Genomic DNA, 57,671 nt, shown 5'->3' on the forward strand with positions numbered 1-57,671 from the left:
GCGTCTATCTATGTTTGCGCATCTTAGAACCGCTTGAACGGGCTGCAGCATTTGTGTCCTTTGCTCGTCATTTCGAAACCTGCCCCAGCCGATAATCGTATGTCCTCTAAAGTGGGATGGTACTCTCTCACCTTGAGGAATTGTCAATACTTCCAACAGCTTCTGCACTTCTTGCTCGCCAGAATGCAATAAGAACGTGTCCATTATGAACTCTCCTCGGGTACGCATAAGAGCCGCCCATGCCCAATATTATATTTCAACAAAAAAGAGGGCAAACGCCCTCTTCAAAATCTCAATCTGTGGCATATGCTGAAATATACCTAATTAAATTCATCCTCGATTAAATCAGGATCGAGATCTTCGTAGTCTCCCATAGCCGTATGATCGTCAAAATCGATTGTCTTATCCTCGAGATCATCGTAGTAGTTAGCCTTAACAACGACGCACACTTTCGTTTCCGCGATCATTTCCACTTGGAATTCCCGTTCCACGCGGATTACGACTCTGCCGCCAGAAGAGACGTTCGCCTCTACGCAATTTGGTTCTTGAGTGGCCAGCGAAGACACCTCTGCCGTCGAAGCTCTGTGCCTTCGATCCAAATAAGAAAGTGGGACTACGTCTACATATGAAATTGTTTCTTTAGCTACATCTGTCTTGGTATTCCGATCGTAGGAATACCAAATATTGATGTCGTAAGTACCAACTACTTCTACGCTGTCGCCGCCAGACTTGACTGCTTCATATTGATTATTAATGATCCAAGCACCCAAGATGCTGGTCGGAGCGTGAGTAGGTGTCACGGTATGGCTGACATGAGAGAATTTACGGCCTTTTCCACATATAGCCTTCGTAATAATCTCTCTGTACTGCAAATCTTTATCTAATGACATCCTTTTAACCTCCTCCATACAATCATTCATTAAAAGTGTATGCAGGACATTCGTCTAGGGTGACAAAAACTTTTGATTTAATTAAAAGATTTAAGAGATATTCCTAATTTCCTAGAAGGAACGGCTGCTCTTATGATGCTCTTGTTCTTTCTTGGCAATATTCAAATACGCTTTAAGCTCACGAATCAACTGGAACAGCGATGATCTCACTTCAAATTCATTACGCGACTCCGGCATTGGCAAACTTCTAAAATGATTCTCCAATAATGTCAAATCATTCTCAGCTCTGCCCACGTAGTAGTCATGCTTCACATCATCCGCAACTTCCTCAAAAATAGTGGCAAGAGAATGCCCCTGCGGCATGGATTGATAGACTGTCGCTAGCAAGCTTGACATTCGCTCAACCATTGCGAGCTGCTCCGACCGCATAAAGAAATAAATATGCCAATCGGATATTGGATCTGAGAATAAGACGTTATCCTGCCTTTTCTTCGCAAGGGCAATGCCCTTGTCAATCTCCGCTTCTGCATCTAGAATCTCGGCCCCATTCCATACCGTATTCGTATCTCGTAAATGCAAGGCAAATTTGGAAAAGATGATCGAGAACAGCCGGTCGATTTGCTCCTTCTGTTTCTTCAATTGTGAGTCCATCTGCGGCATATACACAATATTGATGAGCGTCGAAATCCCTAGGCCGATCAAGAGCAGCAGCAGCTCATTTACAAGAACACCGACCGAGATCTCCTTGGCAAAATAAAGATGATAAAACACAACCGATCCTGTAATGATGCCGTCTCCAAACTTGAGTCGATGAATAACAGGGAAAGCAACTAGTACATACAGTGCTAGAACATAGTAATGAAATCCTAAAGTCATATATAAGATGACACCGAACACTAAGCTTACTAATGAAGCGCATATCCGTGCCATAACATTACGGATCCCTTGCTTTTTCGTTACCTGTATGCCTAGAATGGCTAGCAGACCTGCACTTTCAGGAGAATGAAGACCACATAACTTAGCGATAGAAATCGATATAAAGACTGCAATTGCTGTTTTCAAAACTCGAATTCCGATTATTCCAACAAACTTCACAACTATCACCATTCTTATCAATTCTTTGGTAGATAGCATACAGAAATTTGTCGAAATAAGCAAAGAAGTTTTTCACTTTTCATTCTTTTATCTTGTTTTGATCACTTTTTGCTCAATATAAGCAACAATCTGATACATGATCGTTGCTACAAGAGCAATGATGATTAATGCCCCCAATACAAGTGTAAAATTAAATACCTGGAACCCGTAGATGATCAAATATCCGAGTCCCATTTTGGATACAAGAAATTCTCCAACAATGACCCCAACCCAAGCCAGACCAACATTTACTTTAAGCGATGATACGATGGCAGGTATTGATGCAGGAAAAATAACCTTACGAAAAATTTGCTGTTTATTTCCCCCGAATACACGGATCACTTTGATCAAATTTGCATCTACTTCTTTGAACGCACCGTAGACCACTAATGTTGTGATAATCACTGTAATCGACAAGGTCGTCGCAACGATTGCCATAATCCCAGCCCCAAGTCCGACGATGAAGAGTGGACCAAGCGCAACCTTCGGCAGTGCATTAAGCACGACGATGTAAGGATCTACTACCTTGGATAAGAATGGTGACCACCAGATGAGCATCGCGAACACTGTACCGATTACGGTTCCAAGTACGAATCCAATAATCGTCTCATACACAGTCATTCCAATATGTGGGAAAATCGAACCATCCATTATTTTGCTCCACAGGAGAACAGCGATTTTGCTTGGATACGAGAAGAGCAGGACATCAATCCACTTCAAACGACCCGCTGCTTCCCAAAGGCCAATCATCAACAATAGGATAAGGAACCGAACGAAAATGACTTTCCTGCGTTCTGCTCTTAGTCCTGCCATGAACACTTGATGCAAATGCTTCGATTGATCTAGGTTAGACTCCTCCATGTCCTGATGCCACTCCTTTCTGCTTCTCCATCGCTTCAAACTGTTCCCATACGCTCTTGAAGAGCGGGGTAAAAGCAGGATGTTCCCTAGCCTCAAGTGGCAGCAAATTACGAAGCTCTTCCGGCGTTTCTACTTCACAGCGTACAGTTCCTGGATTCGGTTCGAGTATTACGATCCGATCACTCATTGCGATAGCTTCTGCAATATCATGTGTAACTAATAGAGCCGTTTTGTGATGGGTGAGGAGCGTCTCGACCATCAGGTCTTCAAGTTGGAGCTTCGTCTGATAATCAAGTGCAGAGAATGGTTCATCGAGCAGCAGCAAATCTGGCTCAGTAGCCATTGTACGAACTAGCGCTACCCGTTGTCTCATTCCACCTGATAATTGACTCGGCATAAAATCTTTAAATTTCAGCAGACCCATTTCATTCAATAAATGTTCGACATAATTTTTGCTTGCCTGATTCAATTGTCCCGAAATTTCCAGCCCTACTAGCGCATTCTCCCAAATCGTTCGCCACGGAAACAAATAATCTTGCTGCAGCATGTAGCCAACCTTTACTGATGGACCTGTTACCAAGCTCCCATTCACTTTGACCTTGCCAACGGTTGGATGAATGAGTCCTGCAATGAGAGACAGTAAAGTCGTTTTACCGCAACCGCTAGGACCGATCAGAGAGACGAATTCACCTGAACGCACCGTGAGATTAATCTCTTTAACAGCTAACGAAGCTCTTTGCTCTGTAACATAAATATGTGTTAAATCACAAATCTCTACAACCACATCCAGTGTGATCATCTCCCTTTCTTTTAATCTTTGTTATTTGCCACTCTTAGCTTTCTCTGCGTAGCTATTATTCACAATCTTGCCCCACTCCACTTTGCTCTTCAGCTCACCCGCCGAATCCATAACACTTAGCAGATTGTTCCATTCCGCTTCATCTATAATTCCGTCCATAGCATAGGTGCCTTGTTCTTTATAGCGCTTAACAACAGATTCTATAATGGCTTGATCTGTATTGGGGAAGAAGCTTGCAATGCTCTTCGCAATATCTTGCACGCTGTTCGTATCCACCCAATTCTGTGCGCGTTGAATCGCGTTAGAGAACTTTTGAACGATGCTATTATTTTTGTTCATAAAGCTTTGCTTGGTCATGAATACGGTATATGGCAATAAACCACTTTCCTTACCGAACGAGGCGATAACATGGCCTTTGCCCTCTTTTTCCATAATCGATGCTTGAGGCTCGAACAACTGCACATAATCACCCGTACCTGACGAGAAGGCTGAAGCAATGTTCGCAAAATCAATATTCTGGATCATCGTTAAATCTTTCTGTGGATCTATTCCGTTCTTCTTAAGCGCGAACTCTCCTGCCATCTGAGGCATACCGCCTTTACGTTGACCAAGGAAATTCGAGCCTTTCAGCATTTTCCAATCAAAAGAATCCACAGGCTTGCGGGATACAAGAAAAGTGCCATCTGTCTGTGTTAGCTGATGAAAGTTAATAACAGGATCATCCGAGCCTTGCTGCGAGACATATATAGAAGTTTCAGCTCCTACAAGCGCAACATCGATGGAATTAGATAGAAGTGCTGTCATCGTCTTATCGCCACCAGGAATCGTCTGGAGCTCGACTTCCAGCCCCTCATCCTTAAAGAACCCTTGATTCAAGGCTACGTATTCTGGAGCATAGAAAATAGATCTTGTCACCTCACCCAATCGAATCTTACTTAATTCCTTGCTTGAGCTGCATGCTGATAGCACAATGGATGTGAATAAAACTAACGAGCTCAGCAACGCGATACCTTTACGCCTCACACTTGTAAACCCCCTTCATAATAGGAACGATACTGTATCCTATGCAGATGCCTAGATGTGGGTTAATAAGAAGACGTTTGAACAACAAAAAACAGCCTCCTATTCATCAAAGAATAAGGGGCTGTTATCTATTTGTAGCGTTTTATACAGTTTGCAAATCATATAAACGAGTGTACTTCTCTGTTAAATATCTGACTAGATATTCAGGGTTTAACTCTTCACCCGTCATTTGCTGAATAATATCATTCGGTGTTAATTGCTTGCCGTATTGATACACATGCTTCGTCAAAAGCTCCTTGATTGGAGCAAGATTACCTGCTTCAATCAGTTCGTAGAAATTAGGCAGCTCTTTCAAAATACATGCATAAAGCATTTGGGCAGCATACATATTGCCTAATGCGTAGGATGGGAAGTATCCAAACATCCCGCCTGACCAGTGTACGTCTTGCAAGATGCCTTCACTGTAATTGTCAGCTACAACACCTAGATATTCTTTGTACTTCGTATTCCAAGCGTCAGGCAGATCAGCAACCTCAATTTGACCATTGTATAGAGCTTTCTCTAACTCATAACGGATCATAATATGAAGATTGTACGTTAACTCATCGGACTCCGTACGGATAAGTGATGGTTCCGAATGGTTGATCGCACGATAGAACGAATCGACATCTACATTTCCTAATTGCTCAGGGAATGTTTCTTGTAGCTTAGGATAGTATTGCTTCCAGAACTGTTCTGAGCGTCCAACCACATTTTCCCAGAAGCGAGATTGCGATTCATGGATACCCATCGAAGTACCTGTGCATAGATTCGTTCCCACTAGTGTGTCTGAAATATTCTGCTCATACATCGCATGACCACATTCATGAATAGTGCTGAACAACGCGCTTGCAACATCATCTGGCAGGAATCTAGTCGTAATCCGAACATCCCCCGGGTTAAGTCCAGTAGCGAACGGATGAACCGTTTCATCCAATCGGCCAGCTTCAAAATTAAAGCCAAGCTCATTCAGAATAAACATCGAGAATGCACGCTGCTGCTCTTTGCCGAATGGCTGATCAAGGAAGCCCCGTTCAGGCTGATTCGGAGATTGGCTTACGGCTGCAAGCAGTGGAACTACTTTCTCGCGAAGCGCACCGAAGACTTCATCTAACTTCGCTACTGTCATGCCAGGTTCATACATATCTAGTAATGTATCATATGGATTTCTTTCATAGCCCCATAGCTCGATGAATTCTTTGTTCGTTGCTACGATCTTTTCTAAATATGGCGCAAAGCCTGCCCAATCGTTCTTCCCCTTCGCATCTTCCCATGCTGCTTCAGCTTGAGAAGTTAACACGACATAGGCTTGATATTTGTCAGCTGGAATTTTTTTGGAAAAATCATAGTCACGCTTGCATTCCTGGACCATACGACGCTCAACAGCATCTAATTTCTCCATAACTTCAGGTTGTGTAAGATAATTCAAATAATTGCTCATTTGCTCTGATACTGACATGCGGAACGATTCAGCGGATAGTTCACCAACAGCTTCTGCTCTTGATTCAAGTCCTTTACGAGGTGCACCTGTGCGCATGTCCCAATAAATTAATCCGATTGCTTCGTGGTAAGCTTTGAGCTTGCGTATGTATTGTTTAAATGACTGTAATTGCTCATCATGCTCTTGTAAACTCATTTTGACCCCTCCTGAATAGCACAAAATAATTGCTACAAAATAATAATTACACTATTATCATACTTTTTGTAACTTGCATTATCAAATAATTTGTCTATTATATTAAATAAAACTTTTTTTGTTTTAATGTTAAACTAATTCGAGTAATTCTAAGGAGGTAAATCTTAATGTCACGACTTTCAACCATTTTAGATTTTAACCAATCTTTTGTAGAAAATAAGGAATACGAGCAGTTCAAAACAGATAAATTTCCAAATAAGAAAATTTGTATCCTTACTTGCATGGACACACGACTTGTAGAATTATTGCCTAAAGCAATGAATTTCCGTAATGGCGATGCTATTATTGTCAAAAGTGCGGGGGCAGTCGTATCCCAGCCATTCGGTGCAGTTATGCGTTCGATCATCGTTGCGATCTATGAAATGAACGTTGAAGAAGTATATGTCATCGGTCACAATGATTGTGGCATGACTGCGCTTAATTCCTCGAGAGTGCTTGACAAAATTAAGGCGAATGGTATTTCGGACGAAGTACTACAGACAATTAACAATTCAGGAATCAAGCTTAATAAATGGTTAACCGGGTTTGAACAAATCGAAGACGGCGTTATCAAAAGCGTTCGCAAAATTCGCAACCACCCTCTTGTGCCTGCCCATATTCCAATTCATGGCATGGTCATTAATTCTGAAACAGGTAAACTCAATCTTCTCTGCGAAGATTGTCACAATGATTAAAAAAAATCAATTAATCTTGAAACCTTACCGAAGAAAGACCGTATTACCTCTATAGGCACACGTGTCTAACTATACATTCCTCGGAGGGATTTTTAAGCAATGTGGAAAAAACTATCTATTTTACTTGTAGCAATTACTGTACTATTCGCTGCAACTGCACCATCTTTTGTGGAAGCCAAAGGCTTTAAAGCACCCAAAAGAAGCTTTAACAGCAACACAACCAAGTCTAACGTAAACAATAATTCCACTACATCCAATACTTCTAAGAATCCCGCATCTACATCTACGACCAAACCTGGATCCTTTGGAGGCGGAAGCTTCATGAAGGGTATGATGATTGGCGGACTTGCTGGTATGTTATTCGGCGGCATGTTCGGTGGAATGGGCTTTATGGGTGAAATACTTGGACTTATGATCAACCTGCTTGCAATCTTTGCACTGATCATGCTGGTCGTTAAAATTGTCGATATCTTCAAAAGACGACCAAAGCCAGATGATAAGAGGTACTAATCATGCGTCTTAGTGGGCAAGAAATTGTTAATGCGTTATGCATCAACATTGCAGCACGCAAAATGATTCAACCCGATCAGGTTGACGTCGAGCTCATGTGGGACGATGATTACGGATTCTCAGCAGAAGTATTCGTTGGTGAACGCAATCAAATCCTAATTGAAGCCAGTATTCATGAAGCAATTGAACAATATGTATATAAAGAATACAATATTCGCATCTTTAGAGATCAGATTCAGCTCGTTCTTACAGATGAGGATATCGAAGCAGATATAAATGTTGATTGATCAACGACTATAAAGAATACGTAAGCAAGAATACTTAAAAAAGACGACTTTCAGTTTGGAAATCAAATTGAAAGTCGTTTTTCTTTGAAGTTTTTAAAGTATATGAGATTGAATCCAGACTCACTACCAACTTGTAAATATTAAACTAGGTATCAATTGTATGTTATTGAAAATAACTTTCCATATTGTTTTTCAAAATCAGCTAGATTAAATAGTTCACTTAAATAATATACACCATTTCTATTTAATCCATTCGTTACTTGGAATGCCGTATAAGCTATTATTTTCCCTGTCAGTCTTGGGTTGTTTCGTCCAATGATACTTCCACTACGGTGCATCATAATATTATTGCTAATGCCTGAAACATCCACTTGTATTGCATAGGTATCAGAAAGAAATAGCTTTGTTATATTTAATAAAAATTGAGTAACAGAAAATATCATACTGTGAATCATAGGATATTTTAACAAACGAAAGAATCTGAATTTTTTAAAAAAATGTACTAACCATGTAAAAGTTTTTGAGTTATAGCAAAGATAAGTAGAAACATTATTATGTAATAAAGTTTTTGTTATTATTTGCTGATCGGCAAGATTAAAAGAAAAAGTTGAACGTTTCTTTATTGCAGAGGGAAAAAAAGTGATTCTTCTGTTCATGAAAGGCACTATTCTACTATTCTTGTTGTTTTGATTCCAATAAAAGTCATGTTCCAAATTGTTCAATAGCCATTTAATTCCATCAGAGCCGTGTTCTTCTCCTAGTCCTAACATTAATGAAATATCAGTTTGTGTTGGTATTTCTATTTGTTTACAAATCTCCTTAGCAAGTAAAGTGGATAATCCAGGAGTAATACCCACACCCAAGATACAAATAGTATTTCGTCTTTGATATTCTGAATTTAGTCTAAACAAATCACCTAATATTTGATTAGATGGTGATATATCAATATAATGGATTTTCTTTTTCATACAATATTCAGCAAAAGAAATATCTCGAGGACTCAGACACATTATTACCAAACCTATATTATCGAGTTTACCTTGATAAGATGTTATTTCATATATATCTAATGGAAGAAATGAAATAGAATAACGATTATCGTTTATAAATTGTAATGCTTTTTTTTCACTTCGTCCTCCAATAACCAAATTTGTAGAAGTTAGTAAATTTAGCTCTTCAACAACATATTTTCCAACATCACCATACCCGCCAATTATCAATATATCTTTTCTCATACGATCTCCCTGTAGGGAATTAGCATTGATTCCAAAATTATTGAGAAAGAGTTTTTAGATATAACATAATTATTTTCAAAAGTAGAATTGTGAATTACAATGCCATCTATTGTACTAACTAAGAGCCTAGAAAGTTCTTCTTCTGGAATAATGGTAGAAAACTCCTGATTATTTTTTCCCTCAAGTAAAATATTTGAAAGAATTTCTACATATTCACGATATCCTTTTTGAATCTCTACTTTTATGAAATTTTCTTCTGAATAATACTCTATTAACATTTTAATAGGGAGCATGCACGATTTTTTGTTTTCTTCAATAGAATCGAGTAATTTGTACAATTTTTCCTTAGCTGTTATTTTGCTGTCGGCTATGTTTCGAATAAAAGATAATTGTGAAATTCTAATGTGATTAGCAATATTTTCGACTAAATCTTCTTTTGTTGGGAAGTACCAATATAAAGCAGCTTTAGTTATTCCTAACTTGATTGCAACAGAAGAGAGCTTGAATGCTGAAAATCCTTTATCTAATATAAGTGAAATTGAGGCATCAATAATCTCATTTTTCACTGCGTTTACTTTTTTAGGGTCTACTGTTCTAGCCATAATATTACCCTCCTCTATAATTAACTAACCGTTTAGTTAATTATAGAATATGACTACATTAATGTCAAGATTAACAAAGGTCAGCCCCTATCCTAAGACAGGGACTTCGTGCTTCAGTGTTTTACAAATCCTATTTCAGGATAACGAGTGGCTATTTCGTCCAACGCAGCAGAGTCATAACCTTTAACATACTTATCGAAAAACGATAGGCTGACATCATTAATGATACGGTGAATAGAACGAATATTGGCATCCTTTGCTTGTAATAGGGGAGAATACAACGCGAAATCGGTAAAACTCATATGATCCGTGTGCGGAATCGTCAGTGAGTAACTACCAGCCTTCAATGCAAGCTGTCTGCGCTGAAGTAATTCGCTCCATAATCCTTCGCTGCTATCGGTCCCCACGTCAGATTGATTCTTAGTAGCTTCCATATAATAGTCTTCAGTATCCTGAGCATTCATTAATATAAACGGTTTGCTAATGCCTGTATCAGGAGCAAGCCTACCGAACAGCCCACCATCCATATCGATACCTGCTTTCACCCGGTCATCCAGCAATAACATCTGCATCGCTGTAGCCCCGCCATATGAATGTCCAAACATACCAACTCTCTTCATATCTATAGCACCACGAAAACGTCCGTCTGGAACACCATCATTCAACTGCTCCATCTTGTCCAGCACAAATTTCACATCGCCAGTCCAAACTGGCATATGTGCATCCAAAACAGGAAGACCATCATCTAACTGAGACCGAGAAAATGCACTCCGACCATCTGGGAACACCGTCACTGCTGCATTGTACGTATGATCAATCGCTGCAACAATATAACCGTGACTTGCCAATTCCTCCAATTGAAACGTATTTCCATTACGAAATTGATCCATACCGTGCGAGAATATTAGGAGTGGCCATGTTTTTTCCTCCCCTGACAGTAATGCCTCCTGATGTGAATGAGTCTTCACTTGTCCGAAATGCTCTATAGTAAATGCCGGGATAGAGATCATAGAAGCTAGACCTCTAGCTAATTCTTTGGGTGATGTGGTGTAAGGGGCCATAGGTTCATTACTTCCAGAAGCAGGATACCAGAGCTGCACCATCAACTCCCTACGATCCTTAGGATCATCTGAATATTCTTCCCTCCGTTCAGAATCTATGAAATGAAATGTCGTTGTTCCTACTTCATAAGGACCAGTCGGTTTGTCAAAAGAAAAAATAGGCAAAAGAAAGGGTAGTGCAACTGCCACGATCAAGTATACAACGCTCAAACATCCCTTGAATATCCGTTTCACCATAGAAGCCGAAACTGTATATTTATTGGGATATATAAAAACTTGCAACGACAACACCAACAACACCAAATATGCCGGAATCATTTGCCAGCGGTATCCCTCCAGCAATATTTGTAGCGCTGTAACTACAACAGAAGCTCCTAGTAAAATAACATTTCCAATTGATAAGCCTCTACTAAAAAACAATAATCGACCTAAAAATAAAAAATTAACTACAATTACGATTATCTCCATCATCCTCATGATCTTTCTCTCCATTCATTTTTATCGACCGACAGACGGTCTAGTTAAATTCTACCATTATTCTTCTTTTAAAATCAAATTACCCTCTTTCATAAGCTGACATGAGATGCTGTTCCAATCAACAACTAAGAACCCGATCAGAGCATTAAGCTCCAATCGGGTTCCTATCGTTACTATCCCATGATCCTTCACGGCTTAATAAGCGCGCAAAACATGCATCAAATATTCATTCCGGTTTAAAGGATTGTAATCGCTTCGCGCCCTCGTCGGCACGGTGCCATTGAGTCGGATGAATCCAGCCGGCTCTACTATCATATAGCCTTCACCTTGGGAGAGGGAATGCAAGTTCTTTTTGAAGTTCTCCGTTACGGCTACGGGAATCATGCCCGTAATAGATGACATGCCGTTCTGCACAGTCGTTTCATGTACCACCGCCTGAATGGCAGATAATTTGTATACCGCTTTGCTCATCATCGCTTCGGGTACCGTCAGTTCGAATCTGTGAATCGGCTCATACACTTCAGTACCCGCCTGCATCAGTGCATCCATTAACACAAGAGGAACCAGCTTTCTGAAATCACCTGCTGTTGATACGGGACTGGAATATCCGGAATGGGTCAATGTCACGACGATATCGGAGACCTCCCAACCGTACAAACCTTGCTGCAACGTATTGCGGACCGTATCTTCAATGGCTTTATGGAAGGGAAGCGGTAATGAACCCAATTCAACTTCCATATGATAAATGACCCCACTTCCAGGTGAACCCGGTTCGATTCGAAACCCTATTGTCGCATAAAAAGGATTGTCTCCCTCCATGATGATCTCGAATGATTGCCCCATTCCAGCGGGCTTTTCCAGACAGATAATTCGGGTCTCCAAAAACCGGACTTCCACCCCTTTAGTTTCCTTCAAGGCGGCTTCAATCACTTCTTTTTGCACTTCCCCGAAAATACGGATATACAAATCTTGATGAAAATCATCTTTAAGCACCTGAATTAACGGATCTTCCTCTGACATGCTGATAAGCGCCTGATACAACAAATGAGCTTTGTTTGGATCTACCGCTTCAATCCGTGTCTCCATCTGGGGAACGGCGAAGCTAAAATGCTTGATGAAACTTGACTGTTCGCCAACGACATCGCCGATCCGGACGTCCCCCAGTCCCCATACTTTAGCCAAATCCCCAGAAACAATCTTGGCAGCAGGAACGGAACACCCGTTCATCAAGGCATGGAGCTTTTTAATTTTGCAAATATCCGATTCGGATTCGTGATCCTTATTTTTCCGCTCGATTCTCACTTGTTCCCTCAAGCCTAGACTACCTGAGAATAGTCTGACATATGCAATTTTCTCACCTGATGCTTCCTTTTCGAGCTTAAACACGACCCCCGATAGCGGCTCCCCTTCTCGCTGATCATTCACCGGAAACCAATGAGCCACACCTGTCAGCAAATTGGCAACACCTACGCCCGTCATGGCAGAACCGAAATAGACAGGATACACATTCCCTTGTCTTACTTGATACCTGAATGCCGCTTCCATTTGTTCACCCATTAGCGTCTCGCCGTTAATATAAGATGTCAGCAATTGCTCATCATACGCTGCCACAAGTTCGATGGATTGGTCCAGAAAAGCGGGATGCGTATCCCAATCAAAATAGTTTACAACGGCAGACGCTTGCTTCATGCCTGCATGTTCCACTCCACACAAAGAGATCACGTCCGGTGTTAATTTTTCACGAATGATATCAACCATCAGATCACCGTGAGCACCCATGCGGTCAATTTTGTTCACAAACAAGATCGTGGGAATCCTCATTTTCTTCAAGACGGAAAACAATATTTTGGTCTGCGCCTGAACACCTTCTACAGCCGAGACAACCAAAATAACGCCATCCAATACACTAAGAGAACGCTCCACTTCAGCGATAAAATCAGCATGACCCGGCGTGTCGATCAAATTCACCTTCAAATCACCGATTTCAAAAGAAACAACTGATGCCTTGATCGTGATTCCTCTTTTCCGTTCCAACTCCATGGCATCCATTTGCGTATTTCCTTGGTCTACCCTTCCCAACTCGTCAATGACATTCGTATCAAACAAAATACGTTCAGCCAGACTTGTCTTTCCAGCGTCTACATGCGCCAGAATCCCTATATTCATAATTTTCATATAAAATTATCCTCTTTTCTACGTTCATTACATGCTCCTTTTGAATGTTGTTAAATTGCCGCATTCTAATCACTCCAATCTCATTTATTACCAACAGTATATATGGGTTTAATCCGTTAATTCAATAATAGTTGCGCATATCAATAGAAACCTTTAAGGGCGATAATACATTTATTTACGACTTTATGTCTGAAAGATCAGAATTTTGACGAAATTTAACGAATTTTATTGAATTAGCTATATTTATATGATATGTTTTACTCGTTTTAAAGTACAACAATTTTATCGCTAAACGATATTTAAGTGAAACTCAGAGGCACACTCACTCGAAAAAAACATTCTAAGGGGGCAATTAATGAATTCGCAACAAACGCAAGCAAAATCATGGTCTTACCTATTTTCTCTGAAATCGTACCGTACCAAAATGATCGTTATCTTTCTCGTCATTGCACTAATACCACAGGTTATAACAAACGTTTTCTTCAATATGTACATGAAGCAAGTGTTGACAGATGAAGTTCATTCTAAAGTAAAAGGGATCGTTGAAGCTAATGTCACAGCCATTGATTACGCCGTAGATCGCAACATAACGATGCTGAAAGATATTATCGCAAAGAATGAAGTAATTAAGAGTGGCAATGAACAAGAAATTAAACATTCGCTTATACAATTTTTACAAAGTAATAGAGAAGTTGAAGATTATGTATACGTAACTAAAGATGATTGGGCCATTTCTTCCGGCTCTGCTTCAGACCAAAAGATTGACGTATCCGACCGTGAATACATTAAACAAGCCAAGCAAACGAAAAAGACGGTAATCAGCGATTTAATGGTCAGCAAAGGTTCCGGCAATAATATTATCATTATTTTTGAACCCATATTGGATGATAAGCAGAATTATATGGGCGGACTTTTCATTTCGTTAAATACAGACAATCTATCCTCATTCACCAAAACAATCCAAATTGGTAAGAGTGGATTCGGATACTTGATGACTTCCAATGGAAATCTATTGACACATCCTGACGAGGATAAAATAGCCAAAAATATATCCGATGTATTTGACCCAGAAGAAATAGCTAAGTTTCAAGAAACGGTTCTGAAAGATGAGCAAGGCATGTTTGAATTTACTGGCCAAGATCATATCACAAGAGAAATCAGCTATAATCTGATTCCATCAACAGGCTGGCATTTGATCACAAGCATGGTCAACGATGAAGTGTATGGCTCATTAAAAACAATAGAAACAGCCTCGTTGTTGATCGGATTGATTACAACGATTGTAGTAGCCGCGATTGCACTCTATTTCTCTACAAAAACAACAAAACCAATCATAAACATATCGGATACAGTGAAAAAGCTTGCAACTGGTGATTTGACACCTCGGCTTGCCGTTAATCGCAAGGACGAACTTGGTCAGCTTGCTGATAACATGAATCAGATGCTTAATTCTTTCACCGAAATCATCGGAAAAGTTAATCTTGCTGCGGAACAACTAAGCGCCTCTTCCGAGGAGCTAACCGCTGCGGCTGTCGAATCGGTAAGTATTTCGAAGCATATTTCACAATCGAATCAAGAAGTAGTCACAGCTGGAGAAGGCCAACTGCAAGGAGCCAAACAGACATCTATTGCGATGGGAGAAATGGCGTCTGGTGTACAAAGGATTGCAGAATCCTCGGCGTTTGTAACGGAAGCAGCGCAAACCTCAATACATGAAGTTCAGCAAGGCCGTGTTGCGATCAACCAAGCAGTTGACCAGATGAAGTCAATCAATGAATCCGTCGCAAAATCCGCACAAGATCTGCAAGCACTTGAGTCTTATTCGCAAAAAATCGGTGAAATCGTTACTATCATTACAGGAATTACCAATCAGACTGGACTTCTATCACTCAACGCCTCGATCGAAGCAGCGCGTGCTGGCGATCAAGGTCGTGGATTTGCGGTTGTCGCAAACGAAGTGAAGAAGCTTGCTGAACAATCCTCTACATCCGCAGCGGATATTACGAAGTTAATTCAGGAAGTCCAGTCTTACACATCGCGAGCAGTTCAAGCGATGAGCAAAGGTGTTCAAGATGTTGAGAATGGTTCAGAGCTTATCAATAAAGCTGGTCAAATATTCAATCAAGTTACGATGACTTTCCAAGAAATTTCTGATCAAATCCAGGAAGTTTCGGCTGCATCAGAAGAGATGTCCGCTGGTACAGAAGAAGTAACAGCATCCATGAGCGAAATTGTCAATATGACACAAGCTACTCACGGTTATGCCCAAGACATCTCCGATGGTTCGCAGAAGCAGCTAATCTCCATGGAAGAAATCTCAGCTTCCGCAGAGGAATTAAGCCATATGGCATTAAAACTGCAAGAGTCACTTGCCAAATTTAAGACACTTTAAACCCGAGCATACTATCATCCATATCTCAAAACAAAGAATCCTATTCGATTGAATAGGATTCTTTGTTAATAAGCGGCTGCTCGATTTATTTCACCGCGCCTGCGGTGAGCCCATCCATAAACTGCTTGGATGCAAAAAAGAAAATAATGATCATCGGCAGAGCCGATAAGGTCAAGCCAGCGAACAGAACACTCCAATCCGTCGTGAATTCGCTGAACAACTGCAGCATACCAATCGGGATTGTTTTCTTTGCCGTGTCATGGATAAAGATAAGTGGGAAAAAGAAGTCATTCCATGCACCAATAAAATTGACAATTGCCACTGTACTAATCGCTGGCTTCATTAGGGGAACGATTACCCTGACGAGGAGCATCGAATTTGAAGCCCCATCAATTCGCGCAGCTTCTTCAAGCTCTTTGGGCAACGTTCGGAAGAAACCCGTTAGGAGAAGCACAGCGAATGGTAAACCTGACGCAACAGTGACGAAGATAACCGACCCTAGATTGTTGATTAGATTCAAGTCCTTCATCAGCATGAACAATGGAACAAGACCAAGCTTTAAGGGGAGCATCATTCCTATTAAGAAGTAAAAGAACAATGCGCCATTCCACTTGAAATTGAATCGTGCAATGTAATAGGATACCAGAACCGCGCAAATGACAACGAGCGCCACCGCCGACACACTAACAAATACGCTATTTTTAATATAGGAAGCATAGTTTAAATTGACGAACAGCTTCTCATACGAAACAAAACTTAGTTTATTCGATAGTCCTAGTGGATTTTTGAAGATTTCGATATTTGGCTTCAGCGATGAAAGCAGCATCATCAGAATCGGAAATATACACACGATTGCATATAGGCAGGCGATTACATAAATGATGATGCGTTTGATTGAACTCTCTCTCATATGTCTCGTCCCCCCTTCTAATGCTCCGTGGCGTTTCGGTTCACATAGGACATAAAAATCGCGGAAATGGAAGCAATAATGAAGAACATCACCACTGCCAATGCTGAGCCTACGCCGAGTGCCCCAGACTCTCCGCTGCTGCTGCCAAATGCGGTCCGATAGAAGAATACCGCAAGTAAATCGGTAGAATGGTACGGTTCACCGCCTGATCCTTGCATCGCGTACACCAGCTCGAATGCCTCGAAAGATTGGATGAAGGTCAATACGACGACAATAACGATTTGTTGAAACATCATCGGTAAAATGACCGACCGAATTTTGCGGAAGCCAGTCGCTCCGTCTATTGTAGCTGCTTCAACAACTTCATGTGAAATGGATTGAAGACCCGCTAAGAAGATGAGCATGATAAACCCGATCGCAAACCAGCAATTGACCAGAATAACCGTAATAAGCGCAGTGCTCGTTGAGCCTAGCCAAGGCATTGCCCAGCTTTCCAAACCGATGCCTTTGAGTAATGCATACAGAACCCCTGTGTTCGGCGTTAGAATCAGTTTCCATAGGAACCCGACTACAATAACCGATAGCAATCTTGGCAAAAAGTAGGCGATTTTGAAGAATTGCGCTCCCTTAATCTTCTTGTAGACGATATAAGCGAGAACAAAGGCAATCCCATTCTGCACTACCATTTCGACAACGAAATAAATTACGTTGTTTGTGATTGCATTCCAGAACATTTCTCTGTAAGGATCTGTCGTAAAGAGTGCAGTGAAGTTGGCAAAGCTATTGAATTCCCCCATTACCATGCCCTTCCAGTCAAATAGACTGTAAGTGAAAGCGGCAAAAATCGGGTACACCATAAACAAAGAGTAGAAAATCAAAGCCGGAAGAGGAAATAGATGGATAATCCGATTTTTCCACACAGAGAAATACACCTCGCTTCATGCAGAATCTTAAGTCATCAAATCTTTATTTCTTTGCGTTTGTATCCAGAACCTTCTGTGTTTCTTCAATAACTTGCGCTGGAGTCAGCTTTTTCAGGAACATACCTTGCAGTGCGTTCTCAAGTGTTGATTTACCAGTTGGCGAGCCTGCACCCATATACATAAGAGCAATATATGGCGTTGGGTTGCTTGCGGATAACTGGATAATTTTATTTGCGAGCGGATCTGTTGTTTCAACACCTGGAAGCGCTGGCGTCAGTTTCAGATCGCTAGCGACAATCGTTGCAAAATCCTTGGTGGATATGAATTCCAGCCATTTCTTAGCTGCTTCCTTGTTCTTGGACTTGGCATTAATTCCCCATGAGCCGTCAACCCATGTCGTAACCGTTGACTTGCCGCCTGTTGCCGATGGAATTGGGAATACGTCCATATCGAGGTCCGGATTCATCTGTTTAAGTGATGCAAACTCCCATTGCCCCATTACCATCATCGCTGCTACTTCAGATGCGAACATCGTGCGCATTTCATCCATGCCAATACCTTCATAATTTGCCGGGAAGTAAGGTGTAAGCGTTGTCATCATTTCAATTGATTTGAGATAATTCGGGTCGTTTAGTTTGGCTTCGCCTTTCGGGAACTTCTCCGCGAAATCCTGGCCGTAGAAAGCAGGTCCTAATGCACCCTGAGTTAAGGACAATATCCATGCATCTTTGGAGCCGAATGCAAATGGCGTAATATTTTTTTGCTTCAGCGTTTCTGCGAGCTTGGTGAACTCATCCCATGTCTTAGGCTCTTCCAAATTATTCGCTTTAAAAATTTTCTTATTGTACATAACCGATGTTGTACTTAATACGTACGGCACACCGTATTGTTTGTTGTCTGTACCCTGTGCGACCTTGAGTTGATCTGCACTGTACTGATCCAATCCTTTTAGGCCGTCAAGCGGTTCCAAATAGCCTGCGTCAGCCATCGTTTTGGCACCACCGTAAGGGCGAAGCATGATGATATCCGCTGCGGAATCCGTCTTGAGTGCAGTTGCAAGCGTTGTATTGTATTCTGTCGCTTTTACAGGCTTATACTCAAATTCAATGTTTGGATTCGTTTTTTGGAACTCAGCAAACAACTTCTTATACACGTCTGTCTCGATTTGATCTGCACGCCAGCTTGTAAGTGTCAATGTTACTTTTTCATTAGACGCAGAGTTGGATGCATCACCACTACTGCAAGCGCTTACAAGCATTGCAGTAGACAAAGCCAGAACTGCGATCGAACCTTTCTTATTTCTCATCCTATATTCCCCCTGTTAATCGTTTTGAACGAACTCATGACTGAATTCTAAGTTCATACCCTTATTATATAGCTGACCTAAATGAAATTGTCAATAATTTTCGGAATTGTTGAAATATTATTTCACCGGTCTTGACAGTAACCGGCTTTTTCGATCTAAACTGTAGCTGATAAAGGTCAGCAAAGATGCGGTGATCGCCACGATCCCTCCGAACCAGGCAACATCGATTATTTCCTTATTCGTCGTGACAAATCCCCCAAGTGCTGAGCCAAACGCGATACCTATGTTTACAGAAACATTCTCTTTGTCTTTAACGAGTATAACTTTACAGTTAAGGGGAGAGTCAAGCATTGCATACTTTGCAACAAAAAGAAAAAACCCATGTCTTTTTGAACATGAGTTTAAGATTATTACCTTGACAATCCATCTCAACATAGGAGTAGACTTCTTAATCCACCCTCCTATATTCGTCAACCGCAGGAAGAATCACAAGTGCAGTAGTGCCCTTACCCTCGATGCTCTGGAACTCTAATGTCCCATTGATGGCTTGGATAATCCTAAACGCGACCATAAGACCGAGTCCTGTGCCATTCGTTTTTGTAGAGTAAAAAGGGGTACCTAATATCGCGAGTTGTTCAGACGTCATTCCTACCCCGTTGTCATGAATGTTTATACAAACTTTATTCAATTGACGATAGGCTTTTATCGAAACTTGCCCTTTGTCCGTTGAAGCTTCAATTGCGTTCTTCACGATATTCATCATTGCTTGTTTTATTTTCAACTGTTCTGCTTGAATCCATAGGTTGTCTTCAGCGTCCACATGCAAGTCCACATTCTTCGATTGAGCAAATGGATCTGCAGATTCTTTAACTTGATTTAATAGTTCGGCTATCGAGAATACTTCAATCGTTTCGATTTGGGGTTTGGAATAATTGAGGAAATTATGAATGATATATTCCATACGGTTTAGTTCAACCATGGATATCTCCAGATATTGCTTCCCCTTCCCTTCCGCATTGCTTAATAAGAGCTGTATAAAACCTTTAATTGAAGTGAGCGGGGAACGAATTTCATGCGCTACAGAAGCAGCTAATTGGCTGGTTATATTTAACTTTTCACTCCGAATGATTTGTTCTTGCATCGAAATTGCTTTAATGGTTACTTCCATCAACAAAACAGACATGCACATCGAAATCAAATGTAATAGACAAATCTGAAAAGAAATAGCTACGGAATAAAACTCGTCCGTCTGATGAGTAAAAAAGGATGTACACCATGATATGATAAATGCTGACAACGTTAAAAGTATGCAAATGATAAATCGAGTTTTCGGGGGTCTTCTTTTAAACCGATTAGCCATAAGAGAAGCAGCAGCGAAGATAACAATTGAACTGATGAAGCTTATAAAAAATCCATCCATACCAATAAAAAAACGGCATACTAGCAAAAATACAAGAGAGATGATTCCCCCCTTATAACCTCCATATAAAGCAGAGATGATTAATGGAATGCTTCTAAGATCACTGTCAAAGTCATTGGTAATCATAGTCGGCAAGAGCATGGATAAAACAATTGCCGTCCCGCAAGTTAATCCCAGCAGCGTTTGCCGAAATTTGTCCTTAACGTAGAAGGTTTTGTTCGTAATACAAATAAATTGGTAGAGCAAAAGCGGAAATAAAATATCAATAATATCCAGTATCAGATCTTTTAACATAGAATACCACCCCAAGCACTAAATTCGACATGGAATGGCATTTTTCCTTTTTATGGAATCTATATCTGTGAAGCCAGAACATGCTAGGGTCTGGTACCGATGACGACGGTAGCGTCCAGTTCGTCATATCTGGCCACATGCGGGGTCAGCCCTTCACGAGCGAAGATATCGACGGTTAAAGGCACCTGCTGATCACTCGTCTCAACCAACAGATGACCGCCTGGAACCAGCCAGAGTACCGCCTCGGCTGCCACTCGTCGCATAACGGTAAGCCCGTCTTCGCCTCCATCGAGCGCCACCCGGGCCTCATGTATGCGGGCCTCCGATGGAAGCAACCTGATCGATTCGGTAGGCACGTAAGGTACATTTGCGACCAGAATATCGACGCAACCCCGCAATGTGGCAGGCAGTGGCCCGAAGAGGTCACCTTCATAGACGTGACCACCTATGGCAGTAATGTTGCTACGAGTACATCTTACTGCGACGGGATCGATGTCAACGGCGTGTAACTCGATCCGCTCTAGTGCTGCAGCCAGTGCAGCACCCAATGCACCAGAGCCGCAACAGAGGTCCACCACTACGGCTCCTGTGCGTGCAAGGGCAATAGCTTGACGAACAAGAAACTCTGTGCGGGGGCGAGGTACAAAGACACCAGAGTCCACCGCAATCCGCAGACCACAGAACTCTGTCCAACCGATGATGTGCTCAAGTGGGAAACCTGCAATTCGCCGATTTACCATAGCGACGAGGTCCTCCTGAGTCTGTGCCGTAGAAATGAGCAACCGAGCCTCATCTTCAGCGAAAACACAACCTGCGTCCCGAAGCTTAGTTACGATGAGCGTATAAATGGTATCTTCAATATAAGCCATAAATCCCCCTCTTCCTGGAACACTATAAATCATCACGTCTTTTATTCCTGTTGTCTTCTCCATTTCTGATCACTAATTAAGAATTAGGTTAAAGCTATTCCAAGAAAGATATATACATATTACGGCCAGAATAAAGAAGATAGCAGAAATTTTAATATTTTTCCTCATTTTTATTCCAAATGTACAAAAGAAAATAGCTGCAGCTAATTTAGCAATTGATTGATAATACCCGTTTGAAAAGAACGAACTGCTAAAAATAATCGAAATAAGCAAAGTTACTGAAATAAGTAGTTTAAACCACAATGGTTCTCTCAAGAATTGCTTATACATAAATTTAATCCATTGCATAACATCATCCTACCTCCATCTTCATCTTACAAATTAATCTTATTCTTTAATATCCAATTTACTGCATCCAAAATATCTTCTGCTATATAATCAGGTCTTGTTTGTATCCAATTTTTTCTATACTTTGTTAATGACGCTTCTCCCCAGCCTGTTCTTACAATTATCTTTTGTGCTCCTACCGCATGTGCAACAAGCATATCGGTATCGCCTACATCTCCAATAACTATACATCTCGTCAAATCTAAATGATGTTGTTCTGACGCTTCTATTAACATTCCGGATTTCGGTTTTCTACAATTACATTCTTGTTCATGCGGACATATATATGCTTGATCAAATCCGAATTTAGTGAATTGTTCTGTAAACTCTTCAATTGTTGCTTCACCACGTGAAATTCTATACTGATTGCTAATAGCAAAAACTTTGAGTCCGACTCTCTTGAGAAGATTTATAGCTTCTTGAGCATTTGGAAACAACTTAAAATCTTTTGGATGGATAAAATGACAAGTTCCACCAATTGTTCCATCCCTGTCAATAAAGACTGCTTGCACGTCAAAAGTTTGTCTAGTCAAGTTTTAGTATCCTTTCTTAGCGAATTCACAAAACGTTCTTGTATCTACAAACCCACTTCATTAAAAACCCTCAAGCAGACCAAGATGCGTCAGATAAGAAGCGCAGGAATGTTGTTAAATGATGTAGCTACCCCCTGAATATCTCACAGTCTTTAATCGTTATTTCAATATTGTTTTGATACATGTTTTTTCATGTGTTATTATATATTTAATAAAGACCAAGTGCTCGAACACTTGGTCAGTACAATTGGCTTGGATGGTCTTTTCCCTTCGAGTCATTCAGGAAAACCAAACCCACCTTCGTCTTCTAATCTAGGGTGGGTTTATTACTTTCTCTTGTTATTATGATTAATGTAAGTTAAAAGAGCAAGAATAAATGATCCGAATAGGAACATTATCGTTAATGCATCCTTCACTTCCATGGCTTCACCTCCTTTCGAAGGGAAACCATGCCCACCCAAGATTCAATTGTAGTTATATTTTACCTTTTTTTACATGTACGTACAAGCGTTCTCAATCATAATTCTCTTCTATCTCAGTTGTTATTTTTTCTATATTATCGTGCAGTCCTTCCCCAGAATATGATATCAAAGGGGAAACTTCAATTAATCGATTTTCTCCCGACTCCAGAATTTTGGCGCCACAATTCTCGATCCATTTTTTATGGAGATTTAATATTTGGTTTCTTGCAGTAAAGGGACTATCCTGACCTTCTCTATTTTTTACTGGAGCAAATTCCTCTTCACGTTCCACCATTAGAACTGTCACTTGTTCTGCCAAAGGGAAATAGTCAAAAATGAATCTTTCTAATTTGTATGCATTTGGCTCACTTGGGTTTATAACACAACCTTTAGAATCCACATAAGTTATCTTCTTTAGGGCAATATGGTATGGGATTTGGTAATGGATAAAATTTTCTATGAAATCATATCTAAACATGTGTATGGAAATGTTAGCGAGATTTAATAACAATTTACTTTGACTATCCCTTTTTTCTAATAATGATTCTGGAATTTCATTATATTCTAAAACGGATGGACGTCCATTACTCGAACACAGAACCCCAACCTTTTCTTCGACGTTACACTTTTCAGTGACTTTTATAGCTATTGGATTATTATGTATGGCAGAATAACCTATGAACAAAGGATCAGCTACTTTAATAAGTGCATTATCAACGTTATAATAAAACAGCCAAGTTATCCCCCTGTGTTTTATATCCGCAAAGGCCCCTGATTCATAAAGGGAATAAAAACATTCGCCATTTCCACTAGGCACTAAGTTAATTTGTGAAGGCTCAGAAAAAAGCAACTTTCGTTCTTGATTTAATGCGGGCATAGTTTTTTGTTGAAAGAATATGCAATCTTCTTCTGGGTATCCAAAAAAATCGTGCTTCTGAAAGAACATAACAGTTGCGTTATAGTTATCAGGGCTAGTCATAATATACCAAGGAATGTTCTTGCCAGCTCTATTTGAGAGATTTAGTAATCGCTCTGCTTGTAATTGAAATAATGACTTACCTGAAGGCAAGCCTATATCCAATGAGCCTTTAGGTCCATCATGCCCTAATCTGGCACCTTGTCCTCCTGCAACAACAATAACACCCACTTTACCATTTCGGATTAATCTCCAGCCCTCATTTGTGTACATCTCCCTTTGTTCATTTGTAAGGTCATCTAGTCTTTGATAATCAAGAGGTTGAACAGAATTATGGTTAAACTCACACTGCCCGGTCTCATCAAGAACTGAATAAAGTTGATCAAAATCAATTCTAAGTATTTGTTCAATCAAATTGTCCTTATCAGAATTATTGAGACCATTAAGAAAATCTAACACATGCTCTTGATTATATTTACTGAGTAATTGTTTAACCTGTAAAAGTTTATCATTCATTGTCTTTTACTCCCTTCATATCCTAAAAATAAGCAATAATTTCCTACCCATATATAGGAGTAATTATTGAACATTACTACACATTAGTTTTAATTGTTTCAATATGGTGTTCTTTGGCTTTAGTCATTACAATGGTTTTGTACTGATTTCCGATAATGCGCTTGCATTCACGATGTCGAGAGCCTTAGAGCGACTGCTCTTAGGCTCTCAGATGGGTCTCGGCAATTACCTCCTCGCTTCTTACTCCGGGACCGAGGGTCGTCAGATCCGACGCGTTAATGCATTGTTATACAATGTTACTAACTTCCTTGAAATCAACCATCATGCCATTCAGTTCTTATCCTGCCTCGATTCGAGAAAAACTCAGCCATCATCTTTCTCTGACGATCTTCTAATTCTTGTATTGGTGCAGCTTCAATGGATATATCTGAAAATCTATCGATAAATAATGGTTCTTTTTTTAATTTTCTCATCGCTCCCATTGATATATCATTTGCTGCCCAAACCACTCTCTTTATTGAGAAAGATAGCAATATTGCACCACTACACATTAGACACGGCTCACACGTTGTATATAATGTCAAATCTCTCTTCTTATATTTCTTGTTATCAATATCCAGCATTAATACCGATGCTCTTCTTATCACTTCAACTTCAGCATGTGCAGTTGTATCGCATTCAGAAAAGACCTTGTTTCTTCCCTTACTAACAATCTCACCTAACGAATTTACTAATACTGCTCCAATTGGATAAGTTCCTTCTTTCATAGATCTTTCAGCTTCTTCGAAAGCCGCGAGGAGATACTTTCGATCTTCCTCCATCTAATCACCTCATTCTCATCCTTCGATCATTTCGTATAACGTTTGTGTGTTTCCGACCCCGAGACCCTTAAGGCACGTAGTGCCGCCCGCTGCGCGATTAGGTTCGCAGGGTTGTCCGCCTGATCCAGCTCCTCGAAAATCCTCGGGCGGACCAAGGAGCCGAATGGCTACGCAGCGTGAATACTGCGTTATCTGAAGTACGACCTTCGTTGAAATTCCTTCAAAACGTAAGTTTCATTTTGCTCTTGTCGTATATCAGATAACGTTTCTGTGTTCATGACGCCAAAGAACTTAAGGCATTCACCAATCGATCAAAAATGATCGACTGGTACCGGCTGCGTTTGCGCAGTTAGTCCTGCAGGTGTCTCCACCTGTATTATTCCATTGCAAAATACACCCTGTGGGGCAAATGTCCCGATGCGTGAACATATTGTTATCTGACGCCTGGCACTTCCTTGAGTAAGCGAAGATATGCTTTATTATCTAAATGTCTTTATTATCGTCTTTTATGCCTTAATGTCCTTAATGTCCTTAATATCTTATAGATGTTTTTTTCCAAGTTCGATTGGTAATGTAGTAATATGTCGGAATAGCTGCCAGTGCCAGAATCCCAAGAATCTTAATAATTATTATGCTCACAGTTTTACCCCCTCAAATGTCCCTTATTGGTTTATGATATGGTTCTTGCTGGGTTTTAGAAAACGTTGTTGTATCCATGACGACGAGAAGATTAAGGTGGCGAAGTCCCCCGGGTGGCTTCGTCACTTTTCCTCGTAGTTGTGTCAACCTGAAATGACTCTTCGTAATTTATCGGACGGATTGAGGGCAGAATGGCATAAAACGTGAATATATTGTTAGACCATTTTATGTAGAACTACTTTCTAATTGTCCTTAATTACTTCTAAAACAATGATCAGTAATTTTTACAATTGATTTCATGATCTCTAAGGAATCAACAACGTTAGAAACCTCTAATGCATGGTTTGCTTCATCGACTTTATGTAATAATACTGTTTGGGATTTCTCAAGTTGAATAACATCTTGCTCATCGATAATCTTGTCTGCCGTCCCCCATATTACTATTCCCGATGAGTCTTTAATCATAGGAATCGATGATTTCATTGGAGTTAAGAATATATGCTTTATTTTATTTTCTTCAATTTGTGTTGCAACCTTTGCAGCTATGTATGTTCCCAAACTCTTGCTCACAAAAACTATTTTTTCGTAATTATTCATTATCCCAGACATTGAATTGTAACTTTCATTAATAATTGTTTTTACATCTTCTGGGCTAAAATCTAACCTAGCAGCTTGGTAACCATACTCAAGCAATAACACATCATAATTAGATGTAATTGCTGATTTCATAACATAATACAATAAAGGTTTTTCACAGGAGTAATTTTGACCAGGAAAGAAGACTGCTAATGAAGAATTATTATTGCTTATATATTTTTGATTTAACTCTTTCCCACCATATGAGGGAACAGTAATATTATTTACGAACATTATTGACACCTCTCTCATTATAAATCTCTTCAGTAGTTTCCTCTAACCCTACATTCGCAAAGCTCATAAAATTACAGAATAGGTTTGAACATATGAATTTCATATACTTGATATAGCCTTTTGAACCGTATCCTTATTATAGTATAATACGGAAATTTATGGATCATTAATAATCTCTTTTTTCCAAACTAAAGAAACTCATGCAACCCGTCTCAAAAACATCAAAATAAATGATCTTCACGAACATCTCATCAATGACAGGTACGTGTGGGTCAATAACTAGCTATATTCAATGGATAAGAAGACAGGCTTGTTGTCGCGCTTGGCGATTTCAAAAGCTTCTTCGGACCAAGGGAACAAGTCTACTGGGTTGTGGGCGTGTTGGAGTAAGTATGGGGACTTTTACTTGGCTAATCTATTGGGTGTTTTGTGAATTGTCATGGGGCATCATCTCTTTTCTTTGGATAACTTTGTCGGTATAATGAGCTAATCACACCTCTACCTTACATATAAGAAGAATTCATATCTGTACATTAGTTTTGAACAACACCCGTTTATTGATGTTATTAAAATTACTTGGATGTTCTATTTAATATTAAACTTTGCTTTATTCAGTCTTGAACTGACTACTTTGATAGAAATGGACTTATCTCACATAAGGTACTTGTTTTTGATAATAAATATCGATTCCCCTTAAATTCACTATCTATGGAGGTATTCTTTTGAAAGTAGCTCTTTTAAAAGGACGAAATGTAAATAAGATAATTACTATATTAGATTATAAGCCAGAATACAAAAATCATTTATATTGTTCCACCCCAGATTGTGGTTGTAGATTGGTTTATATCAGTAGTTTTGTTTCAAGCACTACAACTGTGCAAGCTTTTTTTAGAACACATAAAGATGAAACACATTCTAGTGATTGCCCCCAGGCTTTTCAACGAAATGCTGACACAGTATTTGCTACTAAATGTGCTGTAAAAGGCTGTACGAATCCAGCAGAATTTGAAGTATACTTATATGACTACTATGCACCTCCGATAAATAGAGAATTCATGGAACAAGATTTTACTTGTCCCTATCTTTGTGAAGATCATATGAATTTTAATGAAACTCAGGCGATTGGAAAAAAGGAACCGCGTGGAAGTGTTACATATCCTTACACAAACAAGGACAAAGCCCAGGGATACACAAAATATATCCCTATTAAAAAAAGTTCCATATACATAGATCCTGAAAATAAACTATATAATAACCATATCAATTTGGAAGTTATCGATGTTAACTCTCAATTAATAAAATACTTGGCTCGATTTCCTGAATTGATTAGAGACATTGATCCTAGAAAGTTTGAGGAAATTGTTGCCGAAATATTTCATAAAAAAGGGTTTTCTGTATCACTAACACCAAGAACAAGAGATGGGGGTAAGGATATTTATGCAGTACAACATGGAATGTTTGGACCACAACTGCTGGTAATCGAATGCAAAAGATATAGTAGCACTAATAAAGTTGGTGTTGAACTTGTTAGAGGTATCTACGGGGTAAAAATGGCAGAAAGAGCAACTGCTGCAATGCTAGTTACAACATCTTACTTTTCTAAAGATGCCATTGACTTTGCTTCACCGTTAAAGTATGAATTATCTTTAAAAGATTTCATTGATCTAAAAACTTGGTTAAAAGATTATCGATAAAATAACAATAAACAGGCTCTCTTGGGAGCCTGTTTATTGTTATTTTTTATTCTACTATGACAAGTAAATAGCTTACGCCATACCTTCTCTCAACATAAATCCACTTGTTGATCCTCTATCAACAAGAAAACTAAGGATACATATGACTTTTTCTCTTACAGCAGGATACTTTTTTATATCAGTTTCATATTGTAAGATATATCTCCGGATAAACTCTTCGATATAATATTCGGTATTTACTTGCAGAACTATTTGCTTCAAATGAGTATTATTTTTTATGATTGTATACAACCATTCCAGCCCTTCCTCGACATAACTGTATCCAATCGTATTGAGTACTCTTGAAACAGCGTAGAGGACAATTGGGTTATATCCGATATCTGTTGCCAGTTGCTGAAAAAACCGTGCATTATTCGATTGCAATGTATGCCAGGATTTTATATTTTCACTCCACCAAGGAAATGCGAGAGCATACGTAGTAATAATTTCATCCAAACCACGACCAGTATAATAACGTTCTCGAGTAATACTTTTGTTATACTCCATTTGTTTTTCGCATAATTTTACTAGCGGTTCATATAGCCTACCCCATATATCCCAAAAAACTTCGTCCCGCTCAAGGTTGTCTTGTAAAAATACTAATCGACGAAAGAGTTGTTCGATGTAATCAGATGATGTTATATACGGGATAAAGTCTTCGATCAACCGCTGACGAATATAAGTATCATGTAAATTAATAAAAAAACTTGCCAACCAGTCTATATAAGCGCTATCCAGTTCATAGTTTCGTTGTACTTTACGCTCTCTTACATGATCCTCTTTAAAAAGATATTGCCATGTTAATGGCCCTACCTGTTTAATAACAGTATATGTTGCCTCCTTTGAAGGGGACAACATCATACATGCGCTAAGCATTACATTTTCATTTAATTTAGAAAAATCGAGTTCATTAATGCTTGGCGAAGAGTTTATGATGCCTTTGATTACTTTCCTCTTCTTCTTAAAAAAATTGATTGTTGAGGTACCATTGTAGACAAGCACATTTGAATCATATTCCGGTTTTAGTCTAATATACGCCACAAATAGTTGCTCCGCATTAGAAGGACAGATTTCCCATGCATTAGATGAGAAGCTTTTTATGGCTGCTTTGTTCAGATACCCCTCATCCAGAAGAAGAGCGAGAAAAATAACTGCTGGTTCATCAAGTATCCCCTGAGCTGATTTTGTATAACTATTAATTATTGTGGGTAGCGATGCAATGGCCGCTTCAGATCCATCACCAATTTGATACATCCGTTGTTGCTGTATTGTTACTTTTAAGTACAAAGTTAATAGTTGTTCACAATTATTTCGTTGATCTACTGTAAGAACATCAGGAAAGTCTCTAATCAATACAGCAGATACATATATGGGAGCGCTTCTGGTGAGATAATTATAATCCGATGTATTTTCTTCAGATAAAATCTCATTCATTTCTTCAAGCGCCATCAAGGGCTGCTCCTCAAATGTACTATATTTCTTGTAACTTTGAACGTCGTTCTCAAATCTTGCTTTTGCCCAAATTACTAAGGGGGTATGCTTATATAAAATATCCGATTGTTCTTTTGTACTCTTACTTAGCTTCTTAAGATCATCTGGCAAATCAGGAACCATAGGAATGTACATTTGGCCATTCTTCTCGATAGCTGCATCCGTATCTAAGTTCATTCTTCTTAGATCAATCCGATGCAGCACAAAACGAGAAGAAGTATATTCAGTAGGTATATCAGAAAATGCATCATCGATTTTTTGATAAAGGGTCTTTACTCTTTCTGAAAATTCCGCTTCAGAAAGACCGTGCCCTTGAAATTGGTATTCCAATATGATGTCTTCAAACTTTTTCTTTCTAAAATCTAAATTATTTGAAGCGATCCTCTCATCGTCATATAATTTATTAGATGGTACTAGTCCTCGGCAGAAGTTTGCATGATTTTCTTGTACGAATCTTTCAATATCGAAATCAAATACTTCTTTGGTTTGAAGTAATATGCAAGCAATCTTAAATAATTTTTCGGGATATGCTATTACTGCACTGACTACAACGGCGGTTATCGCGGCTGATTGTGATTTTGACAATAATTCGTAACATACAACTTGAGCTTGATTTCTGTCCATTTGTTTCACAAAAAACAGAAGCCATCTCTCTAACGCCATAAGCATACACTCAAGTAATTTAGGAGCCACAGATGTACCTCGATGCATAAGCCAAAGCCTCCTACTTGCGGTCTGCTCAACCACTGTCCCATTAGGCAGTTTGATGTAAATAGTACTGCATTCATTGTACTCTTTTTCAAGAAACGAATTAGAATAACTCTCCGTAACATGATTGAAAAAATCTATTACAAATTCGATAGCTTTTTGAGGTGACACCCTTAGCAGCTGAAATATTGGGGTGTGGTGGGCACTGGTAGGATAAAAATCATGTTCCGTTTCGGAATTCACATCAAAAGCGTCCTCTATACTATCACGGTGATAATACCGTGGGAATTCAGATTTCTTATCGTTTCTCTTCCAAAAGCATTTCGCCAGCCTTATAACTATATCTGGATTCGCTTCGCATAACGAGTAACTATCTAAAACACCTGACAATAATTGTGTAATCAAGTCATAATAATTTGATTGATGATCAATTTCTTGATTTTCTATGACTTCCTGAAGAATATGTGTTAACTCAACGTGGAGTTCCAAGGCACTTCCAAGTATAACACTTATGATAGACTTCAGTTTTCTATCTCGAAGAGTATAGTCTAGATGGTCAGATGACTTTATTGTATTGTAAAAATTCAATGCAACAAGGCCGACATGTTTTGTTTCAATACCAGTTTTATGATTACTTACCCATGTTGATAAAGAATCTGTTACGGTCATAATGTTTTTCGCATTCCAAGAGATACGATCAAAGTTATCATAAATATATTTAAATAAAAAAGCCCAACCTGTTCCCGATGGTTTTGTATATCTATAAACATTAAAAGTTTTTTGCTCCTCTTGCGTAAGTAACGTATTTAAAAACTGTACATCTATAACTTTACATGCTGTATTTAGTAGGAAAACTGCGCGCATTAACAAAGAAAACTGATTGGTTTTGAACATGCTTTCCACTAAATACAGGGAATTTAGTGGTCTTTCATCGTTCATTAACGAGATCAATATCTCATCCTTCCAGATTGAATCCAAACTATCGTTATCTAATGCATCGTTTAAAAAAGTAGATAGCCGCACAGCATCCATGTCAATTTGGTCATGTATCCATAACCGAAACATTTTTCTCATTATCAAGCTGTTTCCAATACTACAAAAGAAGCCTAATAGTCTGTGATTTTTGTCAAAAGCACTCTGGATAACACGTTTTAAAACCCATTCCTCATAAACATCATGAGCTAAATAATATCCTTCAAAGATACTATCAAATACTATGATCTCATCATTTTCAAGTGCACTAATCGCTTCATGGTCATCGTCTTTCGAAATAATATAATAAGACGTTCCATTATTCGCATTAACGGTGACCATTTTACAAATAGCAGCTTCACGTCTTAAATGAATGTTGTTTTTTGCATTCACAATATTCTTGATTTTTTCATTCCATATCCGTTCTTTAAAATCTTCAATTGTTTCATCAAGTGTATCTTGAGAATGCTTGGAATTAATATATATCTGCAAATAGAATAGATTACATAACAGCGTTTTTAATTTTTCATCAGTAGGCATTCGAAGAGTATGTTGACTGCAGATGGCTTCCAATTGCCTGATTGTAATGTCTTTTACTTCGTATTCTTGATACTCTGATAAGCGTAGAACGTAATTAATAAGATTATCTTTATAGACCGTTCTAATAGTAAAAATGATCTTCCACCCGTGGCTCACAAGCAACCATATAATATCTTTTAAAACATCCTTGTTGTTCATTGTAAAAACTTTCTCTACTGAGTCAATTACAAATATTTTTTTGTCGTCATTGTTAAACATGCTGAGAAAGTCTTCAAAAGTATAGTCTCCAAATTTCCTCGAGAATTCTGAAATATTTGCCGCTTCAAAATCTGTAGCTTTAAACACAAAATACGGAATTTCATTTGGCACATTAGTATAACTGTCTTTTATTAATCCAGATTTTCCCGAGCCACCCTTTCCAAAAATTATTAGGTACTTACTGTTTTCATCTCCGATAAATGAATCTATTTCAAAATCAGCATGTTCAATTTTAGTCAACGCACCATTATTTTGAATTGTGGAAATTATATTACCTACAATAGTTTTAGTGTGCAATCGAATTTGATCTAGGTATCCTTTTATACCTTCATTTGGATTAAAGAAAAAATCCCTTACATGGGTCATTTCAGGGCTGAAAAGACTTACTTCGAAGTTGCTTTTGACTCGCCACTCAATGTTGATACCAAATTGCTCCCCGTGATTTTCGATTTCAATTTGATACTGAGGTCTATGCTGTCCTTTCTTTTTACTTGAAGCTAGTTCCTTGTTTACATAGAAAAGTATTCGCGTAATATTAGGATAACTCTGTCTTGATTTATCTATCGCAGTTATAAAGTCAGCTTTTCTATTGGATAAAGTAATATTGGCATCATAGTATTTTGCTTGAAAGCCAATAATATCTTTATCCACTTGAATCACTTCTGTTTCAATACCAGTTTGATTAAAATATCTAAAAATACCGAAGGGTCTTTCAAATTCATGACAAAACAAAATATATGCCAATTGTTCAAATGCGTTTCGGGTATTTCCTGAAAATTTATAATTAAAAACATCCCAATTGATGCTAACGTTTTGATACAAACCAATACCCCCTCTACAAAAGATCAACTGCGGCTCTACATTAATGTATAGCTCAAATTTTAATTCGAGTTCAAACGAAACATTTCCTAATTTTCGTTAAATAATTCCAACTTAAAAATAATAAAGACATCTATTTCTTAGAAATAGAAACCATAGATGCCTGATTAATATGAGTAATTAGGTAGATGTAGCTCAAGTACCACTCCCTCACTCACTAGCAACATTCATCACTCTGAATGTGTTCAGTCAGTGGAAAGGACAACAAGTGCCTTAGTTTCTACCTAAAAAATTCAATATTTACATTTTCTTTAAATCATACTTGGACCATAGACTAAATTACATAGTTGACTACATACCTTAAATCTTTAATATCTGTCTCTTCTAAAACCTTTTTAAAATAATTAAGATAATTTGCGTTATCCAAAAGCATCACAAACTTTTCTTTTGCTCTAGTTATGCACACATAATGATTATGAATGTGCTCATTATCATATATTTGATAATACCTTGAGAAACTAATTACTTGATCGAATTCCAATCCTTTTGAAGAAAAAACAGTCATAACCTTATATCTTTTTTCATTAAGTTGAAAAGCCATTTCATATCTGCTATCCGATACACTTTCATAAAACTTTGTAGTTTCCTCTTTACTAATCGAAATCCCAAGGTATTCAGCTAATCGAGTCAATATATCAGTAATCTGCTCATATGATAATTCTTCAACTTTCCTGAGTTCATTAATAATTTTTTCCACTTCAAATCTGGTTTGAGCTCTTTCGTCAATACCTGTGTATTCTATGAAATCATAAATCGTATATACAGCATTTTTACTATATAGTGCTAACCCTTTTAAAAGGTGACCATTTGGAATTCCCTCATCTATAGGGGTTTTTGGAATAAAAACAAACTCATAACCTTCATTGTTTAACAATTCCGCAATTATTCTAGCATCATTATTGAAATTTGATATTATTGTAACCTCTTTATCAAGATCGATTAATTTCTTCTTAATTAAACTATTGAACTCTACTGCAAAACCAAAAAAATTTCTAAATTCAGTGGGAGTTGAATAAGAATTATACTCCTTAAATATCACATTTTGAACATCATGGGATAGATATTCATAATATTTATTGTTATGAAAAACGTTGGCATAATTTTCAATTTCTTTATGACATCGAAAATTCGTAATAAGTTCAAACGAATTAAAATCTTCACTGACTACTTGTTCAAAAATGTTACTCATTGCGCCTCTCCATAAATAAATTGCTTGCTTGGGATCACCAACAATAAATAGTTTAAGTCCCAATTGATTTTTTAAATACATAAATAAACGATGCATATCTGAATCAGAATCTTGATACTCATCTACAAAAATAACAGCATATTTTGATTTAATATATTCTTGAGCAGCCTGAGATTTTTCGATTATTTTAAGTGCTACTTCAAAGTTAAAATTCCGTTTATTATTATTATAGCTTCCTAACACTTTTTTCTGTCTTAGTTGTTCTAAACCTTTAGGAAATTCATTAAATTTATATTCTTGTTCATATTCCACAGTATAATCCCCTGCATAAGCTATCCCAAAAGCATCTGTAATGAAGGGACGAATAATTTCATTTTCAATAAATGAATCATTTGTCATTACAAAAAATTGTTTTTTTATTAGTTTAGACGCTTTTTTTTTGATTTCATTTGTTGCCTTTACTGTAAAAGTTATAGCCGCAATAGTCCGATGGTCGGTTATTTTATCAAGTTCAATTACCATTTTCTTTACCATTATTGTAGTCTTTCCAGAACCTGCACTGGCAGATACCAAGATATTCCCCTCATTTTTCAATATATCTTCTCTAGCCGTTTGATCTATTAAGTTCATGTTTCACCAGCTTTCTCAATGATTCAAACAACGGGTGTGTAATTATTTTCAAGCAATCATCTTTAGTAAGATCGTTAGTCAACTCTATCATATTGATTAGTTTATGATCTTGCAGGTACTTCACTGGATTTGAACCCAGTAGTTGCTTCATTCTTTCACCAATAACTTCAAATAAATCATGCTCTAAATCTAGTTTAGATAAATAAATCTGGTTCTCTTTTAAAACTTTTATCTGAGCAGAATATAGATTGTATAACTCTATTTTTTTGTCTTTTATTTTTTTTATTTTAACTGATTCTGTAAAAGTTTTTTTTCCTTTATGAAAATAATCAATCTCTACTGCATCTAAAGCTTCTATATCAGTATCATCCGAATCAATATGCAGAAGATTTATGCACCTTTGAATTCCAATTAAATCAAACACTTTTGGCTGTCCTTTTTTTGCCTTCAAATCATTATCTGTTTTCACAACAACATCAATACTAAGTTTTTTCAACACTTTTAGGTATGGTTTGAACTTTATTCCACTAACATCTAATATATAGCCTCCGTCGAGTTCATATGTGGGATGAACTTCTTCTAGTATTTTCTCAAACAATACTTTTTCTGAGGGTCCTTCTACCAAAAGCACCTTTTCTGCAAACAACGCCGTAGATAATGATCTGTTAAGTTCTTTCTTAACATTCTTGTATTCATCATCAACTCGATAAATGTACGATTCACAATCAGTGGTTTCTTTGGAATAAATCCTGATAAGAGAGGCATTGTCCATTTCATATAACAATTCAGAAGAATGTGTAGATAAAAAGAAATATTGGTATACCTCAGAACTAAAAAGCTGTTTAGACAAAGCAATTTGCATTGATCGATGTAAACTATTCTCAGGCTCCTCAATTAAGAATATAATAATTCTATTCCCTTCTTGAGCCTTAATTAAGTGATTAAGCAATGAATAAGCTAAAATTTTCTTTCTACCGTCTCCTGCGGTAGGATAGATATTATCATCGTTGTCTCTCTTAATATAAGGGATTAAATTAGAAAAATATCCATTAATAGATAACTCAGATTTCATTTCTATGTTTATGTTTTCTTCTTTGAGTTTCTTATATTCCTCTGTTATTAATGTTTGGAAAGATTGAATTATATTCATACTACTAATTTTAGAATTAAGTTGAACACCTAAATCTTTGATTTCTTTGGATATGCTAATATCATGTTCGTCAAGTTTTGTTTGATCGAATAATTTTTTTCTATTTTTAGAAAAAGTCATTGTTAAATCTATAGTTGGATCAATATAAACAATTTTGAACAACTTATCTAATGGACTAAATGATCCATCATATGCTATTTCTTCAAGTTCATCAATTTTATTTCCCCAATATAATTTGGGAATTCCTAATTCTTCACTTTTATCATAAGTAGCCTCTACTTGAAAAAAGAAATTATCTAATTCATCGCTCGACCTAGCTCCACCAACTTTTGAGATAATGTGCTTAGAATCATTACTGTTGCCTCGATCTGACAAATCAACACCTAATGTTATCCTAATTGTTTTTCCTATCTGAGATTTATAAAAATCGCTTTCTCTAAATCCATTTTTCCTCATATCCCTATCTAATAAATATCTTAGTGCATACATTAGATTTGTTTTACCCATATCATTCATTCCAAAAATAACGTTTTGATTAGATAAATTCACCTCAACTTCAAGAAAGTTACGAAAGTTTTCTATTTTTAAACTATTTAGTATCAATGTAAAGACGCCTCCCGTTAGTAAAACCAATATCAGTAAGTCGCATTATCTTTCTTTCATGACTACGATCTTTATACATAATTCGCCATAATCCGATCCAAACCCTCCCAAAAAAATTCTATTATTATGATTTTTAGGTAGCTACAACTGAGTCATTACAAAAAAAGGAACCGTAAATAAACCAGTTCCTTCTAACAGTTCCTAAATATATCTATCTATAACAAACCATTAACTCTACTCGATTCCCTTCCCGATTATACACAATCCGCTCCACCAACTTCTTCAACGCCCGATTCTTCTCTTCACCCGTCACCACACTACTCCACAACTCCCTAAACTCACCTATTCGATCATATATCTGCTCAACAGTCGGATAATTCCCTACATCTAATACAACCTTCCGCAAATCCTTCAACTCTTCCTCCAGCTTCTGTATCTGCCTTGACCGAACAGCCTTTCGCTCTAAAAACACTTGTTTCGTTATCATGTCCTCTTCATACGATTCATGCAGCTTGTCCAAAGCCCGCTTCTGCTTCTTCAACTCCTGCTCTTTGACCTCGATAATGACCTGTGTATCATTATACCTACTTCCATGCAATTCAATCTCCCGTAAAATGTTTGGGTCTACATGAATAATCCGATCATACAAAGCATTGAAAAAATCAGCATCCATTACCTTGCCACGCTGTTCACATTTGCTGCCATCTTTGTACTGGTGATAGCACAATGCACTCCAGTGCTGTCCCTGCTTCTTATTCTCTCCCACCCGGAACCTCATCCGTGAACCGCATTTTTCACAATAAAGCAAGCCTGACAAAGGAAAAATGTTGCGTCTTGAATTGGGATTCAACATGCGATTCTTAAGCAGCCGCTCCATAATCGCTTCATGTTCTTCCGGCGTTTTCAATTTTCATGTGTTCCCATGACTTTAATCCGCTCTTCTTCGGGAACCAATTCCACCTGTCCACGTTTAGAACGGGTTTTATCATAAGTGATGTAACCCAAATGGATTTCGCTTGCCAGCAACCGTTGAACCGTAATATTTGACCAGCCCTTGTTCTTTCCATCAGGCTTAATGTTGTATGGCGTGGGTATCTTGTTATCCGTCAACCAAATGGCAATATGACCAAGGTTTGTTCCATTAAGATATTTCTCTACAATCGCTCGATAAATCGGACGCTTCGTTTCATCGACCAGTACCGACCTTGTGTTCTTATCATAATAGTATGGAAACGGTGGCTTTCCGTATATCCACATGCCTTTCTTGGCTCCAGCCTCTTGCCCTGCTTCATTCTTCGCTTAATCGTTTTGTACTCTATTCGAGCAAAAATGGACATGAAGTCAAAGGATACATCGTCATTGTCTATTTCCAGATCGTATATCTTGTTCGGTGTAATGATTACCGTCTCTGAGTTCAAAAACGTATCTTTAATGAGTGCCCAATCCTTGTTTACTCCCCTACCCAAACGGTCAATGTCCATGACCACTACTCCATCATATAGCTGGTCTTCAACATGCCGAAGTAACTTCTGCATTTCTTTCCGAGACTCGATCTTTTCCCCAGAGGCCACTTCTTCGTATAGCCTATAGGTCCAATTTCGATTCTCCACCAAGGTTAGAAGGGTATCCCTATGCTTCGAGAGAACGTCTTCAAATTCACCATCGTCCCGTGATTTTCTTAAATAAACCGCTACGTGTTTAATTGTTTTGCTTTCCATAAGTTCCTCTACTCCAAACGTGTTAATATTTTGCCGCCTTCCAAATAGAATGTTGAGCATTTTTGATGACACATCATCGAATATGACAACTGTAAAATTTTTGAGGCGTAATTCATGAAGAAATGTGAATATGTAATCAAAGAAGTTAATCAGCCATCCGGCAAAGCGTTGCGGTAATTTCATGAGCATGTGGCCGAAATATTAAGCCGAACTGTCCAAGCTGAAGCCGAGATAGACTTACCTCTCCCCAAAGTGCATCATTCTACGCAAGACAAGCAGAAAACTTAACAAAATAAAAACAAGCCGGACCACATGACCATTCCACGCTCCGGCTTGTTCTATTTCAGGTTATTTTGAATGAATTCTCGCTCCGACTTCTTCAGATACCTTAGTGAATTCTCGAAGGAATACAGGTACATGGAGCGAAGCATCCTCAGCTTTTCGACTGAGTCATCCGCAATCACTTGCTTTATGGCCGGAATCATTTGACTGTTCGTTACTCCAAATTTCCCCGGCTTTACAATATCATCAATGAAAAGTGGCTTCTCTTCTCTGCCATCATTTAGTTCTTGCTGCAACTCTAGTGTATTTGCTTCATTAAATATTGCTTCCTGCTGTGACGAATCTTCTTGCTGCTGTTCGCCTATCTCCTTGTTCAGAGACGATCTCCTGTTCTTCTTGAATAATCGACTTTTCCTCTAAATTTTCATTAGCTACCTCAGTTGAAGTTGATTCTTCCTTGGCCGAGACTTTCTCTTCTTGTTGGGCTTGTTCTTGCCCTGTCTCTTCATGAACTTGAATTTCTTCTGCCTGATGCTCAATACTTGTCTGCTCATTATCACTTTAAAGCTGTTCAGTCATCGTTTGTTCATCTTCCAGTCTAACCTCATTACTTCCACGGCTGTTTCTGCCTAAAAACCCTATTCTTATTTGCCATCGCTTTAACTCCTATAAAATGGTATTTTTCTTGAGTCGATCTTATCAACATGCTTGATCTCGTACACCATTTCTTGCGCTTAAATAGTAACTATCTTGCTATGTATCTTCATTTACAGATGTTGATATTGTTGAGCCTGCACAAGCAGATATATAATAATCCAACCTATAAAATCCAGGTAGAAAAAGACACTAACCTAGTGTTAGTGCCATTTACCAATTTGACAGCCCTATTTAGTTACCGCATTAAACCCAATTCATATAAAAGGTAGTAACCCTCATCTTCCCATAAATTTATAATCCCCTTGAACCATTCAAATAAATATCAACCTCTTTCTGAAACCATTTTCCATATCCTTGTGCTTCATATACTTTCCACTCCTGCAATGTTTCTGGATTCTGGACAGCTACACAAAGGTCTTCCGGCTTCTTGTCGTCTATATAGAACAAGACATCCTTACTAGCCGGAGCATTTTCCCCAAGCTGAGGCACGTAAGACGACTTATTCAGTCTGACATAAGTATAGTTCGAGGAAACTGTTCCATCTGTAGTTGCTGCACTTTCTTTTATGAAATTCAATTCATTGGCAGTTTTTAGTGTACTATCACTTTTCGAATCGGTAGTCAGAAATCCTCTATATACTTGATTATACAACGTTGTTAAGTTATGAATAATCGCCTGATTAGCCTCTTGTCCTATACTTGTACTTTCCGGATAATCAGTTACAAAAATATCTTGATCTCTTTGAACAACAATCTGTGTAATTTGGGATGACTTCTCCTTCTCATCAATCGTTACAGTCTTTGTCTTCGGATCCCAATAAACTTTTTGATCCAGACCTTCTGCAATTACACGTAAGGGAACTAATGTCGTTCCATTTTCAACTTTTACAGCATCAGAGCTGATTTTCTTCCCATGAATAAAGATGGTCATCATTTCTGCGGCATATGCAACATTGACTGCTCCGATGATGAACAAAACTGCAGTAATTGACAATCCGATTTTTTTCATTTATAAATGCCCCTTCTTATTCTTCTTTTATATGTGTGTGGAAGTCGATATTTGTTATAAAGAAAATACCACCCGTAATGTCTGAAGATTCTGCCTTCACTTCATAGAAAAAATTGTCATTAAACTTGATTGTTGCTAAAGCACTCTCGCTAGTCAGTTTTTTAATTTGGATGAATTCTTTTTTTATTTCATCGTCTTTTTTATATGATGCAGGAACTAAATTGGAAGCTTTTATGCTAATGAGCGTTTCTGCATGTCCTAACCAGGGATGATGACCTTCCTGAAAGGATTTAACAGTTTCCTCTGTAATGTATTCTATTTTTCCCATAGAATAAAATGGAATTTTGCTTACTGACTCTTTGTTATAATCATTAATGTTCATAGAGTAAAGGGTGGATACAAATTCTGTGTTGTTCACCTCTCTTTCATCTGCATCGTTATTTACTGGTGGTTGTGGTGTAGAAACTACACTGTTTTTTCCAGATAGACTTTTATTCGATGTAGAACAAGCCGTAATAACCGTAAACGTAAGACAAAACAGTAAAGTCAAGATTATTTTAAATCTCATTCAAATTCCCCCGATTTAAGTAAAAATAGCATTGTCCAAAAATATTTGTTCCTCATAATTGTCAAGGAATAACCAAAGATTGATTAAATTTAAGTTCATAAGAAGCCAATCGATGTTCTGTATCAAGTTCAACATCAAATACCCCATCATCATTTGCATCCAAATAGAAACTAAGCAGCCCATATTCATTAGAGGGCGGCTTTATTGAAAGATCCATTTTAAACGTTCCATTCTCCCGCACATCGATTCTTCCTTCAGATAAATAACCATGGCCATCTTCTATTTGATAAAAAAAATAATTTTGGCTTAATCCATTTATTTTACCGGATATTGTAAAGATCAAACCAGAAATGATCGAGGGTCGCTCATCAAGTTCAACAACTGCATTTTTGTCATTGTTGCTAAAAGAATTTGTACTGGTTTCAACAATCTTAGGAATATCCGGCACTCCATTATCAGGATTACCCATTTTGTTTTCGCTGATTGCGCTTGTCAACGATGATACTGCCAAAATAACCAGAACGACAAATCCGAAAAACGACCATCGATAAGATTTTACATGAAAACCTTTAATTAATTGTATTCTTCGATAGAGCCCGGATTTGCTTGTATAAAAGTTGGCAGCTCCCATATACCCCTGCACTCTTGTACTTTCCAACAGCATTACTAGTGTTTGCCCATAAGAAACAGCTTGATCAGAGCCTAGATAAGAAAGAGCAAGGGCATCGCACGCCTGCTCCTGCTCTTCCCGCATACGGGAATAAGCCGCCCAAAGCAGCGGATTGAACCAATGTAGTGTCAAGAGCCCCGTCATGAGCCAATTCACCCCGATATCCTTTCGTTTATAATGCGACAATTCATGAAAGAAGATATGTGAAGCTTCTCTGGTATCCAACCGTTCCGAAAGATCTAGGGGTAACAATAAACGTGGCTTTAAAAAACCGCATAAAGTCGGACTCTTCACCTGATTCGAGAGATAAAGAGGAAGTTCTGCTCTTATCCTCATTGCTTGTTTGCATCTTTTAAACTCAGTCTGCAGCATCACATCGTTAACCGGCAATATACTTTTGAGGAGCTTGGAAAATCGACGATGCTGAACATAAATTAAACCGAAAATTCCGATAGTTACTGCGATCCATATCAGCATTAGAGATACATAAATCCGGGAGAAGGGCAAAATCATCGAAATGTTGTCTGTCTCATTGAATGACACCAGTGAATAAAGTAAAGGCCCGTGCTGAGTATTATCATTTCCCTCTTTAAGAGTTCCGGGTTGAGATAAGGGGACATCGAGCAGAGAATGGGTAGATTCGTTGCGGTCGACAATAAAAAACTGGTACATACTAAACGGACTTTCGAGAGACCAGGGCATAAGAAGACGGAAAAGTAGTAGAAACCATAATGCATATTGCCAGCGGATGTTAATTCTCCCTTTGAGCATCCACTTTACAAGTAATAGGAGTACTACTGTAACCGAGGCCAGCAACGATGTTTGCAAGACCCAATCAAATCCATAACTAAGAAGAACTATTATCTGCTTCATGTTTCTTCTGTTCCTTTGTTTTTTTCCTTCTGTTCCAACAAGCGCCTCAAATCCTCGATGTCCGACGAAGTTAAATTGTCATCCTGCAGAAACTGGACGAGCATTGGTTTGAGCGCCCCGCCATAGATCCTTTTCAGAAAATTCTGCCTCTCTTGTTTCATGCACTCCTCCTCGTCTACAATCGGGAAATACTCATAGTATTTTCCTTTTTCGGAATAGCCAAGTACCCCTTTCTGAATCAATCGGCTAATTAAAGTCCGTATCGTTTTGGGACTCCATGAAAATGTCTTCGTCAGCTTGAGAATAATATCACTGGCAGCCAATGGAGCGCTTGCCCAAACGACCTTCATCACTTCCCATTCGGCTTCGGAAACCCGGGGAGCTTCATTCATGGTAGACCTCCTTTTTACCTACATAGAACAAATTTTTGCTAAGCTGTATGGTTGATTTCATCGCAGTGGGATGCAAATATTCATTGATTACATTTGTAGTCAATTATAATGCAAGCAACCTGTGCTGTCAATAATTACCACTACCCTCAGCCTTTTGCGCCTAAGAGCTAAGAGTTTGAAGCCTCTTCACCTTAAACCAGCTCTATTAGACATCCAGTTACTGACCATTTATAATCAAACAGATATAAAATGTAGATGGAACAGAATACGATAACCAAAAGGGAAAGGTTGATTCAAGTGACAACTAAGAGGAAATTTTACAAGAAAAAACGATGGATGATTCCTATTTCTATCATTGTCATCCCCATATTACTTGTCTTCATCATTAATCAATTTACACCTGCTCTTAATGCAGTAGTAATCAAACAACTTTTCGAAGCAAAACCTTTTGCATCGCCTAAAAACATGGAGACTATATTAAAAAATGTTAATGTCAAAAAAGATATTGTATATGATAAGGATGGAATTAAGAATAGCCTATTAGATATTTACTATCCCAAAAATGCTGATAAGAATCTACCTGTTATCATGTGGATTCATGGAGGTGGATTTGTATCGGGTAGTAAAGAACAAACACAGGAATATGGAATGGCACTAGCTAACGAGGGATATGTAGTAGCAAATATAAACTATGCCATTGCCCCTGGACAAAAGTACCCAGGTCCAGTCATTCAAGCTAACCAAGCGTTGAAATATCTTCAGAACAATATTGCTGAATATGGCGGCGATATGAATCGATTATTCATAGGCGGCGATTCTGCTGGTGCTCAAATCGCCAGTCAAACCGCTGCAGTTATTTCGAATGAAGAACTAGCAAAAACGATGGATATTCATCCTTCTGTCGATACCAAACAGATTAAAGGACTACTATTATTTTGTGGGATTTATAACACAGATAGATTAGATAACCCTCAAGCATCTGCATTATCAAAGCTTCTTATTAAGACAATGTTTTGGTCATATACAGGTGAGAAGAATTTCGCCTCGTTCTCAAGACTTAATGAATTGTCTACAGTCCAACATGTAACGCCTAATTATCCGCCTGTATTTTTGACAGTTGGAGATGCTGATCCTTTAGCGCCGCATTCAGCAGATCTTATAGATGTGCTCAATAAGAATAACGTAGAAATGGAAAGTGTTTTATTTGAGGATACCAAGTCAGAATTAGGTCATGAATATCAATTTGATTTCACCTCAGAACACGCTGAAAATACGCTAGGCAAAACAATTGAATTCTTAATTAAACATAGTCAATAACTATATTTTGGGGCAACATATTCATATCACCAGCGGAGTAAGTTATGAACTGAGAAGATGAAGATGGAGCCTAACGAGATGACGAGTAAAATAATGGATTTTATCCGATACAAAGGGGTTGTATGGAAGACCCCATTAGCTGCAGCACTATCATGGTGGCTTGCGGAGTGGGCTGGCTCTAAACACCCTTTCTTAGCTCCACTGACGGTTATTTTGGCTATCCAATTAACAGTTGATAAATCTATCCAATTTGCATGGCAGCGTGTGATAGGTACAATTGCTGGGGTCCTTTTCACGGCGTTAGTAGCCCCTTATGTCGGTTTAAATGGCTGGAGTATCGGGCTCCTTATTCTTATTGGGGCTCTAATCGTTATGTGGTTAAAATTGGATCATGCAATTATGGTGCAAGTTACGCTCAGCATCTTAATGGTGCTATACTTTCACAGCAAGGCGCCAAGCTACGCCCTCGATCGGATCCGCGATACCGTGATCGGCGCTGCCGTTGCCTTACTGATCCATATCTTGTTCTTCCCACCTGATTCTGTTAACAAAGCACATAAAAAGATGATCCTTTTCACGGACCATCTATCCAACCGTTTTATTGCCACCGCAAATTGGGTACAAGCGGGCTGCTCCAAGACTGTTACTCCAACACTTCAAGAGCAAATGAATTCCTTATTCCAAGAACTGCATCAAGCGACAACTGAGTTAGATAAAGCGGAGCAAAGTTTACGTTACAATCCATTAGGTGTTCAGAAGCGCAAATTCATGCAAAAATTAACTATGCGAATGCAGCAGCTTCGCTCTGGATATGCCAATTTGGCAGACATGATACGAGTTTTGGTGGAATGGTCCGAGAACGGTAATCTGGCGAATGAGGACCAACGAGCTTGGTCCGATCATTTGAACGCGTTAGCGAAATTAATAGATGAGTGGAAAAAAGAACTGGATGAATCAGCAGCATTTACCATCGCTCCGCTTGCTCCACCCCCACAAATGCAAGCGCCTGCTCACATGGCTAGCTATCAATATCCGCTAGCACTATATATGAACGCCGAACAAGTTATTCAAGATTTCCATAATGCTAACTTTTCCAATAAAACCCTGTAATCATCGGCAGTATCCACATCCATAAACAAGTCTGGGTTCGGAAAATCCACGCAGAGTCCCGACTGTCCCTTTCGGATCAAGTGTCTGGCCCCCTGATCATTCTGCAATTGCAGAAGATCCGGAAACATCATTTGATCAAATATAACCGGCGGTCTTGCCAAACCATCATAACTTGACGCGATAAAACTAATGCTGTCATCTACGCTATGTGTTTGAAACCGAATAAGCAGCTCATTGATCATCTCTGTTGTAATGAATGGTTGATCGGCAAGTAATATCATCGCAGCTTTCGCTTCCATTGCAATTGCAGCTTGTATACCGCATCGTAGGGAATACGCTTGCCCTAATTGCGCTTCAGGACAGCAAGTAATAGACCATTTACTTTTAAACGAATTCTGATGGAATATGCTGCTATCTATCCAACTAGGTGCAATATCTTTTGCGATAATGCAAACATAATCCAGCCTGGAATTCAAAGCCGCAGTCAACGCATAGTTCCCTAAGTTCATAGGACCGATTGGTAGCCCAAGCTTATCCGAACCCATTCGGGTACTTTGTCCTGCAGCTAAGTAGATGCCAACAATTTTATTCTCTCTCATTGATAACATCTTCTTGTGTTTGATTGTTTTCGATAAATAGATATGAGTTCTGCGAGAATGCTCACTGCGATTTCCTCTGGCCCTACAGCGCCAATTGCAAGTCCCACTGGAGAATGAACTTTCATCTGTAACGGTACATCCCTTAGCAAACGTTCCGTTCTGCCTTTCGATCCCAGAACACCAAGATAACAAAGTTGTCGCTCCGAGAGAAGTCGAACCAGTTGCTCATCCCTCTTATAATTATGCGTCATCACAATTGCATAATCATAAGGTGTACTATGAATCATCCGTATCGATTCCTCCGGAAATCCCAATAGAATAGATTCAGCCTTTGGAAAATAACGACGATCGCAATATGTTGATCTCCAATCGGCAACAATAACCGAAAAACCAATAGTTGCTGCAAATTCAGCAAGCGGTCTAGCATCCGGCCCTGCTCCAAATATCATCAGTCGTGGTTTAGGATAATAAGTATGAACAAATACATCTGATTCCATGGAAGTGACATACATCATGCCGCTTCTCAATAATTTCTTTGATGATGCCAAATCCCATAATTCCTGCGGAAATTCTACCCTCCACTCCCCGAATTGATGCCGATCAGAAGTCAAGAAACGATAATCGGCAACAGATCCGTCGGTGCTGAACCTTTTGATAAGGCTAACATCTGTTTGATGAACCAAATAATTTTTTAATGTACATAAATGATCTTTTAGCACATCGTTCACAGGTTCCAGCGTTACATGAACAACTCCACCGCACCCCGATTCTTCCCCCCAGGACAGCGGATCTGATGATTGCATATCGTATACGAAGCTGCGAGAAGCACCTGTCTCTAGTAGTTCTGGCACGTAGTCAGATAGACTGGCCTCTAGACAACCTGCACTTAACAACCCTATTTGTGAACCATCTTCAAGAAACAGCATGGAAGCCCCTTCTTTTCGGTACGCGCTTCCTTCCACTTGGGTAATCGTCGCAAGCACGCTTCTTTGCTCGGTGTTCCTAATGGCTTCCAATATCCGATGAATTTCTTCCAAATCCACCCCTCCTTGACTCCAAGAGGATATCTGTTTCTATCATTTGTTCAACTTAAATATGTCCTTTACTGCATAATGAATTTCCTCATAGGACGTACACCTGCAAATGTTGGATTCCAGCCATAATTGAATCGTTTCTTTATTGGCATTCGGATGAGCAATTCGTAAACCCTCGCAGTTCACAATAAAACCTGGCGTACAATACCCGCATTGGAACGCCTGATTATGAACAAACGCTTGCTGTGTAGGCGAGTTCTTTAAGCCCTCAATCGTTGTTATGTGCATTCCACCCCCTTCTACGGTGAGCATAATGCATGATTTGATTGGCAAATTGTTAACTAATACTGTGCAAGTACCGCAGTCCCCGTTGTCACAACCGGATTTACTTCCCGTGAGCCCCAGTTTATCTCGAAGCGTATATAGGAGGATATCCGCAGCCCTTACTTGAACTGTGCGATCTTCACCGTTAACTTGAAACTCAACTGGATAAATCATGGTATCGTCAGCCGACATGCTTCACCTTCTTTCCAATATAGATACCGTATCAGCTATCGTTTGTTGAAGCACAAATTTCCGATAAGCGGCGGAACCTTCGGTATTGGTTATTATAGGTGCCGGAAGATTGCCAATCGCCTGTTCAATTCTTGTCGCAAGCGGTAAAGAGGTGTCGTTTAACTCTTGGTCCATTTGGGTCGATCGAAAAGGGAATAAACAAACGCCACTGTATGCTGTGAAAATGTCTCGATCTTTTTTGAGAGCAGCTACTGTTACGAGTGGGTAGCCAACATTGCCAATTTGCCTTTTTTTGAAATGCACATAGGGTAACGACAAATATTCTTGATCGATTAGAATTTGTGCAAGAAATTCTCCATCCGCCAATCTCATTTGCTGTATGAAAACATCATGAATGGAAGTTACTCTTATCCCTTGTATTCCTGCTATAACCATATGACTATTTGCTACTAAAAGCGGGAGAACGGTCTCCCTATAATAAATTCTGCCGCAGATGTTTCCGCCGAGGGTAATTTTATTTCGAGCGGTCTGGTCGGCTGCCCCCATTGCAGTTTCACTGAGCAGCGGAAAAAGATTGGAGGAAGATAACGCAGATAATGTCATGCACGCCCCAATTACCAGTTTATCGTTCCGCAGTTCCATTACGTTGCACTCGGGTATCGACTTCAAATCGATCACAGCACCTGGCCTGATGGAATTGGATCTAGACCATGTAATGATTTCCGTCCCTCCGCCGTAATACATCGGATTTCTCCCTTTATTGTGTAGAGACTGATGCAATTCGACAGCCCTCTGAATAGAAGAAGGTCTATAATATTTAAACTCAAACGGGATCATGGATTGTCCTCCAGATCATCTCTGGCGTTAGAGGCAAGTGATTAAGCTCTACTCCAGCAGCAGTTGCAAGACTATTTCCGAGTGCCGCGGGCATACCGATTAAGCCATGCTCACCGATCCCACGCAATCCGTAAGGCGCTTCCAAGAATGGAGTCTCGACAAATTCAATGCAGTACTCCGGCTGTTCTCCATAGCGAAGTAATTTATAGGTGCGAAATTGGGGATTTAAAATGTTACCTTTATCATCGAATTGAAATGCCTCACGGCTAGCATAGCTTAGCCCCATACTCATCGCACCTGTGATTTGGCTACGTGCCATTTCAGGATTGATCACCTTGCCAGCATCGATGACTGTTGCGGCTTTAACAATTTTATACGTGTAATCTCTTGTATTTAATTCCACCTCTACCGCTTGTGCGCCAACCGTCCACTCTGGGCCTGGGTTTCCTTTACCTGTTTCAGGATCCAATGGGGTTAAATTTCGCATTGTATAACTTCCGCGTCCGATTATTTGTCCTCCGATTGTATTCCCATTTGGGAATTTGTATCCGTTAGCAATTTTATCGATTGCAATCCAAGTTTCAGGATGATTCTTAAAGTAAACCTTGCCATTTCCAACATCTAAGTCTGCAGGCAAGCATCCTACTACAATCGATGCGATGTTTTTTAACTGCTCGATGGCATCGTCAGCTGCTAGGAGAACTGCATTGCCAACTAGAAAAGTACTGCGGCTCGCTACTGTCTTCCAGTGCTGCGGATCGGTTTCGGTATGCACCTCCATAGAAATATGTATCCGTTGTACATCCATCCGTAACCGTTCAGCTAACAGTTGAGTAAGCGCTGTTCTTGTGCCTTGACCAATTTCCACTGCACCGCATAGCAGATTAACACTTCCATCGGCATTAAATAAAATGACAGCTCCCGCTCCAGCATCAGTTGGTGTATTTGAAGTTTTCCAGAAACAGCAGACCCCTATCGCTTTGATGAGATGTCCATTAACTTCACGCAAGGGGCGGTCGTCCCAGTGGACTAAAGATTTCAACTCTGCAATGCACATAGGCAAATTGCCCAGATTGCTTCTATTTAATGGAGTCTGTGTTGGCGCTGTATCACCTGGTCCTATCGCATTATGAAAGCGAAATTCCAAAGGATCCATGCCTACTCGACTCGCTAATAAATCCATCGCTCTTTCGATGGTGAAAGTCAATTCAGGATGGCCAAATCCTCGAAATGAAGTAGAATAAGGATGATTGGTATACATGCACAAAGAATCACAATGCACATTATCGATCCTGTACGGCCCTGTGCAATCAACAGCTCCTGATCGACTCATCACCGCTCCTCGATCGGAATAAGCTCCCCCATCATAAAGATGTAAAATATCTGCAGCCATCAGTCTTCCCTCATGATTGCAGCCAAGTTTGATTCTGGCATCCAAACCAATATGGACTGGCGAGGAAATCATATCATTTTCCCTCGTGTTTACTAATTTTACAGCCCTACCATTAACCGCACGGGAAGCTAGAAACGCAAGATATTCCATCTGAATTGCGGATTTCCCGCCAAAACTGCCTCCTACTAAAGGCGTATGGACGATAACTTTGTGTAGCGGAATATGAAACGACGCGCTAAGTGCCCGTCGAATAACAAAAGGCGATTGGGAAGTGGAATGGATGATCACATTCCCATCGGGTAAAATCTCTGCCATACTGCATCGCATTTCTATCGCAGCGTGATCTGCTTGAGGTAAAGTCACATGTACTTCAGTCGTATAAGCGCAGTTCCTCCACCCTTCCTGCATATTTCCTTTGCGTATTTTGGTTCGATTCGCGATGTTAGTACCAGGCACTGGATAAACCTTTTCTTCATGCTGCTTGTATGAAGCAAGATCCTCATGAACTAGCGGAGCATCCTTCTGATATGCTGCACTCGGTGAAAGAACTGACGGTAATAATTCATATTCTACTTTGATTTGAAGAACCGCCATCTCGGCAATATGCGCTTGTTCAGCAATAACAAGAGCGACGGGTTCTCCGTAATATCTCACTTTGTCTATTGCTAGTGGAGGCCGATCTTCCAGTGGTGAACCGGTTAAGATCGGATAATATTTGCCTGTGATAACCGCCTTTACTCCTGGGATTTCGATGGCCTGAGACAAATCTATAGATTTGATAGTAGCGTGAGCATGGGGGCTGACAGTTATTGCAGCATGCAAAAGGTCTGGTCTCGTCATATCATTTATATACTTGGTTGTCCCTGTAACTTTCTCCCATGTTTCCTTTCGAGGAATGCTTTTTCCAACCGCTTGAACGATCTTAGCTCCCTCCTTTTCGCAATAGCTATATAACCCTTTCAAGTCCTCCTTATCCTATGTATATACCGTTTTTTTCTCTGTATTAATTAATCCGTTCATTAATATCTTTAACATGATCCTCAATGACGAGGACTTCAATCATTTCATTGTCCTTCATGAACTTGAAAACACCATTGTTAAAGTCTGTACCTACTTCTTTATAGAAGATTCCCTGGTACTTATCTAAGTGCGTGTGATTGAAGCAAAGCCTGTAGCCTCCAGATACCTCCAGTAAGTATGCACGAATCCCTTTTTCATAGAAGCCCTCTTGACCTTCCAATTCACGAGACACTGAAACAATATGTAAATCGACAAATGAAAGTTCATTCAAAAGCACATTAACAATAGAGCCTTTCGTTATTTCTTCCCAACGACTTCGAGCTGTTTGACCCAAAACGATTTGTGTCACATTTTTTTGTTTTGTTACATCGCATATGACTTTTACAACTGAACGTTTCTCATTATATTTTACAATGAATTCCTCAGCCCCGAGCTCTTCAGCGATTTTTTTCCATGCGGAAATATAGTGACTTTTCTCGATATCCCACTCGTCTTTCGGTTGCGGGTCGACTGTTAATACATACATAGGACAATTAAACATATTAGCAATTCTTCCGCCTCTGCGAATAAGTCGTTCACCGTTCGGTCCATAATATACACAAACCAATATGCATTCATCCATGCTTCCTGTTTTCATTGTTTCTATTTCACCTCTGTCCATAGATAAATTTCATAGGAGTATTATGGACATGTTTGGACAATAAAATAAGGCTGGTTATTTGAAGAAAAAGGAGGGGGACTAATTGTATTTACTGTACATCGCTATCTTGATACCCTTTTTCTCCATCCCCTTTATCCCACTGTTGTATAAATACGTACATCGCATACATACTGGTTGGTTCGTCTTGGTTATTCCCGTCCTTCTGCTCTTCTTTTTCGCACGTTACTATTTCGTCCAGCAGACGATAGAGCCTCTCATTCTTTCCGTGCCATGGATTCCATCACTGAATATCCATTTTACGATCTATTTGGATAGTCTCTCATTGCTGTTTGTTTTACTTATTACTGGCGTAGGCACATTGGTCGTGTTTTACTCCATTTTCTATATGTCTAAAGATCGGGAAAAATTACATCTCTTTTATGCGTATTTAATGCTTTTTATGGGAGCGATGCTTGGATCTGTTCTTTCAGACAACCTCCTTGTGTTATATGCCTTTTGGGAACTTACCAGCGTATCCTCCTTCTTACTTATCGCATTCTGGTATCATCGCAAAAGATCTCGTTACGGTGCTCAGAAATCGATGTTCATTACGATGAGTGGCGGATTCTCCATGCTGCTCGGCTTCATTATGCTATACGTCACCTCAGGGACATTCAGCATCCGTGAATTAATCCTACTCGGCGACCAAATTTCGCAGCACTCGCTTTTTATTCCAGCAATGTATTTCATATTTCTCGGTGTGTTTACGAAGTCAGCACAATTTCCTTTCCATATCTGGCTCCCGGACGCGATGGAAGCTCCTACGCCTATCAGTGCTTATTTGCACTCTGCTACGATGGTCAAAGCTGGCGTATATCTCGTCGCTCGTTTAACCCCTATATTCGGTGGGCATCAGGAATGGTTCTGGACCATCACGATCATTGGACTTATTACGCTCTTTATCGGGTCATTAACGGCAATCCGTCAGAGTGACCTTAAAGCTTTGCTCGCCTTCTCGACCATTAGCCAAATCGGTTTAATAATGAGCTTGTTAGGTATTGGTTCTATGTCACTCAATAATCAGTATAGCGACAGTTCTTTACTGTTTGCGGGTGCAACGTTAGCTGCGATCTTTCATTTAATTAATCACTCGATCTTCAAAGGCTGTCTCTTTATGATGATTGGGATTCTCGATCACGAGACAGGTACACGAGATATACGCCGCTTAGGTGGACTGATCCATGTTATGCCCGTCTCCTTCACCTTAACCATGATTGGTTCATTTTCTATGGCAGGTCTTCCACCCTTTAGTGGCTTCCTAAGTAAGGAAATGTTCTTTAGTGGTGCATTAACGGCTTCTCGTACAATGGGGAGCTGGTTCATCTTCATTCCGATCATCGCTTGGGTCGCAAGCATTTTTACCTTTGTTTACTGCATGATTCTCATATTTAAGGTATTCATAGGCCCGTACAAACCTTTGCCACTGGATCGCAAACCACACGAGGCACCATTCGGCATGCTTGTCTCTCCGATGATCTTAGCCTCACTTGTTGTCATTTTGTTCTTCTTCCCGAATTTGATTGCTTCCTCTCTGCTGGAACCAACTGTAAAGGCAATTTTACCGCAAGCTTTCGCGAACGGCAGGGAATGGCATGTTCATATTTCCGCATGGCACGGTTTCAATACAGAGCTGCTGATGACCATGGGAATAATTATTCTAGGCATGCTGCTGTACAAATATTTAACCAAATTTCGCAATATTTACGAAAGTATTCCGTTAAAATTCACCTTGAATCAAGCCTATGACAATGGACTTGTTGCAATGGAACGCATTTCCGGCAAATTGATAAGATTCTACATGTACGGCTCGACACCCCTTTACTTGTCCTATCTTTTCGTATTTGTGATTGTCATCGTCGGAGGCTCGTTATTTCTGCTGAATGGTTTTATCTTTGATCTTTCGAACAATGCTCCGATTGAACTTTATGAATATATGTTAGGGTTCACCATAGTAGCAGCAGCCATATATATGGTATTCACGAAATCCAGATTGATCTCGATTATTGCCGTAAGCGTAATTGGCTATATTGTTTCACTCTTTTTCGTTATTTTCCGTGCACCAGATTTGGCGCTGACACAGCTAGTCGTTGAAACGATTTCAACAGCACTTTTCCTGCTTTGCTTCTACTTCTTGCCAAGAGTAAGCAAGTATGTGACACCGATGAAATTAAACATTCGTAATGCCATCATCGCCATTGGAGTCGGAATGACGCTTACTTTAATCGGTCTATCGACGCAAGAACATCATTTATTCGATTCGATTGCGGAATATTATAAAGATTCCTATACCCTTGCTGGAGCAAAAAATATAGTGAATGCGATTTTGGTCGACTTCCGAGCGTTTGATACGATGCTGGAAATAGTCGTTCTCTTCGCTGCAGGCGTAGGTATTTACACTTTAATTAAGCTTCGTCATACAGGGAGGAAAGATCAGTGAAATTCACCGATGTATTTTTACAAACCGCGATAAAAATATTGGTGTTCATTATTATGACGTTTTCGATTTATGTTCTGTTCGCAGGGCATCACAATCCTGGAGGTGGCTTTATCGGCGGGCTTATTACAGCTTCTGCACTCGTCCTCCTCTACATTGCATTCGATCTTCAATCGGTGCGCGATATGATGCCTGTCGATTTCAACCAACTGGCTGCCGCAGGCGTTATTGTTGCTGTACTTACGGGAACAGCCTCCTTCTTATTCCATGTTCCATTCCTGACACAGACGTTTACCTATGTAAATCTGCCCCTGCTCGGGAAAACGGAGCTTGCTTCAGCTGTCATCTTTGATTTGGGCGTATACATGACCGTTATTGGAACGACAATGACGATAATTACGAGTATAAGTGAGGACCAAAAATAATGGAGACTTTCATAACAATTATTGCCGGCATACTATTTACAGTCGGAACCTATCTCATTCTGAACAAAAATCTGCTTCGGATTATTCTGGGAATAACTCTATTCTCTCACGCTACTCATCTGCTCCTAATGGCCATTAATGGGTTAAAAAAAGGAGCCGCACCCCTTCTCGGGGAAAATGCCGCCAGCTATACTGATCCGGTGCCGCAAGCCTTGATTCTTACTTCGATCGTCATCAGTTTCGCACTAACCGCATTTCTTCTTGTGCTTGGTTATCGCACTTATGTGGAGTTAGGTACCGACAATATGAAGCAATTGAGGGGTAACACGCATGAGTAATGTTTTGATTTTGCCGATCATCATCCCTCTTCTAACTGGAATGCTCATGATCTTCTTTCGTAGACATGTTCGTATGCAGCAGTGGCTAATCGTCATAAGCCTACTGCTTACCATTGGGGTTTCTACCTTTATTATTCATCGAATTTTTCGTCAGGGCATCATTGTTCTCGATGTTGGGGGCTGGCATGCTCCTTACGGCATCTCGTTAGTCGGGGACATGCTATCTGCTTTGCTCGTACTGATCGCGTCGATCATTTGCCTGATGTGCAGTCTATTTGCTTTCGGTTCAACAAGCAACGACCATAAGGTCCACTTCGTCTATTCTTACATATTATTGCTGCTTTGCGGTGTAAACGGCTCCTTTCTGACAGGCGATATTTTCAACCTGTTCGTCTTTTTTGAAGTCATGCTGATCTCCTCCTATGTGCTTCTGGCGCTCGGCGGAAAAAAGATTCAACTCCGTGAATCCATTAAATATGTCATTATTAACGTCATTTCATCGACATTGTTCGTTATCGCTATTGCCTACTTGTATTCGATTACCGGAACCCTCAATATGGCTCATCTTTCCGAGCGTGTAGCAACAATCGGTCAAGACGGACTGCTTACGACAGTAAGCCTCCTATTCTTGTCTGTGTTCGCTCTTAAATCAGGGTTATTCCTGTTCTTCTGGTTGCCTGGATCGTACAGTGCAGCCCCTCCTGCAATCGCCGCATTGTTCGCGGCCCTACTGACCAAAGTCGGAATTTATGCGATCATACGCACATTTACACTGATTTTCTATCATCAGCCCGAAATTACGCACACAATCATTCTCTGTATGGCGGCAATCACAATGATACTAGGCGCGTTAGGCGCCGTCTCTTATTGGGAGATCAGAAAAATTCTCGCCTACAACGTAATCGTCGCTGTTGGCTTTATCCTCTTTGGCGTTGGGATGAGGACCTTCGAGTCATTGACTGGCGCTCTATTTTATTTGATTCACGATATGCTGGCAAAGGCGCTTATTTTCATTCTGGGAGGAGCGATTATTTCCATCTTTGGGTCGGACAAGCTTCGGAACTTTAGCGGCTTGCTTCTATTCCGTCCGTCGCTTGGATGGTTGTATTTCATAGCTGCACTCGCCCTTGCAGGAGTCCCTCCGCTCAGCGGATTCGTTGGCAAAGTCATCATTCTTAAGGGGGGCATTACCGAAGGCCATTTGATCATGTCTGTGATCGGGATTGTTACGAGCCTCTTGGTGCTCTACTCCGTTATCAAAATCTTTATCCACAGCTTTTGGGGGGAGACGCTGCTAAGCGAAGGGGATCAGAAAGCGACCGGCACCAGCGCCTTATTGCCAGGCTCGATTCTAGTCACATTCATTATAGCAATGGGATTAGGAGCGGAATGGGTGCTTACCTATGTAGAGCAAGCGGCTGAGGTTATGACCAACCCATCAATCTACATCGATGCCGTTTTCAAACAAATCGATTAAGAATTCAACCTAAGAAGTAAAGGATGTGACGAAAATAACTACTCAAATCTTATTAAATTTGTTGATTGCCTTCGTGTGGATGCTTCTAAATGAATCGTGGAACATCGTCATTTTTGGTATGGGTTACGCTATCGGATTTTTCATTATACTCTCGATGCGTCGTTTTTTTCCGGAACCATTCTACGGCAGGAAAATCATTTTTATATTTAAATTATTCTCTCTCTTCATCATAGAGCTTCTTAAATCATGCGTCGTGGTCATTAGGCAAGTTACCAGGCCAAAACTAAACATTCAGCCAGGCATTTTTCGTTCCGAAACCGTACTGAAAAGCGATTTTGAAATTACGCTGCTCTCTACATTATTGACTTTAACACCAGGCTCTGTAGTCATGGAAATTGATCCCGAGGCAGGAGTCATGTTCATTCATGCTATGGATGTAACAGAATTCCGCAATAGTATTACCAAAACAAAACGTAAGTTTGAAAAGGCAATTATTGAGGTGATGCGATGATGTTTGATACTATTATGCTTCTGGCAATGTTCCTGCTCTCAATCTCTGTTGTAATCGCACTGTACCGCGTGATTAAGGGGCCTTCTATTCACGACCGAATACTGGCGCTCGATTCAATCGGATACATCGTTATTGGGATTGTTGCGGTTCTCTCCATTATGCTGGATTCTCATGCTTATCTTGAAACTATACTGCTGATTGGTATATTGGCTTTTCTAAGCACGATTGCTCTAAGCAAATATATGGAAGGAGGAGTTGTGAATGGACGCAAAAGCAATGATTGAAATTGTAGTTGGGATCTTAGTCATTACCGGCACCATCATAAGCCTAATTAGCTCACTGGGTATTATCCGTCTCCCAGATGTTTATAATCGTGCGCACGCTTCAACGAAAAGTGCAACGCTTGGTATCCTTTGTATTTTATTAGGTGCGTTCCTCTATTTTTTCTTCACGCATGGCGTATCCAGTATCCGCTTATTACTCGGAATCGTATTCGTCTTCTTGACTGCCCCTGTTGCTGGACATATCATTATTCGCTCCGCCCACCGCTCGAAGGTCACTCTTGCCGATATTAGCGTTCAGGATGATCTCCAGGATTATTTGGAGAGTCAGAAGAACGTAGAATCTAAATGATATAAGTTGGTCGCGAAGTATGTAACGTTAGGATACAAAACGCCTATTATATCAAAAGAATCTATCAATCGCACAATCACTCTCCTTCTTTCGAACATATTTTAAGAGTATCAAACAAGAGGAGATGATATTTTGGTACGCATTCTCGATAAAGCTGCCGTTCAGCCACGAAGTAGATTCAACTTGTCAAATTCATTCACAATTAAACGTTCACCGGCAAGATCTCGTTTAGCAACAATTCGAATTAGAATACCCGTTTTGAATGCTCAACCGAATCGGGTTGAAT

Annotated in this window: 54 protein-coding genes and 1 pseudogene (2 of these 55 cut by a window edge); 15 read left to right on the forward strand and 40 right to left on the reverse strand. The window is 39.4% G+C overall.

Annotated features, from left to right (window positions below; all coding sequences use genetic code 11):
- From E0485_RS01950 to E0485_RS01980, 7 genes are all read right to left on the reverse strand, one after another.
- Positions 1-204, reverse strand: the 5' end (the start) of a protein-coding gene (locus tag E0485_RS01950; protein ID WP_165921047.1) for a putative amidoligase domain-containing protein. The gene continues 1,230 nt to the left of window position 1, outside the view; 204 of the gene's 1,434 nt are visible here — the first part of the coding sequence; the start codon lies at positions 202-204; its stop codon lies beyond the left edge, outside the window.
- Between the two features lie 116 nt (positions 205-320).
- Positions 321-890 carry an outer spore coat protein CotE gene (locus E0485_RS01955; RefSeq protein ID WP_132415996.1) on the reverse strand — a complete coding sequence of 190 codons (570 nt, stop codon included), beginning with the start codon at positions 888-890 and terminating at the stop codon, positions 321-323.
- 111 nt (positions 891-1,001) lie between these two features.
- Positions 1,002-1,985: an aromatic acid exporter family protein gene (locus E0485_RS01960; protein ID WP_165921048.1), complete on the reverse strand. Its 984-nt coding sequence runs from the start codon at positions 1,983-1,985 to the stop codon at positions 1,002-1,004.
- An 87-nt stretch (positions 1,986-2,072) separates the two neighbouring features.
- A complete protein-coding gene (locus tag E0485_RS01965) occupies positions 2,073-2,885 on the reverse strand; it encodes an ABC transporter permease (protein WP_132416000.1) in 813 nt (270 codons plus the stop codon).
- Entirely contained in the window at positions 2,872-3,684 is an 813-nt protein-coding gene (locus tag E0485_RS01970; RefSeq protein WP_132416002.1) for an ABC transporter ATP-binding protein, read from the reverse strand. The genes E0485_RS01965 and E0485_RS01970 overlap by 14 nt, the downstream gene beginning before the upstream one ends.
- Positions 3,685-3,705: 21 nt before the next feature.
- A complete protein-coding gene (locus E0485_RS01975) occupies positions 3,706-4,707 on the reverse strand; it encodes an ABC transporter substrate-binding protein (RefSeq protein WP_132416004.1) in 1,002 nt (333 codons plus the stop codon).
- 142 nt (positions 4,708-4,849) lie between these two features.
- Positions 4,850-6,382, reverse strand: a complete 1,533-nt coding sequence (locus E0485_RS01980; protein WP_132416006.1) for a carboxypeptidase M32 — start codon at positions 6,380-6,382, stop codon at positions 4,850-4,852.
- Between the two features lie 167 nt (positions 6,383-6,549).
- Between E0485_RS01980 and E0485_RS01985 the strand changes: the two genes are divergently transcribed.
- From E0485_RS01985 to E0485_RS01995, 3 genes are all read left to right on the forward strand, one after another.
- Positions 6,550-7,116: a beta-class carbonic anhydrase gene (locus tag E0485_RS01985; RefSeq protein WP_132416008.1), complete on the forward strand. Its 567-nt coding sequence runs from the start codon at positions 6,550-6,552 to the stop codon at positions 7,114-7,116.
- A 99-nt stretch (positions 7,117-7,215) separates the two neighbouring features.
- Positions 7,216-7,626 (forward strand): hypothetical protein, encoded by a 411-nt coding sequence (locus tag E0485_RS01990; RefSeq protein WP_132416010.1) that lies wholly within the window; start codon positions 7,216-7,218, stop codon positions 7,624-7,626.
- A gap of 2 nt (positions 7,627-7,628) precedes the next feature.
- Positions 7,629-7,913 carry a DUF2653 family protein gene (locus tag E0485_RS01995; protein ID WP_132416012.1) on the forward strand — a complete coding sequence of 95 codons (285 nt, stop codon included), beginning with the start codon at positions 7,629-7,631 and terminating at the stop codon, positions 7,911-7,913.
- 152 nt (positions 7,914-8,065) lie between these two features.
- Here E0485_RS01995 and E0485_RS02000 read toward each other — a convergent pair whose 3' ends face one another.
- The 4 genes from E0485_RS02000 to E0485_RS02015 all read right to left on the reverse strand — a co-directional run bounded on the left by E0485_RS02000 (position 8,066) and on the right by E0485_RS02015 (position 13,463).
- Positions 8,066-9,148: a saccharopine dehydrogenase NADP-binding domain-containing protein gene (locus tag E0485_RS02000; protein WP_132416014.1), complete on the reverse strand. Its 1,083-nt coding sequence runs from the start codon at positions 9,146-9,148 to the stop codon at positions 8,066-8,068.
- Entirely contained in the window at positions 9,145-9,750 is a 606-nt protein-coding gene (locus tag E0485_RS02005) for a TetR/AcrR family transcriptional regulator (protein ID WP_132416016.1), read from the reverse strand. The genes E0485_RS02000 and E0485_RS02005 overlap by 4 nt, the downstream gene beginning before the upstream one ends.
- Before the next feature lie 113 nt (positions 9,751-9,863).
- On the reverse strand, positions 9,864-11,288 hold the full coding sequence (locus E0485_RS02010; RefSeq protein WP_165921049.1) for an alpha/beta hydrolase family protein: 1,425 nt from the start codon (positions 11,286-11,288) through the stop codon (positions 9,864-9,866).
- A gap of 195 nt (positions 11,289-11,483) precedes the next feature.
- Positions 11,484-13,463 carry an elongation factor G gene (locus tag E0485_RS02015; RefSeq protein ID WP_132416020.1) on the reverse strand — a complete coding sequence of 660 codons (1,980 nt, stop codon included), beginning with the start codon at positions 13,461-13,463 and terminating at the stop codon, positions 11,484-11,486.
- 355 nt (positions 13,464-13,818) lie between these two features.
- Between E0485_RS02015 and E0485_RS02025 the strand changes: the two genes are divergently transcribed.
- The gene (locus E0485_RS02025; protein ID WP_132416024.1) at positions 13,819-15,855 is read left to right on the forward strand and encodes a methyl-accepting chemotaxis protein; all 2,037 of its coding nucleotides are present in this window, start codon (positions 13,819-13,821) and stop codon (positions 15,853-15,855) included.
- Between the two features lie 85 nt (positions 15,856-15,940).
- Here the strand turns inward: E0485_RS02025 and E0485_RS02030 are convergent, their stop codons facing one another.
- The 12 genes and pseudogenes from E0485_RS02030 to E0485_RS02080 form a co-directional block, all read right to left on the reverse strand.
- Positions 15,941-16,765, reverse strand: coding sequence for a carbohydrate ABC transporter permease (locus tag E0485_RS02030; RefSeq protein WP_132416026.1), 825 nt, complete (start codon positions 16,763-16,765; stop codon positions 15,941-15,943).
- A 17-nt stretch (positions 16,766-16,782) separates the two neighbouring features.
- Positions 16,783-17,622 (reverse strand): carbohydrate ABC transporter permease, encoded by an 840-nt coding sequence (locus E0485_RS02035; protein WP_132416461.1) that lies wholly within the window; start codon positions 17,620-17,622, stop codon positions 16,783-16,785.
- A 109-nt stretch (positions 17,623-17,731) separates the two neighbouring features.
- Complete coding sequence (locus E0485_RS02040) at positions 17,732-18,994, reverse strand: ABC transporter substrate-binding protein (RefSeq protein WP_132416028.1); 1,263 nt, start codon at positions 18,992-18,994, stop codon at positions 17,732-17,734.
- A gap of 117 nt (positions 18,995-19,111) precedes the next feature.
- Positions 19,112-19,429, reverse strand: coding sequence for a hypothetical protein (locus tag E0485_RS25400; RefSeq protein ID WP_235857349.1), 318 nt, complete (start codon positions 19,427-19,429; stop codon positions 19,112-19,114).
- A gap of 13 nt (positions 19,430-19,442) precedes the next feature.
- The gene (locus E0485_RS02050) at positions 19,443-20,708 is read right to left on the reverse strand and encodes a sensor histidine kinase (RefSeq protein WP_132416030.1); all 1,266 of its coding nucleotides are present in this window, start codon (positions 20,706-20,708) and stop codon (positions 19,443-19,445) included.
- Between the two features lie 83 nt (positions 20,709-20,791).
- Entirely contained in the window at positions 20,792-21,577 is a 786-nt protein-coding gene (locus E0485_RS02055) for a putative protein N(5)-glutamine methyltransferase (protein ID WP_132416463.1), read from the reverse strand.
- Between the two features lie 374 nt (positions 21,578-21,951).
- Positions 21,952-22,497 (reverse strand): HAD-IIIA family hydrolase, encoded by a 546-nt coding sequence (locus E0485_RS02060; RefSeq protein WP_235857351.1) that lies wholly within the window; start codon positions 22,495-22,497, stop codon positions 21,952-21,954.
- 326 nt (positions 22,498-22,823) lie between these two features.
- Positions 22,824-22,919: a competence inhibitor ComI gene (gene comI, locus E0485_RS25405; RefSeq protein ID WP_235857352.1), complete on the reverse strand. Its 96-nt coding sequence runs from the start codon at positions 22,917-22,919 to the stop codon at positions 22,824-22,826.
- Between the two features lie 91 nt (positions 22,920-23,010).
- A complete protein-coding gene (locus tag E0485_RS02065; RefSeq protein ID WP_132416032.1) occupies positions 23,011-24,390 on the reverse strand; it encodes a UTP--glucose-1-phosphate uridylyltransferase in 1,380 nt (459 codons plus the stop codon).
- A gap of 314 nt (positions 24,391-24,704) precedes the next feature.
- Complete coding sequence (locus E0485_RS02070; protein ID WP_132416034.1) at positions 24,705-25,211, reverse strand: nucleoside deaminase; 507 nt, start codon at positions 25,209-25,211, stop codon at positions 24,705-24,707.
- An 891-nt stretch (positions 25,212-26,102) separates the two neighbouring features.
- Entirely contained in the window at positions 26,103-26,720 is a 618-nt protein-coding gene (locus E0485_RS02075) for an alpha/beta hydrolase (RefSeq protein ID WP_132416036.1), read from the reverse strand.
- Between the two features lie 282 nt (positions 26,721-27,002).
- Positions 27,003-27,161 (reverse strand): annotated as a pseudogene (locus E0485_RS02080) (DUF255 domain-containing protein); the annotation flags it as partial.
- 281 nt (positions 27,162-27,442) lie between these two features.
- Here E0485_RS02080 and E0485_RS02085 point away from each other — a divergent pair.
- Complete coding sequence (locus E0485_RS02085) at positions 27,443-28,414, forward strand: restriction endonuclease (RefSeq protein ID WP_132416038.1); 972 nt, start codon at positions 27,443-27,445, stop codon at positions 28,412-28,414.
- Between the two features lie 72 nt (positions 28,415-28,486).
- Here the strand turns inward: E0485_RS02085 and avs4 are convergent, their stop codons facing one another.
- The 11 genes from avs4 to E0485_RS02140 all read right to left on the reverse strand — a co-directional run bounded on the left by avs4 (position 28,487) and on the right by E0485_RS02140 (position 43,041).
- Positions 28,487-33,244 carry an AVAST type 4 anti-phage nuclease Avs4 gene (gene avs4, locus E0485_RS02090; protein WP_132416040.1) on the reverse strand — a complete coding sequence of 1,586 codons (4,758 nt, stop codon included), beginning with the start codon at positions 33,242-33,244 and terminating at the stop codon, positions 28,487-28,489.
- A 331-nt stretch (positions 33,245-33,575) separates the two neighbouring features.
- Positions 33,576-35,120, reverse strand: a complete 1,545-nt coding sequence (locus tag E0485_RS02095; RefSeq protein ID WP_132416042.1) for a UvrD-helicase domain-containing protein — start codon at positions 35,118-35,120, stop codon at positions 33,576-33,578.
- The gene (locus tag E0485_RS02100; protein ID WP_132416044.1) at positions 35,095-36,873 is read right to left on the reverse strand and encodes an ATP-dependent nuclease; all 1,779 of its coding nucleotides are present in this window, start codon (positions 36,871-36,873) and stop codon (positions 35,095-35,097) included. The genes E0485_RS02095 and E0485_RS02100 overlap by 26 nt, the downstream gene beginning before the upstream one ends.
- A 211-nt stretch (positions 36,874-37,084) precedes the next feature.
- Positions 37,085-37,780 (reverse strand): zinc ribbon domain-containing protein, encoded by a 696-nt coding sequence (locus E0485_RS02105; RefSeq protein WP_132416046.1) that lies wholly within the window; start codon positions 37,778-37,780, stop codon positions 37,085-37,087.
- Positions 37,777-38,130, reverse strand: a complete 354-nt coding sequence (locus E0485_RS02110; protein WP_132416048.1) for a recombinase family protein — start codon at positions 38,128-38,130, stop codon at positions 37,777-37,779. Before E0485_RS02110 ends, E0485_RS02105 begins: the two co-directional genes overlap by 4 nt.
- Entirely contained in the window at positions 38,028-38,591 is a 564-nt protein-coding gene (locus E0485_RS02115) for a recombinase family protein (protein ID WP_165921050.1), read from the reverse strand. The genes E0485_RS02110 and E0485_RS02115 overlap by 103 nt, the downstream gene beginning before the upstream one ends.
- 338 nt (positions 38,592-38,929) lie before the next feature.
- Complete coding sequence (locus tag E0485_RS02120; protein ID WP_132416052.1) at positions 38,930-39,169, reverse strand: hypothetical protein; 240 nt, start codon at positions 39,167-39,169, stop codon at positions 38,930-38,932.
- A 652-nt stretch (positions 39,170-39,821) separates the two neighbouring features.
- Complete coding sequence (locus tag E0485_RS02125) at positions 39,822-40,538, reverse strand: stalk domain-containing protein (protein ID WP_132416054.1); 717 nt, start codon at positions 40,536-40,538, stop codon at positions 39,822-39,824.
- 16 nt (positions 40,539-40,554) lie between these two features.
- Entirely contained in the window at positions 40,555-41,106 is a 552-nt protein-coding gene (locus tag E0485_RS02130; protein ID WP_132416056.1) for a hypothetical protein, read from the reverse strand.
- Between the two features lie 61 nt (positions 41,107-41,167).
- On the reverse strand, positions 41,168-42,649 hold the full coding sequence (locus tag E0485_RS02135; RefSeq protein WP_132416058.1) for a M56 family metallopeptidase: 1,482 nt from the start codon (positions 42,647-42,649) through the stop codon (positions 41,168-41,170).
- Positions 42,646-43,041, reverse strand: a complete 396-nt coding sequence (locus tag E0485_RS02140) for a BlaI/MecI/CopY family transcriptional regulator (RefSeq protein WP_132416060.1) — start codon at positions 43,039-43,041, stop codon at positions 42,646-42,648. Before E0485_RS02140 ends, E0485_RS02135 begins: the two co-directional genes overlap by 4 nt.
- A gap of 297 nt (positions 43,042-43,338) precedes the next feature.
- On the opposite strand from E0485_RS02140, the gene E0485_RS02145 reads away from it, so the two are divergent.
- Together E0485_RS02145 and E0485_RS02150 are read left to right on the forward strand one after the other, a co-directional pair.
- Positions 43,339-44,358, forward strand: a complete 1,020-nt coding sequence (locus E0485_RS02145; protein WP_235857370.1) for an alpha/beta hydrolase — start codon at positions 43,339-43,341, stop codon at positions 44,356-44,358.
- Between the two features lie 78 nt (positions 44,359-44,436).
- Positions 44,437-45,468, forward strand: coding sequence for an FUSC family protein (locus E0485_RS02150; protein WP_132416062.1), 1,032 nt, complete (start codon positions 44,437-44,439; stop codon positions 45,466-45,468).
- Here the strand turns inward: E0485_RS02150 and E0485_RS02155 are convergent.
- From E0485_RS02155 to E0485_RS02180, 6 genes are read right to left on the reverse strand one after another with little or no spacing between them, the layout of a single operon-like run.
- On the reverse strand, positions 45,426-46,067 hold the full coding sequence (locus E0485_RS02155) for an NTP transferase domain-containing protein (RefSeq protein WP_132416064.1): 642 nt from the start codon (positions 46,065-46,067) through the stop codon (positions 45,426-45,428). The two genes, E0485_RS02150 and E0485_RS02155, sit on opposite strands and share 43 nt — an antisense overlap.
- On the reverse strand, positions 46,064-47,104 hold the full coding sequence (locus E0485_RS02160; RefSeq protein WP_132416066.1) for an XdhC family protein: 1,041 nt from the start codon (positions 47,102-47,104) through the stop codon (positions 46,064-46,066). The genes E0485_RS02155 and E0485_RS02160 overlap by 4 nt, the downstream gene beginning before the upstream one ends.
- A 39-nt stretch (positions 47,105-47,143) precedes the next feature.
- Positions 47,144-47,617, reverse strand: a complete 474-nt coding sequence (locus E0485_RS02165; RefSeq protein WP_235857354.1) for a (2Fe-2S)-binding protein — start codon at positions 47,615-47,617, stop codon at positions 47,144-47,146.
- Positions 47,618-47,620: 3 nt separating this feature from the next.
- Positions 47,621-48,454 (reverse strand): FAD binding domain-containing protein, encoded by an 834-nt coding sequence (locus E0485_RS02170; RefSeq protein ID WP_132416068.1) that lies wholly within the window; start codon positions 48,452-48,454, stop codon positions 47,621-47,623.
- Positions 48,441-50,810, reverse strand: a complete 2,370-nt coding sequence (locus E0485_RS02175) for a xanthine dehydrogenase family protein molybdopterin-binding subunit (RefSeq protein ID WP_268957501.1) — start codon at positions 50,808-50,810, stop codon at positions 48,441-48,443. Before E0485_RS02175 ends, E0485_RS02170 begins: the two co-directional genes overlap by 14 nt.
- 40 nt (positions 50,811-50,850) lie before the next feature.
- Positions 50,851-51,504, reverse strand: a complete 654-nt coding sequence (locus E0485_RS02180; RefSeq protein ID WP_132416070.1) for a universal stress protein — start codon at positions 51,502-51,504, stop codon at positions 50,851-50,853.
- Between the two features lie 106 nt (positions 51,505-51,610).
- Here E0485_RS02180 and E0485_RS02185 point away from each other — a divergent pair, with 106 nt between their 5' ends.
- From E0485_RS02185 to E0485_RS02220, 8 genes are all read left to right on the forward strand, one after another.
- On the forward strand, positions 51,611-54,004 hold the full coding sequence (locus E0485_RS02185; RefSeq protein ID WP_132416072.1) for a Na+/H+ antiporter subunit A: 2,394 nt from the start codon (positions 51,611-51,613) through the stop codon (positions 54,002-54,004).
- 53 nt (positions 54,005-54,057) lie between these two features.
- The gene (locus E0485_RS02190; protein ID WP_235857373.1) at positions 54,058-54,426 is read left to right on the forward strand and encodes a Na(+)/H(+) antiporter subunit B; all 369 of its coding nucleotides are present in this window, start codon (positions 54,058-54,060) and stop codon (positions 54,424-54,426) included.
- The gene (locus E0485_RS02195) at positions 54,426-54,764 is read left to right on the forward strand and encodes a Na(+)/H(+) antiporter subunit C (protein ID WP_132416076.1); all 339 of its coding nucleotides are present in this window, start codon (positions 54,426-54,428) and stop codon (positions 54,762-54,764) included. The genes E0485_RS02190 and E0485_RS02195 overlap by 1 nt, the downstream gene beginning before the upstream one ends.
- Positions 54,757-56,241 carry a Na+/H+ antiporter subunit D gene (locus tag E0485_RS02200; RefSeq protein ID WP_132416078.1) on the forward strand — a complete coding sequence of 495 codons (1,485 nt, stop codon included), beginning with the start codon at positions 54,757-54,759 and terminating at the stop codon, positions 56,239-56,241. The genes E0485_RS02195 and E0485_RS02200 overlap by 8 nt, the downstream gene beginning before the upstream one ends.
- A 25-nt stretch (positions 56,242-56,266) precedes the next feature.
- Positions 56,267-56,752 carry a Na+/H+ antiporter subunit E gene (locus E0485_RS02205; RefSeq protein WP_235857355.1) on the forward strand — a complete coding sequence of 162 codons (486 nt, stop codon included), beginning with the start codon at positions 56,267-56,269 and terminating at the stop codon, positions 56,750-56,752.
- Positions 56,749-57,036 (forward strand): Na(+)/H(+) antiporter subunit F1, encoded by a 288-nt coding sequence (locus tag E0485_RS02210; RefSeq protein WP_328591241.1) that lies wholly within the window; start codon positions 56,749-56,751, stop codon positions 57,034-57,036. Before E0485_RS02205 ends, E0485_RS02210 begins: the two co-directional genes overlap by 4 nt.
- Positions 57,014-57,385 carry a monovalent cation/H(+) antiporter subunit G gene (gene mnhG, locus E0485_RS02215; RefSeq protein WP_132416080.1) on the forward strand — a complete coding sequence of 124 codons (372 nt, stop codon included), beginning with the start codon at positions 57,014-57,016 and terminating at the stop codon, positions 57,383-57,385. The genes E0485_RS02210 and mnhG overlap by 23 nt, the downstream gene beginning before the upstream one ends.
- 132 nt (positions 57,386-57,517) lie before the next feature.
- Positions 57,518-57,671 carry the 5' end (the start) of an exosporium protein C gene (locus E0485_RS02220; RefSeq protein ID WP_132416082.1) on the forward strand. It continues 275 nt past the right edge of the window, so the window shows 154 of its 429 coding nt (coding positions 1-154); its start codon is at positions 57,518-57,520; its stop codon lies off the right edge, out of view.

The organism is Paenibacillus albiflavus (assembly GCF_004344915.1).
GTDB lineage: Bacteria > Bacillota > Bacilli > Paenibacillales > NBRC-103111 > Paenibacillus_AM > Paenibacillus_AM albiflavus.

Excerpts from the sequence above, each read along its gene's own strand:
- E0485_RS01955 (WP_132415996.1), bottom strand. The coding sequence starts at position 890 with ATGTCATTAGATAAAGATTTGCAGTACAGAGAGATTATTACGAAGGCT.
- E0485_RS01965 (WP_132416000.1), bottom strand. The coding sequence starts at position 2,885 with ATGGAGGAGTCTAACCTAGATCAATCGAAGCATTTGCATCAAGTGTTC.
- E0485_RS01970 (WP_132416002.1), bottom strand. The coding sequence starts at position 3,684 with ATGATCACACTGGATGTGGTTGTAGAGATTTGTGATTTAACACATATT.
- E0485_RS01980 (WP_132416006.1), bottom strand. The coding sequence starts at position 6,382 with ATGAGTTTACAAGAGCATGATGAGCAATTACAGTCATTTAAACAATAC.
- E0485_RS01985 (WP_132416008.1), top strand. The coding sequence starts at position 6,550 with ATGTCACGACTTTCAACCATTTTAGATTTTAACCAATCTTTTGTAGAA.
- E0485_RS01990 (WP_132416010.1), top strand. The coding sequence starts at position 7,216 with ATGTGGAAAAAACTATCTATTTTACTTGTAGCAATTACTGTACTATTC.
- E0485_RS01995 (WP_132416012.1), top strand. The coding sequence starts at position 7,629 with ATGCGTCTTAGTGGGCAAGAAATTGTTAATGCGTTATGCATCAACATT.
- E0485_RS02000 (WP_132416014.1), bottom strand. The coding sequence starts at position 9,148 with ATGAGAAAAGATATATTGATAATTGGCGGGTATGGTGATGTTGGAAAA.
- E0485_RS02005 (WP_132416016.1), bottom strand. The coding sequence starts at position 9,750 with ATGGCTAGAACAGTAGACCCTAAAAAAGTAAACGCAGTGAAAAATGAG.
- E0485_RS02010 (WP_165921049.1), bottom strand. The coding sequence starts at position 11,288 with ATGAGGATGATGGAGATAATCGTAATTGTAGTTAATTTTTTATTTTTA.
- E0485_RS02015 (WP_132416020.1), bottom strand. The coding sequence starts at position 13,463 with ATGAAAATTATGAATATAGGGATTCTGGCGCATGTAGACGCTGGAAAG.
- E0485_RS02025 (WP_132416024.1), top strand. The coding sequence starts at position 13,819 with ATGAATTCGCAACAAACGCAAGCAAAATCATGGTCTTACCTATTTTCT.
- E0485_RS02030 (WP_132416026.1), bottom strand. The coding sequence starts at position 16,765 with ATGAGAGAGAGTTCAATCAAACGCATCATCATTTATGTAATCGCCTGC.
- E0485_RS02035 (WP_132416461.1), bottom strand. The coding sequence starts at position 17,622 with ATGGTGTACCCGATTTTTGCCGCTTTCACTTACAGTCTATTTGACTGG.
- E0485_RS02040 (WP_132416028.1), bottom strand. The coding sequence starts at position 18,994 with ATGAGAAATAAGAAAGGTTCGATCGCAGTTCTGGCTTTGTCTACTGCA.
- E0485_RS25400 (WP_235857349.1), bottom strand. The coding sequence starts at position 19,429 with ATGTTGAGATGGATTGTCAAGGTAATAATCTTAAACTCATGTTCAAAA.
- E0485_RS02050 (WP_132416030.1), bottom strand. The coding sequence starts at position 20,708 with ATGTTAAAAGATCTGATACTGGATATTATTGATATTTTATTTCCGCTT.
- E0485_RS02055 (WP_132416463.1), bottom strand. The coding sequence starts at position 21,577 with ATGGCTTATATTGAAGATACCATTTATACGCTCATCGTAACTAAGCTT.
- comI (WP_235857352.1), bottom strand. The coding sequence starts at position 22,919 with ATGGAAGTGAAGGATGCATTAACGATAATGTTCCTATTCGGATCATTT.
- E0485_RS02065 (WP_132416032.1), bottom strand. The coding sequence starts at position 24,390 with ATGAATGATAAACTTTTACAGGTTAAACAATTACTCAGTAAATATAAT.
- E0485_RS02070 (WP_132416034.1), bottom strand. The coding sequence starts at position 25,211 with ATGGAGGAAGATCGAAAGTATCTCCTCGCGGCTTTCGAAGAAGCTGAA.
- E0485_RS02075 (WP_132416036.1), bottom strand. The coding sequence starts at position 26,720 with ATGTTCGTAAATAATATTACTGTTCCCTCATATGGTGGGAAAGAGTTA.
- E0485_RS02095 (WP_132416042.1), bottom strand. The coding sequence starts at position 35,120 with ATGAACTTAATAGATCAAACGGCTAGAGAAGATATATTGAAAAATGAG.
- E0485_RS02110 (WP_132416048.1), bottom strand. The coding sequence starts at position 38,130 with ATGTGGATATACGGAAAGCCACCGTTTCCATACTATTATGATAAGAAC.
- E0485_RS02115 (WP_165921050.1), bottom strand. The coding sequence starts at position 38,591 with ATGGAAAGCAAAACAATTAAACACGTAGCGGTTTATTTAAGAAAATCA.
- E0485_RS02125 (WP_132416054.1), bottom strand. The coding sequence starts at position 40,538 with ATGAAAAAAATCGGATTGTCAATTACTGCAGTTTTGTTCATCATCGGA.
- E0485_RS02130 (WP_132416056.1), bottom strand. The coding sequence starts at position 41,106 with ATGAGATTTAAAATAATCTTGACTTTACTGTTTTGTCTTACGTTTACG.
- E0485_RS02135 (WP_132416058.1), bottom strand. The coding sequence starts at position 42,649 with ATGAAGCAGATAATAGTTCTTCTTAGTTATGGATTTGATTGGGTCTTG.
- E0485_RS02140 (WP_132416060.1), bottom strand. The coding sequence starts at position 43,041 with ATGAATGAAGCTCCCCGGGTTTCCGAAGCCGAATGGGAAGTGATGAAG.
- E0485_RS02150 (WP_132416062.1), top strand. The coding sequence starts at position 44,437 with ATGACGAGTAAAATAATGGATTTTATCCGATACAAAGGGGTTGTATGG.
- E0485_RS02155 (WP_132416064.1), bottom strand. The coding sequence starts at position 46,067 with ATGAGAGAGAATAAAATTGTTGGCATCTACTTAGCTGCAGGACAAAGT.
- E0485_RS02165 (WP_235857354.1), bottom strand. The coding sequence starts at position 47,617 with ATGTCGGCTGACGATACCATGATTTATCCAGTTGAGTTTCAAGTTAAC.
- E0485_RS02170 (WP_132416068.1), bottom strand. The coding sequence starts at position 48,454 with ATGATCCCGTTTGAGTTTAAATATTATAGACCTTCTTCTATTCAGAGG.
- E0485_RS02180 (WP_132416070.1), bottom strand. The coding sequence starts at position 51,504 with ATGAAAACAGGAAGCATGGATGAATGCATATTGGTTTGTGTATATTAT.
- E0485_RS02190 (WP_235857373.1), top strand. The coding sequence starts at position 54,058 with ATGACGTTTTCGATTTATGTTCTGTTCGCAGGGCATCACAATCCTGGA.
- E0485_RS02195 (WP_132416076.1), top strand. The coding sequence starts at position 54,426 with ATGGAGACTTTCATAACAATTATTGCCGGCATACTATTTACAGTCGGA.
- E0485_RS02200 (WP_132416078.1), top strand. The coding sequence starts at position 54,757 with ATGAGTAATGTTTTGATTTTGCCGATCATCATCCCTCTTCTAACTGGA.
- E0485_RS02210 (WP_328591241.1), top strand. The coding sequence starts at position 56,749 with ATGATGTTTGATACTATTATGCTTCTGGCAATGTTCCTGCTCTCAATC.
- mnhG (WP_132416080.1), top strand. The coding sequence starts at position 57,014 with ATGGACGCAAAAGCAATGATTGAAATTGTAGTTGGGATCTTAGTCATT.